The sequence below is a fragment of the Microbacterium sp. As-52 genome, assembly GCF_049949185.1.
Classification (GTDB): Bacteria; Actinomycetota; Actinomycetes; order Actinomycetales; family Microbacteriaceae; genus Microbacterium; species Microbacterium maritypicum_A.
The window spans coordinates 2,646,318-2,699,435 of the sequence record NZ_CP188171.1; the positions used below are offsets into that span (position 1 = coordinate 2,646,318).

At 67.7% G+C, this 53,118-nt stretch carries 66 protein-coding genes (2 of these 66 running past the window's edge); 57 read left to right on the forward strand and 9 right to left on the reverse strand.

The features are described from left to right. From fusA to rplQ, 33 genes are all read left to right on the forward strand, one after another. Window positions 1-929 carry the end of an elongation factor G gene (gene fusA, locus ACLFA2_RS12735; RefSeq protein ID WP_021201125.1) on the forward strand. Its footprint begins 1,186 nt before the window's first position, so the window shows 929 of its 2,115 coding nt (coding positions 1,187-2,115); the start codon falls outside the window, past its left edge; it ends in the stop codon at window positions 927-929. Between the two features lie 150 nt (window positions 930-1,079). Continuing rightward, window positions 1,080-2,270, forward strand: coding sequence for an elongation factor Tu (gene tuf, locus ACLFA2_RS12740; RefSeq protein WP_017829210.1), 1,191 nt, complete (start codon window positions 1,080-1,082; stop codon window positions 2,268-2,270). 183 nt (window positions 2,271-2,453) lie between these two features. Continuing rightward, window positions 2,454-2,666, forward strand: coding sequence for a hypothetical protein (locus ACLFA2_RS12745; RefSeq protein ID WP_021201124.1), 213 nt, complete (start codon window positions 2,454-2,456; stop codon window positions 2,664-2,666). Between the two features lie 846 nt (window positions 2,667-3,512). Beyond that, window positions 3,513-3,821, forward strand: coding sequence for a 30S ribosomal protein S10 (rpsJ, locus tag ACLFA2_RS12750; RefSeq protein ID WP_017201594.1), 309 nt, complete (start codon window positions 3,513-3,515; stop codon window positions 3,819-3,821). Window positions 3,822-3,829: 8 nt separating this feature from the next. Continuing rightward, window positions 3,830-4,489, forward strand: coding sequence for a 50S ribosomal protein L3 (gene rplC / locus ACLFA2_RS12755; protein ID WP_021201123.1), 660 nt, complete (start codon window positions 3,830-3,832; stop codon window positions 4,487-4,489). 2 nt (window positions 4,490-4,491) lie between these two features. Next, window positions 4,492-5,154, forward strand: a complete 663-nt coding sequence (gene rplD, locus ACLFA2_RS12760; RefSeq protein WP_426621422.1) for a 50S ribosomal protein L4 — start codon at window positions 4,492-4,494, stop codon at window positions 5,152-5,154. Beyond that, window positions 5,151-5,474, forward strand: a complete 324-nt coding sequence (rplW, locus tag ACLFA2_RS12765; protein ID WP_017829206.1) for a 50S ribosomal protein L23 — start codon at window positions 5,151-5,153, stop codon at window positions 5,472-5,474. The genes rplD and rplW overlap by 4 nt, the downstream gene beginning before the upstream one ends. 20 nt (window positions 5,475-5,494) lie before the next feature. Continuing rightward, window positions 5,495-6,334 carry a 50S ribosomal protein L2 gene (rplB, locus tag ACLFA2_RS12770; RefSeq protein ID WP_017201590.1) on the forward strand — a complete coding sequence of 280 codons (840 nt, stop codon included), beginning with the start codon at window positions 5,495-5,497 and terminating at the stop codon, window positions 6,332-6,334. Window positions 6,335-6,346: 12 nt separating this feature from the next. After that, complete coding sequence (gene rpsS / locus ACLFA2_RS12775) at window positions 6,347-6,628, forward strand: 30S ribosomal protein S19 (protein ID WP_017829205.1); 282 nt, start codon at window positions 6,347-6,349, stop codon at window positions 6,626-6,628. Continuing rightward, window positions 6,628-7,026, forward strand: a complete 399-nt coding sequence (gene rplV / locus ACLFA2_RS12780; RefSeq protein ID WP_021201121.1) for a 50S ribosomal protein L22 — start codon at window positions 6,628-6,630, stop codon at window positions 7,024-7,026. Before rpsS ends, rplV begins: the two co-directional genes overlap by 1 nt. After that, window positions 7,026-7,781 (forward strand): 30S ribosomal protein S3, encoded by a 756-nt coding sequence (gene rpsC, locus ACLFA2_RS12785; protein ID WP_017201587.1) that lies wholly within the window; start codon window positions 7,026-7,028, stop codon window positions 7,779-7,781. Before rplV ends, rpsC begins: the two co-directional genes overlap by 1 nt. Beyond that, the gene (rplP, locus tag ACLFA2_RS12790) at window positions 7,781-8,200 is read left to right on the forward strand and encodes a 50S ribosomal protein L16 (protein ID WP_017829203.1); all 420 of its coding nucleotides are present in this window, start codon (window positions 7,781-7,783) and stop codon (window positions 8,198-8,200) included. The genes rpsC and rplP overlap by 1 nt, the downstream gene beginning before the upstream one ends. Then, on the forward strand, window positions 8,200-8,517 hold the full coding sequence (gene rpmC, locus ACLFA2_RS12795; RefSeq protein WP_017829202.1) for a 50S ribosomal protein L29: 318 nt from the start codon (window positions 8,200-8,202) through the stop codon (window positions 8,515-8,517). Before rplP ends, rpmC begins: the two co-directional genes overlap by 1 nt. Continuing rightward, the gene (gene rpsQ, locus ACLFA2_RS12800) at window positions 8,517-8,849 is read left to right on the forward strand and encodes a 30S ribosomal protein S17 (protein ID WP_021201120.1); all 333 of its coding nucleotides are present in this window, start codon (window positions 8,517-8,519) and stop codon (window positions 8,847-8,849) included. The genes rpmC and rpsQ overlap by 1 nt, the downstream gene beginning before the upstream one ends. Continuing rightward, complete coding sequence (gene rplN, locus ACLFA2_RS12805) at window positions 8,846-9,214, forward strand: 50S ribosomal protein L14 (RefSeq protein WP_017201583.1); 369 nt, start codon at window positions 8,846-8,848, stop codon at window positions 9,212-9,214. Before rpsQ ends, rplN begins: the two co-directional genes overlap by 4 nt. Before the next feature lie 2 nt (window positions 9,215-9,216). Further along, window positions 9,217-9,576: a 50S ribosomal protein L24 gene (rplX, locus tag ACLFA2_RS12810; protein ID WP_021201119.1), complete on the forward strand. Its 360-nt coding sequence runs from the start codon at window positions 9,217-9,219 to the stop codon at window positions 9,574-9,576. After that, window positions 9,576-10,166 carry a 50S ribosomal protein L5 gene (gene rplE / locus ACLFA2_RS12815; RefSeq protein WP_021201118.1) on the forward strand — a complete coding sequence of 197 codons (591 nt, stop codon included), beginning with the start codon at window positions 9,576-9,578 and terminating at the stop codon, window positions 10,164-10,166. The genes rplX and rplE overlap by 1 nt, the downstream gene beginning before the upstream one ends. 132 nt (window positions 10,167-10,298) lie before the next feature. Beyond that, the gene (gene rpsH, locus ACLFA2_RS12820; RefSeq protein WP_021201117.1) at window positions 10,299-10,697 is read left to right on the forward strand and encodes a 30S ribosomal protein S8; all 399 of its coding nucleotides are present in this window, start codon (window positions 10,299-10,301) and stop codon (window positions 10,695-10,697) included. Between the two features lie 6 nt (window positions 10,698-10,703). Beyond that, on the forward strand, window positions 10,704-11,240 hold the full coding sequence (gene rplF, locus ACLFA2_RS12825) for a 50S ribosomal protein L6 (protein ID WP_017829197.1): 537 nt from the start codon (window positions 10,704-10,706) through the stop codon (window positions 11,238-11,240). A 2-nt stretch (window positions 11,241-11,242) separates the two neighbouring features. Further along, complete coding sequence (gene rplR / locus ACLFA2_RS12830) at window positions 11,243-11,602, forward strand: 50S ribosomal protein L18 (RefSeq protein WP_017201578.1); 360 nt, start codon at window positions 11,243-11,245, stop codon at window positions 11,600-11,602. A gap of 20 nt (window positions 11,603-11,622) precedes the next feature. Next, entirely contained in the window at window positions 11,623-12,300 is a 678-nt protein-coding gene (gene rpsE / locus ACLFA2_RS12835; RefSeq protein WP_017829196.1) for a 30S ribosomal protein S5, read from the forward strand. Continuing rightward, complete coding sequence (gene rpmD, locus ACLFA2_RS12840; protein WP_017201575.1) at window positions 12,300-12,485, forward strand: 50S ribosomal protein L30; 186 nt, start codon at window positions 12,300-12,302, stop codon at window positions 12,483-12,485. The genes rpsE and rpmD overlap by 1 nt, the downstream gene beginning before the upstream one ends. Beyond that, window positions 12,485-13,120 carry a 50S ribosomal protein L15 gene (gene rplO / locus ACLFA2_RS12845; RefSeq protein WP_021201116.1) on the forward strand — a complete coding sequence of 212 codons (636 nt, stop codon included), beginning with the start codon at window positions 12,485-12,487 and terminating at the stop codon, window positions 13,118-13,120. Before rpmD ends, rplO begins: the two co-directional genes overlap by 1 nt. A gap of 183 nt (window positions 13,121-13,303) precedes the next feature. Next, the gene (secY, locus tag ACLFA2_RS12850) at window positions 13,304-14,626 is read left to right on the forward strand and encodes a preprotein translocase subunit SecY (RefSeq protein WP_021201115.1); all 1,323 of its coding nucleotides are present in this window, start codon (window positions 13,304-13,306) and stop codon (window positions 14,624-14,626) included. After that, a complete protein-coding gene (locus ACLFA2_RS12855; RefSeq protein ID WP_021201114.1) occupies window positions 14,623-15,228 on the forward strand; it encodes an adenylate kinase in 606 nt (201 codons plus the stop codon). Before secY ends, ACLFA2_RS12855 begins: the two co-directional genes overlap by 4 nt. Window position 15,229: 1 nt before the next feature. Further along, complete coding sequence (gene map / locus ACLFA2_RS12860) at window positions 15,230-16,081, forward strand: type I methionyl aminopeptidase (RefSeq protein WP_021201113.1); 852 nt, start codon at window positions 15,230-15,232, stop codon at window positions 16,079-16,081. Then, window positions 16,081-16,749 carry a DsbA family protein gene (locus tag ACLFA2_RS12865; RefSeq protein WP_021201112.1) on the forward strand — a complete coding sequence of 223 codons (669 nt, stop codon included), beginning with the start codon at window positions 16,081-16,083 and terminating at the stop codon, window positions 16,747-16,749. The genes map and ACLFA2_RS12865 overlap by 1 nt, the downstream gene beginning before the upstream one ends. A gap of 164 nt (window positions 16,750-16,913) precedes the next feature. Next, window positions 16,914-17,135, forward strand: coding sequence for a translation initiation factor IF-1 (gene infA / locus ACLFA2_RS12870; protein ID WP_017201569.1), 222 nt, complete (start codon window positions 16,914-16,916; stop codon window positions 17,133-17,135). 64 nt (window positions 17,136-17,199) lie between these two features. Continuing rightward, window positions 17,200-17,316 (forward strand): 50S ribosomal protein L36, encoded by a 117-nt coding sequence (rpmJ, locus tag ACLFA2_RS12875; RefSeq protein WP_005050492.1) that lies wholly within the window; start codon window positions 17,200-17,202, stop codon window positions 17,314-17,316. Window positions 17,317-17,494: 178 nt separating this feature from the next. Continuing rightward, window positions 17,495-17,869 (forward strand): 30S ribosomal protein S13, encoded by a 375-nt coding sequence (gene rpsM, locus ACLFA2_RS12880; RefSeq protein WP_017201568.1) that lies wholly within the window; start codon window positions 17,495-17,497, stop codon window positions 17,867-17,869. A gap of 31 nt (window positions 17,870-17,900) precedes the next feature. Next, window positions 17,901-18,299: a 30S ribosomal protein S11 gene (rpsK, locus tag ACLFA2_RS12885; protein WP_017829189.1), complete on the forward strand. Its 399-nt coding sequence runs from the start codon at window positions 17,901-17,903 to the stop codon at window positions 18,297-18,299. Window positions 18,300-18,433: 134 nt separating this feature from the next. Continuing rightward, a complete protein-coding gene (locus tag ACLFA2_RS12890) occupies window positions 18,434-19,423 on the forward strand; it encodes a DNA-directed RNA polymerase subunit alpha (RefSeq protein WP_021201111.1) in 990 nt (329 codons plus the stop codon). A gap of 33 nt (window positions 19,424-19,456) precedes the next feature. Further along, window positions 19,457-20,014, forward strand: coding sequence for a 50S ribosomal protein L17 (gene rplQ / locus ACLFA2_RS12895; RefSeq protein ID WP_426621423.1), 558 nt, complete (start codon window positions 19,457-19,459; stop codon window positions 20,012-20,014). Window positions 20,015-20,085: 71 nt separating this feature from the next. Here rplQ and ACLFA2_RS12900 read toward each other — a convergent pair whose 3' ends face one another. Then, on the reverse strand, window positions 20,086-21,660 hold the full coding sequence (locus tag ACLFA2_RS12900; protein ID WP_426621424.1) for an AMP-binding protein: 1,575 nt from the start codon (window positions 21,658-21,660) through the stop codon (window positions 20,086-20,088). A 91-nt stretch (window positions 21,661-21,751) separates the two neighbouring features. Continuing rightward, the gene (locus tag ACLFA2_RS12905) at window positions 21,752-22,972 is read right to left on the reverse strand and encodes a PAS domain-containing protein (RefSeq protein ID WP_021201108.1); all 1,221 of its coding nucleotides are present in this window, start codon (window positions 22,970-22,972) and stop codon (window positions 21,752-21,754) included. A 163-nt stretch (window positions 22,973-23,135) separates the two neighbouring features. Here ACLFA2_RS12905 and ACLFA2_RS12910 point away from each other — a divergent pair, with 163 nt between their 5' ends. The 13 genes from ACLFA2_RS12910 (at window position 23,136) to ACLFA2_RS12970 (ending at window position 35,163) form a co-directional block, all read left to right on the forward strand. Next, window positions 23,136-24,155: a Bug family tripartite tricarboxylate transporter substrate binding protein gene (locus ACLFA2_RS12910; RefSeq protein WP_021201107.1), complete on the forward strand. Its 1,020-nt coding sequence runs from the start codon at window positions 23,136-23,138 to the stop codon at window positions 24,153-24,155. Window position 24,156: 1 nt separating this feature from the next. Then, window positions 24,157-24,726 carry a tripartite tricarboxylate transporter TctB family protein gene (locus ACLFA2_RS12915; protein WP_021201106.1) on the forward strand — a complete coding sequence of 190 codons (570 nt, stop codon included), beginning with the start codon at window positions 24,157-24,159 and terminating at the stop codon, window positions 24,724-24,726. Beyond that, window positions 24,726-26,273, forward strand: coding sequence for a tripartite tricarboxylate transporter permease (locus tag ACLFA2_RS12920; protein ID WP_426621425.1), 1,548 nt, complete (start codon window positions 24,726-24,728; stop codon window positions 26,271-26,273). The genes ACLFA2_RS12915 and ACLFA2_RS12920 overlap by 1 nt, the downstream gene beginning before the upstream one ends. Window positions 26,274-26,322: 49 nt before the next feature. Next, entirely contained in the window at window positions 26,323-27,120 is a 798-nt protein-coding gene (locus tag ACLFA2_RS12925; protein ID WP_017829181.1) for a sulfite exporter TauE/SafE family protein, read from the forward strand. Window positions 27,121-27,190: 70 nt separating this feature from the next. Next, complete coding sequence (locus tag ACLFA2_RS12930; protein WP_136025474.1) at window positions 27,191-27,487, forward strand: hypothetical protein; 297 nt, start codon at window positions 27,191-27,193, stop codon at window positions 27,485-27,487. Further along, window positions 27,477-29,039: a sensor histidine kinase gene (locus ACLFA2_RS12935; protein WP_426621426.1), complete on the forward strand. Its 1,563-nt coding sequence runs from the start codon at window positions 27,477-27,479 to the stop codon at window positions 29,037-29,039. Before ACLFA2_RS12930 ends, ACLFA2_RS12935 begins: the two co-directional genes overlap by 11 nt. A gap of 1 nt (window position 29,040) precedes the next feature. Then, window positions 29,041-29,700: a response regulator transcription factor gene (locus ACLFA2_RS12940; RefSeq protein WP_029258937.1), complete on the forward strand. Its 660-nt coding sequence runs from the start codon at window positions 29,041-29,043 to the stop codon at window positions 29,698-29,700. Then, window positions 29,697-31,304, forward strand: coding sequence for an SLC13 family permease (locus ACLFA2_RS12945; protein ID WP_021201101.1), 1,608 nt, complete (start codon window positions 29,697-29,699; stop codon window positions 31,302-31,304). Before ACLFA2_RS12940 ends, ACLFA2_RS12945 begins: the two co-directional genes overlap by 4 nt. Before the next feature lie 119 nt (window positions 31,305-31,423). Next, window positions 31,424-32,626 (forward strand): glycerate kinase, encoded by a 1,203-nt coding sequence (locus ACLFA2_RS12950; RefSeq protein WP_426621427.1) that lies wholly within the window; start codon window positions 31,424-31,426, stop codon window positions 32,624-32,626. 57 nt (window positions 32,627-32,683) lie between these two features. Further along, window positions 32,684-33,154 (forward strand): FAS1-like dehydratase domain-containing protein, encoded by a 471-nt coding sequence (locus ACLFA2_RS12955; RefSeq protein ID WP_021201099.1) that lies wholly within the window; start codon window positions 32,684-32,686, stop codon window positions 33,152-33,154. Continuing rightward, a complete protein-coding gene (locus tag ACLFA2_RS12960) occupies window positions 33,154-33,552 on the forward strand; it encodes a MaoC/PaaZ C-terminal domain-containing protein (RefSeq protein WP_167255610.1) in 399 nt (132 codons plus the stop codon). The genes ACLFA2_RS12955 and ACLFA2_RS12960 overlap by 1 nt, the downstream gene beginning before the upstream one ends. A gap of 13 nt (window positions 33,553-33,565) precedes the next feature. Beyond that, on the forward strand, window positions 33,566-34,699 hold the full coding sequence (locus ACLFA2_RS12965; protein WP_021201097.1) for a UDP-N-acetylmuramate dehydrogenase: 1,134 nt from the start codon (window positions 33,566-33,568) through the stop codon (window positions 34,697-34,699). A 62-nt stretch (window positions 34,700-34,761) separates the two neighbouring features. Continuing rightward, window positions 34,762-35,163 carry a VOC family protein gene (locus ACLFA2_RS12970; RefSeq protein ID WP_347123400.1) on the forward strand — a complete coding sequence of 134 codons (402 nt, stop codon included), beginning with the start codon at window positions 34,762-34,764 and terminating at the stop codon, window positions 35,161-35,163. Here the strand turns inward: ACLFA2_RS12970 and ACLFA2_RS12975 are convergent. The 3 genes from ACLFA2_RS12975 to ald form a co-directional block, all read right to left on the reverse strand. Then, the gene (locus ACLFA2_RS12975; protein ID WP_347123398.1) at window positions 35,121-35,558 is read right to left on the reverse strand and encodes a hypothetical protein; all 438 of its coding nucleotides are present in this window, start codon (window positions 35,556-35,558) and stop codon (window positions 35,121-35,123) included. The genes ACLFA2_RS12970 and ACLFA2_RS12975 overlap by 43 nt on opposite strands. 98 nt (window positions 35,559-35,656) lie before the next feature. Beyond that, window positions 35,657-36,856, reverse strand: a complete 1,200-nt coding sequence (locus ACLFA2_RS12980) for a pyridoxal phosphate-dependent aminotransferase (protein ID WP_021201094.1) — start codon at window positions 36,854-36,856, stop codon at window positions 35,657-35,659. 81 nt (window positions 36,857-36,937) lie between these two features. After that, on the reverse strand, window positions 36,938-38,032 hold the full coding sequence (gene ald / locus ACLFA2_RS12985) for an alanine dehydrogenase (protein ID WP_029267355.1): 1,095 nt from the start codon (window positions 38,030-38,032) through the stop codon (window positions 36,938-36,940). Between the two features lie 103 nt (window positions 38,033-38,135). Here ald and ACLFA2_RS12990 point away from each other — a divergent pair, with 103 nt between their 5' ends. Then, window positions 38,136-38,654 carry an Lrp/AsnC family transcriptional regulator gene (locus tag ACLFA2_RS12990; protein WP_029258929.1) on the forward strand — a complete coding sequence of 173 codons (519 nt, stop codon included), beginning with the start codon at window positions 38,136-38,138 and terminating at the stop codon, window positions 38,652-38,654. 13 nt (window positions 38,655-38,667) lie between these two features. On the opposite strand, the gene ACLFA2_RS12995 is transcribed toward ACLFA2_RS12990, so the two are convergent. The 3 genes from ACLFA2_RS12995 to aceA form a co-directional block, all read right to left on the reverse strand. After that, on the reverse strand, window positions 38,668-39,099 hold the full coding sequence (locus tag ACLFA2_RS12995; protein WP_021201091.1) for a hypothetical protein: 432 nt from the start codon (window positions 39,097-39,099) through the stop codon (window positions 38,668-38,670). A 146-nt stretch (window positions 39,100-39,245) separates the two neighbouring features. Continuing rightward, the gene (aceB, locus tag ACLFA2_RS13000) at window positions 39,246-40,916 is read right to left on the reverse strand and encodes a malate synthase A (RefSeq protein ID WP_347123395.1); all 1,671 of its coding nucleotides are present in this window, start codon (window positions 40,914-40,916) and stop codon (window positions 39,246-39,248) included. 125 nt (window positions 40,917-41,041) lie between these two features. Then, window positions 41,042-42,367 (reverse strand): isocitrate lyase, encoded by a 1,326-nt coding sequence (gene aceA / locus ACLFA2_RS13005; RefSeq protein WP_029258926.1) that lies wholly within the window; start codon window positions 42,365-42,367, stop codon window positions 41,042-41,044. A gap of 133 nt (window positions 42,368-42,500) precedes the next feature. Between aceA and ACLFA2_RS13010 the strand changes: the two genes are divergently transcribed. The 8 genes from ACLFA2_RS13010 (at window position 42,501) to ACLFA2_RS13045 (ending at window position 51,780) form a co-directional block, all read left to right on the forward strand. Beyond that, entirely contained in the window at window positions 42,501-43,952 is a 1,452-nt protein-coding gene (locus ACLFA2_RS13010) for a helix-turn-helix domain-containing protein (RefSeq protein WP_021201088.1), read from the forward strand. Between the two features lie 268 nt (window positions 43,953-44,220). Next, window positions 44,221-45,765, forward strand: coding sequence for a glucoamylase family protein (locus ACLFA2_RS13015; RefSeq protein ID WP_426621428.1), 1,545 nt, complete (start codon window positions 44,221-44,223; stop codon window positions 45,763-45,765). 36 nt (window positions 45,766-45,801) lie between these two features. Continuing rightward, window positions 45,802-46,428 carry a TetR/AcrR family transcriptional regulator gene (locus ACLFA2_RS13020; protein WP_021201086.1) on the forward strand — a complete coding sequence of 209 codons (627 nt, stop codon included), beginning with the start codon at window positions 45,802-45,804 and terminating at the stop codon, window positions 46,426-46,428. Window positions 46,429-46,667: 239 nt separating this feature from the next. Further along, window positions 46,668-47,771 carry an ABC transporter substrate-binding protein gene (locus ACLFA2_RS13025; RefSeq protein WP_426621429.1) on the forward strand — a complete coding sequence of 368 codons (1,104 nt, stop codon included), beginning with the start codon at window positions 46,668-46,670 and terminating at the stop codon, window positions 47,769-47,771. After that, a complete protein-coding gene (locus ACLFA2_RS13030; protein ID WP_021201084.1) occupies window positions 47,771-48,568 on the forward strand; it encodes an ABC transporter ATP-binding protein in 798 nt (265 codons plus the stop codon). The genes ACLFA2_RS13025 and ACLFA2_RS13030 overlap by 1 nt, the downstream gene beginning before the upstream one ends. Next, the gene (locus tag ACLFA2_RS13035) at window positions 48,561-49,409 is read left to right on the forward strand and encodes an ABC transporter permease (protein ID WP_426621430.1); all 849 of its coding nucleotides are present in this window, start codon (window positions 48,561-48,563) and stop codon (window positions 49,407-49,409) included. Before ACLFA2_RS13030 ends, ACLFA2_RS13035 begins: the two co-directional genes overlap by 8 nt. Window positions 49,410-49,523: 114 nt before the next feature. After that, a complete protein-coding gene (locus ACLFA2_RS13040) occupies window positions 49,524-50,903 on the forward strand; it encodes an NtaA/DmoA family FMN-dependent monooxygenase (RefSeq protein ID WP_292761822.1) in 1,380 nt (459 codons plus the stop codon). Further along, the gene (locus ACLFA2_RS13045; protein WP_292761825.1) at window positions 50,896-51,780 is read left to right on the forward strand and encodes a ribokinase; all 885 of its coding nucleotides are present in this window, start codon (window positions 50,896-50,898) and stop codon (window positions 51,778-51,780) included. Before ACLFA2_RS13040 ends, ACLFA2_RS13045 begins: the two co-directional genes overlap by 8 nt. Window positions 51,781-51,782: 2 nt before the next feature. On the opposite strand, the gene ACLFA2_RS13050 is transcribed toward ACLFA2_RS13045, so the two are convergent. Further along, the gene (locus ACLFA2_RS13050) at window positions 51,783-52,388 is read right to left on the reverse strand and encodes a PadR family transcriptional regulator (RefSeq protein ID WP_029267343.1); all 606 of its coding nucleotides are present in this window, start codon (window positions 52,386-52,388) and stop codon (window positions 51,783-51,785) included. 103 nt (window positions 52,389-52,491) lie between these two features. Between ACLFA2_RS13050 and ACLFA2_RS13055 the strand changes: the two genes are divergently transcribed. Further along, on the forward strand, window positions 52,492-53,016 hold the full coding sequence (locus tag ACLFA2_RS13055; RefSeq protein ID WP_401122833.1) for a flavin reductase family protein: 525 nt from the start codon (window positions 52,492-52,494) through the stop codon (window positions 53,014-53,016). Further along, window positions 53,013-53,118, forward strand: partial view of a riboflavin kinase gene (locus ACLFA2_RS13060; RefSeq protein ID WP_315069528.1) — the 5' end (the start) only. Its footprint extends 302 nt past the window's final position; only the first 106 of its 408 coding nucleotides appear in the window; its start codon is at window positions 53,013-53,015; the stop codon falls past the right edge of the window. The genes ACLFA2_RS13055 and ACLFA2_RS13060 overlap by 4 nt, the downstream gene beginning before the upstream one ends.

A 53,118-nucleotide genomic window follows, 5' to 3' on the forward strand; every position in this document is an offset into this window, starting at 1 on the left:
CCCTCACCGACCCGACGGCTCCGGTCGTCCTCGAGTCGATGACGTTCCCCGAGCCCGTCATCGAGGTCGCGATCGAGCCGAAGACCAAGGCCGACCAGGAGAAGCTGGGTGTCGCCATCCAGAAGCTCGCTGAAGAGGACCCGACCTTCCGCACGGAGCTCAACCCCGAGACCGGTCAGACGACCATCAAGGGCATGGGCGAGCTGCACCTCGACATCCTCGTGGACCGCATGAAGCGCGAGTTCAACGTCGAGGCCAACGTCGGCAAGCCGCAGGTGGCGTACCGCGAGACGATCCGCAAGACCGTCGAGAAGCACGACTACACGCACAAGAAGCAGACCGGTGGTTCTGGACAGTTCGCAAAGATCCAGTTCACCATCGAGCCGCTCGACCTCGACTCCGAGAAGACCTACGAGTTCGTGAACGCCGTCACCGGTGGTCGCATCCCTCGTGAGTACATCGGCTCGATCGACGCCGGTTTCCAGGACGCGATGAACGTCGGGGTGCTCGCGGGCTACCCGATGGTCGGCGTCAAGGCGACCATCGTCGATGGTGCAGCGCACGACGTCGACTCCTCGGAGATGGCGTTCAAGATCGCGGGCTCCATGGGCTTCAAGGAGGCCGCTCGTCGTGCCAACCCCGTGCTGCTCGAGCCGCTGATGGCCGTCGAGGTCCGTACTCCCGAGGAGTACATGGGCGACGTCATCGGCGACCTGAACTCGCGTCGTGGCCAGATCCAGTCGATGGAAGACGCCGCAGGCGTCAAGGTCGTCCGCGCTCAGGTCCCGCTGTCCGAGATGTTCGGCTACATCGGCGACCTGCGCTCGAAGACCTCGGGCCGCGCCGTCTACTCGATGGAGTTCCACAGCTACGCTGAGGTTCCCCGCGCAGTGGCCGACGAGATCGTCCAGAAGACCAAGGGCGAGTAATCGTCCTTCTGGGAGCCGGACCCCGGTCCGGCTCCCAGGACACCTACAACTTCACATTCCCTCTCTACTAAACTGAGAACCTAACCCGTAGAGAACCGGTCGCAAACCAGTGCCCGGTCACCTCTACAACGACGTCCTGAGGAGGACCCAGTGGCTAAGGCCAAGTTCGAGCGGACCAAGCCGCACGTCAACATCGGAACGATCGGTCACGTCGACCACGGCAAGACCACGCTCTCCGCAGCGATCTCGAAGGTGCTTGCTGACAAGTACCCGTCCGACACCAACGTGCAGCGTGACTTCGCTTCCATCGACTCGGCGCCGGAAGAGCGCCAGCGTGGTATCACCATCAACATCTCGCACATCGAGTACGAGACCCCGAAGCGCCACTACGCGCACGTTGACGCTCCCGGCCACGCCGACTACGTCAAGAACATGATCACCGGTGCGGCTCAGATGGACGGCGCGATCCTCGTGGTCGCCGCCACCGACGGCCCCATGGCTCAGACGCGTGAGCACGTGCTGCTCGCCAAGCAGGTCGGCGTTCCGTACCTGCTGGTCGCGCTGAACAAGTCCGACATGGTCGACGACGAGGAGATCCTGGAGCTCGTCGAGCTCGAGGTCCGCGAGCTGCTCGCCGGCCAGGGCTTCGACGAGGACGCTCCTGTCGTCCGCGTCTCCGCTCTCAAGGCCCTCGAGGGCGACGAGAAGTGGACCCAGGCGATCCTGGACCTGATGCAGGCTGTCGACGACAGCGTTCCGGACCCGGAGCGTGACCGTGACAAGCCGTTCCTGATGCCCGTCGAGGACGTCTTCACGATCACCGGTCGTGGAACCGTCGTCACGGGTCGCGCCGAGCGTGGCACGCTGGCCATCAACTCCGAGGTCGAGATCGTCGGACTCCGTCCGACCGTCAAGACCACGGTCACGGGTATCGAGATGTTCCACAAGCAGCTCGACGAGGCCTGGGCCGGCGAGAACTGTGGTCTGCTGCTCCGCGGCACCAAGCGTGAGGACGTCGAGCGCGGTCAGGTCATCGTCAAGCCGGGTTCGGTCACGCCGCACACCGACTTCGAGGGCACCGCGTACATCCTGTCTAAGGACGAGGGTGGCCGTCACAACCCGTTCTACACGAACTACCGCCCGCAGTTCTACTTCCGCACCACCGACGTCACCGGCGTCATCTCGCTGCCCGAGGGCACCGAGATGGTCATGCCCGGCGACACCACCGACATGACGGTCGAGCTGATCCAGCCGATCGCCATGGAGGAGGGCCTTGGCTTCGCCATCCGTGAGGGTGGACGCACCGTCGGCGCCGGTACGGTCACGAAGATCATCAAGTAAGCATCTGCTTCCTCGCAAAGGGGTCGGACCTTCGGGTCCGACCCCTTTGTCGTCGATGCCGCCCTGTGGGGCGCGGTGCTGTCGTAGACCCGGGACGCGAGGGTTCCGTTTGCCGGGGTGGACATGCACAATGAGTGTGGTCGGCTCGATCGGTCGGCGGCACACCTTCAGAAGGGGAATCACATGGGCATCGAAGACGCCGTGAACAAGGGCAAGGATCTGTACGAGCAGAACAAGGACAAGATCGCCGAGGCCGTCAAGAGCGAGCAGGCCGAGGACATCAGCGACAAGGTGCTCGACGGCGTCGCGGACTTCGCCAAGAAGATCGCCCCCGGTGCCGCGGACAAGATCGATGAGATCCGCGACGGCGCTGACAAGGCCGTCGGCAACGAGTAAGAAAGACCGCAAGCCCTGAGCGGCGATCCACCACCTGTGGGTCGCCGCTCGTGCGTGCTGGAGGGGCGGCGTCCGTGCCGGAATGTCGTCGGATGTGGCGCATTCACGGTTGTATCCAGTAGGATCGTTTCGACCGCCTGGGGATCTTGCGGTCGGGGGAGCCGAAGGGGTTCGGTTTCCCGAAGCACGCGGAGTTCCGCGTACAAACTGGGGATATGCGATCTTGGGGATCATCGTGCGACGCGCGCACTCATTGCGCCTGAGCGTCACCCCGCCTGCGCGGCGGGTCTTCCGCCGCGCCCTCGGTCGAGGAGTTCGGCGTCCCTTCACGCCGGGCTACTCGCGTTCGGTGTGCCCCCTCGCACTGAACGCCCTCCCCAAGCGGGGCGAGGCATGGGGATGCCTCGCCCCGCTATCTCCCGCACTCTGACCTGTTCACGCACCGTCTGGAGTCGCGTTCGACGGACCGCGACACGCCCGGGTTTGCACAAGTGAAATCAGCCGTGGCAGAATAGACAGGTTCGATATTCCGTCGCCGCTGTGCGTGCGTCGGATCACTGCCAGGGCAGTGCATAGACGGCGCCTCCTCCGGGACGGTGCAGGGTTCTAGGCCGCGGGTAGCAGAACACACCCCGACACCCTTCTTCACGAAGGCTTCCGCCGTGCGCGGCGGAAGGTCGGCATCCGGTCGCCTCACGGCTTCCGGCTGACAGAAGAACAGTGGTGCAGCAGATCGACTCGCGAGGGTCGTTCTCGTGCCGAGGCGCGAACAGCGCCGACGTGCGTCCAATGCCCCAGGGCCACCCGGTCCCGGTCGGTAAGACGCTTAAAGAGAGAGAGCAGACAATGGCGGGACAGAAGATCCGCATTCGCCTGAAGTCGTATGACCACGAGGTCATCGACACGTCCGCACGCAAGATCGTCGACACCGTGACCCGTGCGGGCGCAACCGTCGTCGGCCCCGTGCCCCTTCCGACCGAGAAGAACGTCGTGTGCGTCATCCGGTCGCCGCACAAGTACAAGGACAGCCGCGAGCACTTCGAGATGCGCACCCACAAGCGTCTGATCGACATCGTCGACCCGACGCCCAAGGCCGTCGACTCGCTGATGCGTCTCGACCTGCCGGCCGATGTCAACATCGAGATCAAGCTCTGAGGTTCGACATGGCTGACATCAACTCCAAGGTTTCCAAGGGCATGCTGGGCACGAAGCTCGGCATGACCCAGGTGTGGAACGAGAGCGGCAAGCTCGTTCCCGTCACCGTCATCGAGCTGGCACCCAACGTGGTCACCCAGGTCCGCACGCCCGAGAAGGACGGCTACAACGCCGTGCAGATCGCGTACGGCCAGATCGACCCCCGCAAGGTCAACAAGCCGCTCTCCGCTCACTTCGAGGCAGCCGGCGTCACGCCGCGTCGTCACGTCACCGAGATCCGCACCGCGGACGCCGGCGACTACAACCTGGGCCAGGAGCTCACGGTCGACGGCACCTTCGAAGCGGGCCAGCTCGTCGACGTCGTCGGCACGAGCAAGGGCAAGGGCTTCGCCGGTGTCATGAAGCGTCACAACTTCAAGGGCGTCTCGGCTTCGCACGGTTCGCACCGCAACCACCGCAAGCCCGGCTCGATCGGCGCATCGTCGACCCCGAGCCGCGTCTTCAAGGGCATGCGCATGGCCGGCCGTATGGGTGGCGAGCGCGTGACCGTCCTCAACCTCACGGTGCACTCCATCGACATCGAGAAGGGACTCATGCTCGTCAAGGGCGCAGTCCCCGGTGCTCGTGGCCGCATCGTCTATGTCCGCAACGCAGTGAAGGGTGCCTGATCATGGCTGACTCCACTCTCGCGCTCGACGTCCTCAAGGCAGACGGCAAGAAGGCAGGCTCGATCGAGCTTCCCGCCGCGCTGTTCGACGCCAAGACGAACATCCCGCTCATCCACCAGGTCGTCGTCGCGCAGCTCGCGGCGGCTCGCCAGGGCACGCACTCGACCAAGCGTCGTGGCGAGGTCTCGGGTGCCGGTCGCAAGCCCTTCAAGCAGAAGGGCACGGGTAACGCCCGTCAGGGTTCCATCCGCGCGCCGCACATGACCGGTGGTGGCATCGTGCACGGCCCCAAGCCGCGCGACTACTCGCAGCGCACCCCCAAGAAGATGATCGCCGCCGCCCTGCTGGGCGCGCTCAGCGACCGCTTCCGCGGTGACCGCATCCACGCCATCGAGTCCTTCGGGATCGACGGAACGCCTTCGACCAAGACCACGGTGAACTTCCTCACCAACGTCGTCTCGTCGAAGAACGTGCTCGTCGTGATCGAGCGCAACGACGACGTGACGCTGAAGAGCATCCGCAACCTGTCGAACCTGCACGTGCTGACGTTCGACCAGCTCAACGCATACGACGTGCTCGTCTCCGACGACATCGTCTTCACCCAGGCCGCGCTCGAGGGCTTCATCGCCTCCAAGTCCGGCGCCAACCAGGAGGTCTCCGCATGAGCGAGCAGGCATCTGTTCTCCAGACGGCCCTGAACAAGGACCCGCGCGACATCATCCTGAAGCCGGTCGTGTCCGAGAAGAGCTACGGTCTCATCGATGAAGGCAAGTACACCTTCCTCGTCGACCCGCGCGCTTCGAAGACCGAGATCAAGCTCGCCATCGAGAAGATCTTCGGCGTCAAGGTCGCAGGGGTCAACACCCTCAACCGCGTCGGCAAGGCACGCCGCACCCGCTTCGGCACCGGCAAGCGCAAGGACACCAAGCGCGCCATCGTCACCCTGAAGTCGGGCACCATCGACATCTTCACGGCAATCGGCTGATCCGGGGGATAAGGACAATAATGGCTATTCGCAAGTACAAGCCCACGACCCCGGGCCGTCGCGGCTCGTCGGTGGCTGACTTCGCCGAGATCACTCGATCGACGCCGGAGAAGTCGCTGCTGCGCCCGCTCTCGAAGACCGGTGGTCGCAACAACCAGGGCCGCATCACGACCCGTCACATCGGTGGTGGCCACAAGCGCCAGTACCGTGTCATCGACTTCCGTCGTAACGACAAGGACGGCGTCAACGCCAAGGTCGCTCACATCGAGTACGACCCCAACCGCACCGCGCGCATCGCGCTGCTGCACTACTTCGACGGTGAGAAGCGCTACATCCTCGCTCCGGCGAAGCTGAAGCAGGGCGACATCGTCGAGTCGGGTGCCGGGGCTGACATCAAGCCGGGCAACAACCTCCCGCTGAAGAACATCCCCACGGGTACCGTCATCCACGCGATCGAGCTCCGCCCCGGCGGCGGCGCGAAGATGGCACGTTCGGCCGGTGCATCCGTCCGTCTCGTCGCCAAGGACGGCCCCTACGCCCAGCTGCGTCTGCCCTCGGGCGAGATCCGCAACGTCGATGCGCGCTGCCGCGCGACCATCGGCGAGGTCGGCAACGCCGAGCAGTCGAACATCAACTGGGGTAAGGCCGGCCGCATGCGCTGGAAGGGCGTCCGCCCGACCGTGCGTGGTGTCGCGATGAACCCGGTCGACCACCCGCACGGTGGTGGTGAGGGTAAGACCTCCGGTGGTCGTCACCCCGTCTCCCCGTGGGGCCAGGCTGAGGGTCGTACCCGTCATGCCAACAAGGAAAGCGACAAGTACATCGTGCGTCGTCGTAACGCCGGCAAGAAGCGTAAGTAGGAGTAAGAGAAGATGCCTCGCAGTCTTAAGAAGGGCCCCTTCGTCGACGATCACCTGCTTCGCAAGGTGGTCGTGCAGAACGAAGCCGGCACCAAGAACGTCATCAAGACCTGGTCCCGTCGGTCCATGATCATCCCGGCCATGCTGGGTCACACGATCGCGGTCCACGACGGACGCAAGCACATCCCTGTGTTCGTGTCCGAGACCATGGTCGGTCACAAGTTGGGCGAGTTCGCGCCCACCCGCACCTTCCGCGGCCACGAGAAGGACGACAAGAAGGGGCGGCGCCGCTAATGGTCGAATCGATCGCACGCGTGCGACACATCCGCGTGACCCCTCAGAAGGCTCGTCGTGTCGTCGCGCTCATCAAGGGCAAGCAGGCACAGGAAGCTCTCGCGATCCTCAAGTTCGCACAGCAGAGCGCCAGCGAACCGATCTACAAGCTTGTCGCGTCGGCCATGGCCAACGCGCAGGTGAAGGCGGATCGCGACGGCGAGTTCCTCGACGAGCAGGACCTGTACGTGGCCAACGCGTACGTCGACGAGGGCACCACGCTCAAGCGTTTCCAGCCCCGTGCTCAGGGTCGCGCTTTCCAGATCAAGAAGCGCACGAGCCACATCACGGTCGTGCTCTCGACGCCTGAGGCAGCTCCGGCCGCCACGGGCGACAGCAACAAGAAGGCGAGCAAGTAATGGGACAGAAGGTAAACCCGTACGGCTTCCGTCTCGGCATCACGACGGACCACGTCTCGCGTTGGTTCTCTGACTCGACGAAGCCGGGTCAGCGCTACGCCGACTACGTCGCCGAGGACATCAAGATCCGTAACCTGCTCAAGACGCAGCTCGACCGCGCCGGTGTCTCGAACATCGAGATCGAGCGCACCCGTGACCGCGTCCGCGTCGACATCCACACCGCCCGTCCGGGCATCGTGATCGGTCGTCGTGGGGCCGAGGCGGAGCGCATTCGCGGCGACCTCGAGAAGCTCTCGGGCAAGCAGATCCAGCTGAACATCCTCGAGGTCAAGAACCCCGAGGCTGACGCTCAGCTGGTCGCACAGGGCATCGCCGAGCAGCTCTCTGCTCGTGTGGCGTTCCGTCGTGCGATGCGCAAGGGTCTGCAGGGCGCGCAGCGCGCCGGCGCCAAGGGCATCCGCATCCAGGTCTCCGGCCGCCTCGGCGGCGCCGAGATGAGCCGTTCGGAGTTCTACCGCGAGGGTCGTGTGCCGCTGCACACGCTGCGCGCGAACATCGACTACGGCTTCTACGAGGCGAAGACCACCTTCGGCCGCATCGGCGTGAAGGTCTGGATCTACAAGGGCGACCTGACCGCGAAGGAGCTCGCTCGCGAGCAGGCCAACGCACCCAAGGCTCGTCGTGACGACCGTGGTGGCGACCGCCGCCGTGCCCCGCGCAACGAGGCACCTGTCGCAGAAGGAGCGTCGGCATAATGCTCATCCCCCGTAAGGTCAAGTTCCGCAAGCAGCACCACCCGGGTCGCTCGGGTCAGGCCACCGGCGGCACGAAGGTCTCCTTCGGCGAGTACGGTATCCAGGCCCTCACGCCCGCTTACGTGACGAACCGTCAGATCGAGTCCGCTCGTATCGCGATGACCCGTCACATCAAGCGTGGTGGAAAGGTGTGGATCAACATCTACCCCGACCGTCCGCTCACGAAGAAGCCTGCCGAAACCCGCATGGGTTCCGGTAAGGGTTCCCCCGAGTGGTGGGTCGCCAACGTCAAGCCGGGCCGTGTCCTCTTCGAGGTCGCGGGTGTCGACGAGGAGCTCGCACGCGAAGCTCTGACCCGTGCAATTCACAAGCTGCCGCTCAAGGCACGCATCATCAAGCGCGAGGAGGGCGACGCGTAATGGCGATCGGCACCAAGGAGCTCGCCCCGGCAGAGCTCGACACATTCGAAGACCAGCGCCTCGTCGAGGAGCTGCGCAAGGCCAAGGAGGAGCTGTTCAACCTCCGTTTCCAGTCGGCCACGGGCCAGCTGGAGAGCCACGGCCGCATCCGCGCCGTCAAGCGCGACATCGCGCGCCTCTACACCGTGATCCGCGAACGCGAGCTGGGCATCCGTGCGACGCCCGCTCCGGTCGAGGCTCCGGCCAAGAAGGCGACCAAGTCGAAGGCGAAGAAGGCGGACTCCGCCGACGACGCCGTGAAGGAAGAGGCTGAGTGATGGCCACCAAGAAGGAAGCGACTGTGGAGACGCAGGCCGCAGGACACGAGTCGTCCGAGCACGACGTCCGCGACTCCGCTGCCCGCGGTTACCGCAAGGCACGTCGCGGCTACGTCGTCAGCGACAAGATGGACAAGACCATCGTGGTCGAGGTCGAGGACCGCGTGAAGCACCCGCTTTACGGCAAGGTCATCCGCCGCACCTCGAAGGTCAAGGCGCACGATGAGGCGAACTCCGCCGGCATCGGCGACCTGGTCCTGATCAACGAGACCCGCCCGCTGAGCGCCACGAAGCGCTGGCGCCTGGTGGAGATTCTGGAGAAGGCCAAGTGATCCAGCAGGAATCCCGACTCAAGGTCGCCGACAACACCGGCGCCAAGGAGCTGCTCACCATCCGTGTTCTCGGTGGCTCGAAGCGCCGTTACGCGGGACTCGGCGACACCATCGTCGCGACCGTCAAGGACGCGATCCCCGGTGGCAACGTCAAGAAGGGCGATGTCGTCAAGGCGGTCATCGTCCGCACCAAGAAGGAGGTCCGTCGTCCGGACGGCTCCTACATCAAGTTCGACGAGAACGCCGCAGTGATCCTGAAGAACGACGGGGAGCCCCGCGGCACCCGTATCTTCGGGCCGGTCGGTCGTGAGCTTCGCGACAAGAAGTTCATGAAGATCGTCTCGCTGGCGCCGGAGGTCATCTAATCATGGCGAAGATCAAGAAGGGTGACCTGGTTCAGGTCATCACCGGTGCCACGCAGGAGCGTGGCGGCGACCGCGGCAAGCAGGGCAAGGTCCTCGACGTCCTTTCCGACAAGAACCGCGTCATCGTCGAAGGCGTGAACTACGTCACCAAGCACACCCGCGTCGGCCAGACGCAGCGTGGCACCAAGACCGGAGGCATCGAGACCGTCGAAGCCTCCATCCACATCTCGAACGTCGCACTCGTCGACCCCTCGACCAAGAAGCCGACCAAGGTCGGCCACCGGGTCGAGGAGCAGACCAAGGACGGCGTCAAGCGCACCGTCCGCGTGCGCTACGCGAAGAAGAGCGGTAAGGACCTCTGATGAGCACCGACACTGCCGCGCCGGCTGGCAAGATCCAGCCGCGCCTGAAGCAGAAGTACAACACCGAGATCAAGAAGGCGATGCAGGACGAGTTCGGTTACGCGAACGTCATGCAGATCCCCGGACTGGTCAAGGTCGTCGTGAACACCGGTGTCGGCGAGGCAGCTCGCGACAGCAAGGTGATCGATGGCGCGGTCGACGATCTCACCAAGATCACCGGCCAGAAGCCGATCGTCACGAAGGCTCGCAAGTCCATCGCGCAGTTCAAGCTGCGCGAGGGTCAGGCCATCGGCGCGCACGTCACCCTCCGTGGTGACCGCGCGTGGGAGTTCGTGGATCGCCTCGTCTCGCTCGCACTGCCCCGTATCCGCGACTTCCGCGGTCTCTCGGGCAAGCAGTTCGACGGCAACGGCAACTACACCTTCGGTCTCCAGGAGCAGAGCGTGTTCCACGAGATCGATCAGGACAAGATCGACCGGGTTCGCGGTTTCGACATCACCGTCGTCACCACCGCGAAGACGGATGAAGAGGGCCGGGCACTGCTCCGTCACCTCGGATTCCCGTTCCGCTCGGAAGACGCACAGGCGTAACACCCTCGACGGGCTCAGTGGTCTCGTGTCACTGAGCCCGTCGATGTGCACGTACAATTGAAAATTGCGTGTCATCGCAGGCCGTCTGTCGTGTAACGGCAGCCGGAACCTCATGAACAAAGGAAATCAACAATGACAATGACAGACCCGGTCGCAGATCTGCTGACCCGTCTGCGCAACGCGAACTCGGCGCACCACGATTCCGTGACCCTGCCGTCGAGCAAGCTCAAGACGCACATCGCTCAGATCCTCCAGCAGGAGGGCTACATCGCCGGCTGGGAGACCTCTGACGCCCGCGTCGGACAGAACCTCACGCTGACGCTGAAGTACGGTCCCAACCGTGAGCGCTCCATCGCTGGCATCAAGCGCGTCTCGAAGCCCGGTCTCCGCGTCTACGCGAAGTCGACCGAGCTTCCCACGGTCCTCGGCGGCCTTGGCGTGGCGATCCTGTCCACCTCCTCCGGTCTTCTCACCGACCGTCAGGCAGAGCAGAAGGGCGTGGGCGGAGAAGTTCTCGCCTACGTGTGGTAATTCGAAATGTCGCGTATTGGACGACTTCCCATCGACGTTCCCGCGGGCGTGACCGTTTCGGTCGACGGCCGCGAGGTCGCGGTGAAGGGCCCCAAGGGTGAACTCACCCTCACGGTGGCCAGCCCCATCGAGGTCGCGGTCGAGGAGAACCAGGTTCTGGTCTCCCGTCCCGACGACGAGCGCGAGTCGCGGTCGCTTCACGGCCTGACCCGCACGCTCATCAACAACAACATCATCGGCGTGACCCAGGGCTACACCAAGGGTCTCGAGGTCGTCGGCACCGGTTACCGCGTGCAGCAGAAGGGCAGCTCGGTCGAGTTCGCCCTCGGCTTCTCGCACCCGGTCCTGATCGACCCGCCCGCCGGCATCACGCTCACGGTCGAGGGCACCACCAAGCTCACCGTCAGCGGGATCGACAAGCAGGCTGTCGGCGAGGCAGCTGCCAACATCCGCAAGATCCGCAAGCCCGAGCCGTACAAGGGCAAGGGTGTGCGCTACGCCGGCGAGAACGTGCGTCGCAAGGCCGGAAAGAGTGGTAAGTAACCATGGCTCTCAAGTCAAAGTCTGACGCCCGCGCGCGTCGTCACGCCCGCCTTCGCAAGAAGGTCGTCGGCACCGAGGCGCGTCCGCGTCTCGTCGTCAACCGCTCGGCCCGCCACGTCTTCGTGCAGCTGGTCGACGACAGCAAGGGTCACACCGTGGCGTCGGCTTCGACGCTCGAGACCGACCTGCGCTCGCTCGAGGGTGACAAGACCGCCAAGGCCCGCAAGGTCGGCGAGCTCCTCGCCGAGCGTGCGAAGGCTGCCGGCGTTTCCGAGGCAGTGTTCGACCGTGGCGGCAACCGCTACGCCGGTCGTGTCGCCGCCATCGCCGACGGCGCCCGCGAGGGGGGTCTGGCACTGTGAGTGACAACAAGGAGAACGAAGTGACCGAAGCGGCTGCTGCCACTTCCGAGACGGCTGCCGGCACCACGCAGGCTGAGCCGGCTCGCGATTCGCGTGATGGCCGCCGCGGCGGTCGTGACCGCAACCAGGGTGGCGGCCGTGACCGCAACTCCCGTGACCGTGGCGACAACCAGTTCCTGGAGCGCGTCGTCACCATCAACCGCGTCTCGAAGGTCGTGAAGGGTGGTCGTCGCTTCAGCTTCACCGCCCTCGTGGTCGTCGGTGACGGCAACGGTCTGGTCGGCGTCGGCTACGGCAAGGCCCGCGAGGTCCCTCTGGCGATCTCGAAGGGTGTCGAAGAGGCCAAGCGCAACTTCTTCCGCGTTCCGCGCGTCGGCAGCACCATCCCGCACCCCGTGCAGGGTGAGGCGGCCGCTGGTGTGGTCCTGCTCCGTCCGGCCGCTGCCGGTACCGGTGTCATCGCCGGTGGTCCGGTCCGCGCCGTGCTCGAGTGCGCCGGTATCCACGACGTGCTGTCGAAGTCGCTCGGCTCGTCGAACACGATCAACATCGTGCACGCGACGGTCACCGCCCTGAAGCAGCTCGAGGAGCCTCGTGCGGTCGCCGCGCGTCGTGGCCTCGAGTTCGACCAGGTCGCCCCTGCGCGCCTCGTGCGCGCCGAGGCCGAGGCCATCGCCGCACAGAAGGTAGGTGCCTGATGGCCGCGCGACTGAAGGTCACGCAGATCAAGTCCAAGGTGAGCGAGAAGCAGAACCAGCGTGACACGCTGCGCAGCCTCGGTCTGAAGCGGATCGGTGACACCACCGTCCGCCCCGACGACGCGCAGACGCGCGGTTACGTCAAGACCGTCGCCCACCTCGTCAAGGTTGAGGAGATCGACTAATGGCTGAGAAGAACGAGGCCGTCGAGGCTGAGAAGGCCACGAAGAAGGCTGCAGCTCCCAAGGCTGCCGCCGAGAAGAAGCCGGCCGCGAAGAAGGCTCCGGCCAAGACCGCTGCCGCTGACGCCAAGGCTGAGGGCGCTGCCAAGAAGCCGGCCGCCAAGAAGGCCGCGCCGAAGAAGGATGCTCCGGCGTCCCGCCCCGGCGTGCTGAAGGTGCACCACCTGCGTCCCGTCCCCGGATCCAACACCGCCAAGACCCGCGTCGGCCGTGGTGAGGGCTCCAAGGGTAAGACCGCTGGTCGTGGAACCAAGGGCACCAAGGCGCGCAACACCGTTCGCGTCGGCTTCGAGGGTGGGCAGATGCCGCTCCACATGCGCACCCCGAAGCTGCGCGGGTTCAAGAACCCGTTCCGCGTGGAGTACCAGGTCGTGAACCTGGAGAAGCTCGCGGAGCTGTACCCGAAGGGTGGCGATGTCACCATCGGCGACCTGGTCGCCAAGGGTGCCGTTCGCAAGAACGAGAAGGTCAAGGTTCTCGGAAACGGCGACATCGCCGTGAAGCTCACCGTTTCGGTCGACAAGGTCTCGGGTTCTGCCGAGCAGAAGATCGTCGCGGCTGGCGGATCCGTCAAGTAACCGCTTAGCAAGAGGGGTCGGAGATTCTCCGGCCCCTCTTGTGGTTTCACACTCCGAGACCTCGCTCTGGGGCCGCATCCGGCGGGCCTGGTATCGGTGGCGAATTCCGGGAAGCCCGGTTTGCGTTACCCTGGTCTTTCAGCCGTCCTTCGGGAATCGGCAACCTTTTCAGGAGGAACGTCCTTGTTTAGCGCCATCGCGCGGATCTTCCGCACCCCCGACCTGCGTCGGAAGATCGGTTTCACACTCGCCATCGTCGCGATCTACCGGCTCGGCTCCAACGTCCCGGCGCCGTTCGTGAACTTCCCGAACGTCGAAGAGTGTCTTGCCGCCAACGCGGGCACCGATGGGCTGCTCGGACTGGTCAACCTCTTCTCCGGCGGCGCGCTGCTGCAGCTGTCGATCTTCGCGCTCGGCGTCATGCCGTACATCACCGCGACGATCATCACGCAGCTCCTGCGCGTGGTCATCCCGCACTTCGAGGCGCTGCACAAGGAAGGACAGGCCGGCCAGGCCCGTCTGACCCAGTACACGCGTTACCTCACGATCGCCCTCGCGCTGCTCCAGTCGACGACTCTCGTCACGGTGGCCCGTAGCGGCCAGCTCTTCGGCACGACCGATCTCGCGGCCTGCCAGCAGCTTCTGACGAACGATGTGTGGTGGGCGCAGCTGCTCATCATCATGGCGATGACGGCCGGTACCGGCCTGATCATGTGGTTCGCCGAGCTCGTCACCGAGCGCGGCATCGGCAACGGCATGTCGCTGCTCATCTTCACCTCGATCGCCGCCACGTTCCCCGGTGCCATGAGCCTCATCTGGCAGACCAAGGGCTTCGAGGTCTTCCTGCTGGTGCTGCTGGTCGGAATCATCGTGATGGGGCTCGTCGTGTTCGTCGAGCAATCCCAGCGACGCATCCCGGTGCAGTACGCCAAGCGCATGGTGGGTCGACGCACCTACGGTGGCACGAACACCTACATCCCGATCAAGGTGAACATGGCGGGCGTGATCCCCGTGATCTTCGCCTCGTCGCTGCTGTACATCCCGGCACTCATCGCGCAGTTCAACACCCCGCAGGACGGATCGACTCCGGCCGCCTGGGTGACCTGGATCACGACGAACTTCACGTCGGGCAACAGCCCGGTCTACATGGCCGCGTACTTCCTGCTGATCATCGGGTTCACGTACTTCTACGTGGCGATCACGTTCAACCCGGTCGAGGTCGCGGACAACATGAAGAAGTACGGCGGTTTCATCCCCGGCATCCGCGCGGGCCGCCCGACGGCCGAGTACCTCGACTACGTGCTCACCCGCATCACGCTCCCCGGCTCCCTGTACCTCGGTCTGATCGCGCTCATCCCGCTCATCGCTCTGGCCACCGTCGGCGCCAACCAGAACTTCCCGTTCGGCGGCGCCTCGATCCTCATCATCGTCGGTGTGGGTCTCGAGACGGTCAAGCAGATCGACGCGCAGCTGCAGCAGCGACACTATGAAGGGCTCCTCCGATGACAGCATCCGCACGTCTTCTCATCGTCGGCCCGCAGGGCTCCGGCAAGGGCACGCAGGGCGTGCGCATCGCCGAGTCCTACGGCATCCCGGTCGTCTCGACCGGCGACATCTTCCGGGCGAACATCAAGGAGGGGACGCCCCTCGGGCAGCAGGTCACCGCGATCCTCGACAAGGGCGACCTCGTTCCGGACGAGCTGACGAGCGAGATCGTGCGCGACCGCCTGTCACAGGAGGATGCCGCTCACGGCTTCCTGCTCGACGGCTACCCGCGCAACACCGCGCAGGTCGCCCACCTCGAGTCGTTCCTCGCCGAACGGGGACAGGCGCTCGACGCCGTCATCCTCCTCGACGTGCCGCGCGAGGAGAGTCTGGAGCGTCTGACGCTCCGTGCGACCGAGCAGGGACGCTCCGACGACACCCCGGAGGCCATCGGCCACCGCCTCGACATCTACGAGCGCGAGACCGCCCCGATCCTCGAGGTCTACGGGGCCAAGGGCATCGTCGACCGTATCGACGGCGTCGGCTCCCTCGACGAGATCACCGAGCGCATCGCCGAGGCCCTGGCCGCGCGCGGTCTGCGTCTCGCGGCCTCCGCCTCCTGAGATGTTCCGCCGGTCGATCTACAAGACCCCGGCTCAGCTGCGAGCCATGGTGGAGCCCGGCCTCATCACGGCGGCGGCACTGGATGCCGTCCGCCCGCTGATCAAGGCCGGTGTGACGACGCTCGAGCTCGACACGGTGGCGAACCGCACGATCCTCGCCCGCGGCGCCGAGTCGAATTTCCAGCTGGTGCGCGGCTATCACCACACCACCTGCATCTCGGTGAACGAGCAGGTCGTGCACGGGATCCCGGGGGAGCGGGTGCTCCAGCCGGGTGACATCGTGTCGGTCGACTGCGGTGCGCAGTTCCAGGGGTGGAACGGCGACAGCGCCATCACCGTGGTCGTGCCCGACCCGGAGCGCCCCGAGGTGGTCGCCCGTCGCGAGGAGCTCTCCCGCGTGACCGAGGGGTCCATGTGGGCGGGAATCGCCGCCATGGCCTCGGTCTCGTCCATCGACGAGATCGGTGCGGCCATCCAGGACTACATCGAGGCTCAGGGACCGTCAGCGGTCTCCGGCGAGCCATACGGCATCCTGCGCGAATACGTCGGACACGGCATCGGTCGCAAGATGCACGAAGCCCCCAGCGTCTTCAACTACCGCACACCCGACCGCGGTGAAGACGTGAAGCCCGGCCTCGTGCTCGCGATCGAGCCGATGGTCACCGCCGGTGGGGAGGCGACCTTCATCGAGGAGGACGACTGGACCGTCACCACGGTGGACGGCACAGACGGCTCCCATTGGGAACATAGCGTCGCCCTGCATGATGGGGGTATCTGGGTGCTGACTGCGCCCGATGGTGGAAGAGCCGGACTCGCCCCGTTCGGGGTCGAGCCTCGAGAGATCGGAAAGTAATGGCAGCGGCGAAGAGCAACACCAACTGGTTCGCGATCGGCGTCTCCATCGCCGTCGTCGTGGTGCTGGTGGCGATCGGTGGACTCGTGGTGTTCCTCAACAACCAGGCGACCTCGCCCGGCGCGGCGCCGAAGGCCAACGACACCTTCAACTCCGAGACCGGTGCGGTCTCGTTCGGCGACGGTGAAGACACCATCGCGGTGTTCGTCGACTTCCAGTGCCCGGTCTGCAAGACCTTCGAGGACCAGTTCGGTGCTCAGCTCGAAGCCGCGGCTGCCGACGGCCGCATCACGCTCGAGTACCACCCGATCGCGATCCTCGACCGTTTCTCGCAGGGCACCGAGTACTCCTCGCGGTCGGCAGGTGCCGCGTTCTGCGTCGCCGAGTCGAACCCTGACCTGTACCTCGACTTCGCCAAGACGCTCTTCGAGAACCAGCCCGAGGAGAACTCGACCGGTCTGACGAACGACCAGCTGGCCGGCTTCGCGACACAGGTCGGTGCGGACGACGCGGTCTCGTGCATCACCGACGAGACGTACCGCAAGTTCGGTGCGGCGCAGGCGAAGTCCCACGAGATCGCCGGCACGCCGACGGTGGACATCAACGGCACGCGCCTCAACCTGCAGGACCAGGCCGACCTGAAGAAGTTCACCGACCTGATCAGCTGAACCGGCGGCTTCCCGGCCCTGGCCGTCAAGTTGCCGGATGGCTCCGGAGCGTCTAACATAGATCTTTGGTGCTTTGTGCCTTGATTCGGCGTGTCCGGCGGTGCAGCACCACAAACCAATCACCCACCGCAGATCGACCGATCTGCAGAAGCGTCAGCGAGGCTATGGCTAAGAAAGACGGTGTCATCGAGATCGAGGGCGTGATCTCCGAGGCTCTGCCCAACGCGATGTTCCGCGTTGAGCTCAGCAACGGACACAAGGTCCTTGCAACGATCTCCGGCAAGATGCGGCAGAACTACATCCGTATCATCCCCGAGGACCGTGTGGTCGTGGAGCTCAGCCCCTACGACCTGACCCGCGGCCGTATCGTCTACCGCTACCGCTGATCGGTCGAGAAGTAACGGCCTGCCCCTGCCCGGGGCGGTACGAAGACAGCGAACAGGAAACATCATGAAGGTCAACCCCAGCGTCAAGCCCATCTGCGATCACTGCAAGGTGATCCGCCGTCACGGCCGCGTCATGGTGATCTGCAAGAGCAACCCGCGTCACAAGCAGCGCCAGGGCTGAGTCCCTGGCGGGCCCGCCGGTCTGATCGACGGGCCCGCGCTGCGCGGCATCGCTCACGCACATCTCACAACTGAAAACACAACGGCAGGATCAGAACTCGCGGAAGCGGGGGACACCTCGGGGCGGAGGCCCGGGCACCGATCCTGTTCCATACCTCCACAACACCCAGGAGAACCGCATGGCACGTCTTGCCGGCGTTGACATCCCGCGCGACAAGCGCGTGGTGATCGCCCTTACCTACATCTACGGCGTCGGCCGTACCCGCTCGGTCGAGATCCTCAAGGCGACGGACATCGACGAGAGCATCCGCGTGAAGGACCTCAGCGACGACCAGCTGATCGCCCTCCGCGACCACATCGAAGGCAACTACAAGGTGGAGGGTGACCTGCGCCGCGAGGTTGCAGCAGACATCCGCCGCAAGGTCGAGATCGGCTCCTACGAGGGCATCCGCCACCGTCGTGGTCTCCCGGTCCGTGGTCAGCGCACCAAGACCAACGCCCGTACCCGCAAGGGCCCGAAGCGCACCGTCGCAGGCAAGAAGAAGGCCCGCTAAGCGCGGCCCCAGGGACTAGGAGAACACTTTCATGGCTGCACCCAAGGCCGCCGCGCGCAAGCCGCGCCGCAAGGAAAAGAAGAACATCGCGCTGGGCCAGGCCCACATCAAGTCGACGTTCAACAACACGATCGTCTCGATCACCGACCCGTCCGGCGCCGTCATCGCCTGGGCATCGTCGGGTGGCGTGGGCTTCAAGGGCTCCCGCAAGTCGACCCCGTACGCCGCAGGCATGGCCGCCGAGTCGGCTGCCCGCCAGGCTGCGGAGCACGGCGTCAAGAAGGTCGACGTCCTCGTGAAGGGTCCGGGCTCCGGCCGCGAGACCGCGATCCGCTCGCTGCAGGCCGCCGGGCTCGAGGTGGGTTCGATCCAGGACGTCACCCCGCAGGCGCACAACGGCTGCCGTCCGCCGAAGCGTCGCCGCGTCTGATTCGCGTGTCGAGCCGCTCGGTCCCTTCGTGGTCTGAGCGGCTCGACGCCCGCGTGCGGGCATCGACTTCCACAACTCAAAACCTCACCCCACCACATGTCATATAGCGGGCATGTGATCGAAAGGAACACAGAGTGCTTATTGCACAGCGTCCCACACTGACCGAGGAAAAGATCGTCGAGAACCGTAGCCGGTTCATCATCGAGCCTCTGGAGCCCGGCTTCGGTTACACGATCGGCAACGCGCTGCGTCGCAGCCTGCTGTCGTCGATCCCCGGTGCTGCTGTCACCAGCGTTCGCATCGACGGCGTGCTGCACGAGTTCAGCACCATCCCCGGCGTGAAGGAGGATGTCACCGAGATCATCCTCAACATCAAGCAGCTCGTCGTCTCGTCGGAGCGTGATGAGCCCATCACCGCGTACCTGCGCAAGACCGGTGCGGGCGAAGTCACCGCCGCTGACATCTCGGCTCCGGCCGGTGTCGAGGTGCAGAACCCCGAGCTCGTCATCGCGACGCTGAACGACACCGCGAAGTTCGAGCTCGAGCTCACCATCGAGCGTGGCCGTGGCTACGTCTCGGCGACGCAGAACCGCAACGAGTACGCCGAGGCCGGTCAGATCCCGATCGACTCGATCTACTCGCCGGTCCTCAAGGTCAGCTACCGCGTCGACGCGACCCGTGCCGGGGAGCGCACCGACTTCGACAAGCTCGTCCTCGACGTCGAGACCAAGTCGGCCATCAGCCCCCGCGACGCCGTCGCTTCGGCTGCGAAGACGCTCACCGAGCTGTTCGGTCTCGCCCGCGAGCTGAACGTCGAGGCCGAGGGCATCGAGATCGGCCCGGCGCCGGTGGAGGCAGTGAACTCCAGCGAGCTGTCGATGCCGATCGAGGACCTCGACCTGTCGGTCCGCTCGTACAACTGCCTGAAGCGTGAGGGCATCAACACCGTTTCTGAGCTCGTCGCCCTGTCGGAGACGCAGCTCATGAACATCCGCAATTTCGGCCAGAAGTCGGTCGACGAGGTGCGCGACAAGCTCATCTCGCTCGGTCTGTCGCTCAAGGATTCGGTGCCCGGTTTCGACGGCGCCCACTTCTACGGCGGCAGCGAAGACGAGTCCTTCTGATACCCGACCTTTCTGACCAGGAGTTAGACGATTATGCCCAAGCCCACTAAGGGTCCCCGCCTCGGAGGCGGCCCCGCACACGAGCGCCTGATGCTTGCCAACCTCGCGGCGGCGCTCTACACCCACAAGTCGATCAAGACGACCGAGACCAAGGCCAAGCGCCTTCGTCCGCTCGCCGAGCGTCTGATCACCTTCGCCAAGCGTGGCGACCTGCACGCGCGTCGTCGCGTGCTGTCGGTCATCGGTGACAAGGAAGTCGTGCACGTCCTGTTCTCCGAGATCGCGCCGCTCGTCGCTGACCGTGAGGGCGGCTACACCCGCATCACGAAGGTCGGCAACCGCAAGGGCGACAACGCGCCTATGGCCGTGATCGAGCTCGTCCTCGAGCCCGTCACCCCGAAGGCGAAGTCGACCAAGAAGGCTGCTGCTCCGAAGGCCGAGAAGGCCGAGAAGCCGGCTGAGGTCGTCGAGGAGGCTCCCGCTGAGGAGGCTCCCGCCGACGAGACCGTCGAGGCCGGCGCCGAGTCGCAGGCCGAGGGCGAAGCAGCCGAGGCTGCCGCCGCGGACGCTGTCGAGAAGAAGTCCGAGTAAGTACTTCGCTCACGAAGAAGCCCGCCACCCCGAAAGGGATGGCGGGCTTCTTCGTGTACCCGGTGACGTCGTCAGCGGGTACGCAGATCCTTGCGCAGGATCTTCCCCGAGCTCGACTTGGGGATCACATCGATGAACTCCACCTGGCGTACCTTCTCGTGCGGCGCGACATGCGAGGCGACGTGGGCCATGACCGCCTCGGCATCGAGTTCGGCTTCCGGCTGGCGTACGACGAAGGCCTTGGGCACCTCCTGGCCGTCCTCATCGAGTGCGCCGATCACGGCGGCATCCGCGATGGAGGGATGCTCGAGCAGCACGGCTTCCAGCACGGCCGGAGCCACCTGGTAGCCCTTGTACTTGATGAGTTCCTTGAGCCGGTCGACGCTACGGTAGATGCCCTCATCGGTGACGGTGGCGACATCACCGGTGTGCAGCCAGCCGTCGGCATCGAGCATCTCTGCCGTGGCGTCCGGGCGGTTGAGGTAGCCGACCATGACCTGCGGTCCCCGCACCCACAGTTCGCCGGGCTCGCTCGCGCCCTCTGCCGGCACTGTGACGTCTTCGCCCGAATCGGGATCGACGAGCCGTGCTTCGGTGTTCGGGACGAGCGTCCCGATGGTCGAGCGGTCGATGTCGGTGCGCGCCTCGGAGATGAGGTTGACCGCGGGGCTGGTCTCGGTCATGCCGTACCCCTGGGTCACGATGCACCCCAAGCGGTTAGCCACCGCCGAGGCCAGGGCGCCGTCGAGAGGCGCGGCGCCGGAGAAGATCACCTTCACGGCGGAGAGGTCGTACTGGTCGACGATCGGATGCTTCGCGAGCGCGACTGCGATCGGGGGAGCGACGAACACCCAGGTGGTGCGGTGATCGGCGATGATGCGCAGGAACTCGGGGAGGTCGAACTTCGGCATCGTGACGAGCCCGGCCCGTTGACGCAGCGCGAAGTTCAGCAGCACCGTCATGCCGTAGATGTGGAAGAAGGGCAGGACGGCGAGCACCCGGTCACTGGCATCGACGCCGAGGACCGGACGGCACTGCGACACGTTGGCCACCAGGTTGCGGTGCGTGAGCATGACGCCCTTCGGGCGGCCGGTCGTTCCCGAGGAGTAGGGGAGGACGGCGAGATGGGTCGCCGGGTCGAATGTCACGTCCGGTGCGGGGTGCCCTTCGCTGAGCAGCGCGGGGAGGGACGGGTGGCCCTCGGCGCCATCGAGAACGATCACGTGGTCGGCGTCGAACCCGAGCTTGTCCGCGGCGGCCTGTGCGCCGGGAAGCAGAGGGGAGACCGTCACGAGCCAGGCCGCTCCGGCGTCGGTGAGCTGGTTCGCGATCTCGTCGGCGGTGTAGAGGGAGTTGATGGTGGTGGCCGTCGCCCCCGCGCGGAGGATGCCGTGGAAAACGGTGGCGAAGGCCGGGATGTTCGGACAGAGGACGCCGACAGTGGTGCCCACCCCGACTCCGCGTGCCGCGAGGGCGCCGGCGAAAAGGTCGATCTGTCCGACGAGCTGCCGGTAGGTGGTGGTTGCCCCGCTCATCCCGTCGACGAGGGCGATGGTGTCGAGTTCGGCTTCGGAGAGATCGCCGAACAGGAACTCGTGGATGGAGACCTCGGGGATCTCCACATCGGGATAGGTACTGCGAACCATGAGATCTCCTTCGATCCGGGCAGGCTGACGACGACGTCGAATGCGATCCAGTGTCGCACACAATGGCACTGCGTCCCAGGGGTGACGGGCTTCAGACGGCGTCGTTCGACCGGTAGCGGGTACTCGGGCGGCCCTTGGTCGAGTAGTCGAGTGTGCGGGTCGCTCGGCCGGAGCCGGCGAGATGCTCGAGGTAGCGGCGGGCGCTGACGCGCGAGATCTCGAGGTCGTCGCCGATCTCGGTCGCCGAAGCGTCGGGGCGCGCAGCGAGAGCTGCGCAGACACGATCGAGCGTCTCGGCGCTCAGTCCCTTGGGGAGCCCGAGTCGCTGTCGGAACGCGATGATCGCATCCGCGGCCTCGACCCGTCGCACCACGTCATGCAACTCGGTGTGATCGCGCAACAGCAGCGTCGCTCCGATGCCTTCGCCGTCTGCCTCGCTTCCGGTGCTGCGGGCGACGAGCACGTGCGCCCCGACGATCACCGGCCGGCCGGCGGACTCGCCCTCCCGGAGCACCGTGGCGAGCTCTGTGCCCAGGACCTCGGCGGCGGGTTCGCCATCGAGATCGGCGGCATCCCTGTCGAGGAATCGGGCGGCGGCGTCGTTGACGAGCGTGATCCGCCCGGTGCCGTCGACCGTGATGACCCCTTCGCTCAGACCGTGCAGCGTGGTCTCCTGGTTCTTCACGAGAGCGGCGATCTGGTGGGGTTCGAGACGGTAGATGCGCCGCCGGATGATGGAGGTCACCCACGCCGAGCCGAACACCCCGAGAACAGCAGCCGCCAGCATCGCCGAGATCAGCCAGACGAGATTGGCCGAGAACTCCTCGTTGAGCTCCGACTCGAGAATCCCGACGGATGCGGTGCCGATAACGTCGCCCTCATCGTCACGGATGGGCACCTTGACCCGCCACGACGTGCCGAGCGTGCCGGTCTGCGTGCCGACGTAGATCTCGCCGGCGAGAGGGATCGACGGGTCGGTGGAGACCTTCTCGCCGATGCGCTCCGGATTCGGGTGCGAGTAGCGGATGCCGTCTTCGTTGGCGACGACGACGTAGGCGAGATCGGAGGCCTCGCGGATGACCTCGGCGATCGGCTGGATGGCTGCGGAGGGCTCGGCATCGTCGAACGCCGCGTGCACCGTCGGGAGCGCGGCGATCGACTGGGCCACGGCCTGCATCCGGTCCTTGTACGCCTCGCGGAGAGCCTGCTCCTGGAACGCGCCGGCCACGATGCCGGTCGCCAGGGTCACCAGGAACACGATCAGCGCCTGCAGCACGAGCAACTGCACGCGGAGCGTCATCTTCGAGGCCACCTGCTCATTCTGGCCCTTCGGCGAGTGCGGTGCGAGCGGGCGGGAGAGCCGCTCGTGACCAATAGTTCCGAAACTCCGACCAATGGTTTCCGAAGCTGGAGCAGGCGCAGCTCCCGCTCCAGGGTGGAGCCACAGCACCACGAACGCTCAAGGAGGAGCGCACATGAAGAATGCACGCATCGCAACCCTGGCCGGGCTGGCCGCGGTCGCAGCCCTCACACTCACCTCGTGCGCGGGAGGCAGCGCAGCGACCGACGACGGTGGAGGGGAAGCAGAGACCGCCACCGTCACCGACGTCTCGATCGTGGTCCCGGCGGATCCCGGTGGGGGATGGGATCAGACGGGCCGGGCGCTGTCGCAGGTGCTCACGCAGGACGACCTCGTGGCCTCCGCCCCGGTGACCAACGTGGGCGGTGCCGGTGGCACGGTCGGCCTCGCCCAGCTCGCCAACGAGAAGGACCCGAACACGCTGATGGTGATGGGCCTGGTCATGGTCGGAGCGGTCGAGACCAACGCCTCGGCCGTGCGGATCGAGGACACCACACCGATCGCCCGGCTCACCGACGAACCGCTCGTCGTGGTGGTGCCGGCCGACTCGAAGTACGACACGCTCGAAGACCTCGTCGAAGACGTCGTCGACAACGGCCAGGCGGTCACGATCACCGGCGGCTCGGCGGGCGGCGCCGACCACATCCTCGCCGGTCTCATGCTCGAGGAAGCAGGACTCGACGGGGCCGAGATCGCCGAGAAGCTGAACTACACGCCGAACTCCGGCGGCGGCGAGGCCGTTCCGCTGCTGATCGGCGGCAAGGTCGCCGCGGGCATCTCGGGCGTCGGCGAGTTCGCGCAGCACATCGAGAGCGGCGCGCTCAAGGCTCTGGCTGTCTCGAGCGAGGAGCCGGTGTCTCAGCTCCCGGATGTCCCGACCATCACCGAGGAGGGGTACGACGTGGTCCTGACCAACTGGCGCGGCGTGATCGCCCCCGGTGGCATCTCCGACGGCGAGAAGGACGAGCTGGTGCGCGTGATCACCGAGCTGCACGAATCCGAGGCGTGGACGGAGCAGCTGGAGACCAAGGGGTGGACCGACGCGTTCCTGGTCGGCGCGGAGTTCGATGACTTCCTCACCGGGAACATCGAAGAGGTCACGGCGACGCTGAAGAACATCGGTCTGGTGCAGTGACATGACGGTCCCCGCCTCATCGGGGACCGAGGAGCAGGGGGTGCGGGTCGACCACGATGGTCGACCCGCACGCCGCTCTCCCTCCGTCCCCCTCGGCGAGCTCGTGTTCGCCGGAATCATGGTCGCGCTCGGCGTCTTCGCCGTCGTCGGCATCTTCCTGATCCACGTCCCCGTCGGGATGAAGGCCGGTCCGACGGTCTTCCCGATCTTCGTCTCGGTCATCCTGCTCGCCTCGGCCGTCGCCGTTCTCATCGGCGTGCTGCGCGGGGAGCGCGGCGGTGCGGAGGAGGCGGAGGACATCGATGAGAGCCTGCCGACCGACTGGGTCACCCTCGCCAAGCTGGCCGGTCTCGTCGTCGCGCACCTGCTCCTGATCGAGCCGCTGGGGTGGGCGCCGGCGGCCGCTCTGCTGTTCGGCGGGGTCGCGTGGTCGCTCGCCGCCAAGCGGTGGTGGATGGCGTTCCTGATCGGCATCGTGGTCGCGCTCGTGATCCAGGTCGTCTTCGGCGGTCTGCTCGGCCTGTCGCTGCCCTGGGGCCCTGCTCTCGGCTGGCTCGGAAGGATGTTCTGATGGACAGTTGGACCCTGCTCCTGGAGGGCTTCGCGACCGCGCTGCAGCCGCAGTACCTCGCCTTCGCCTTCCTCGGCGTCTTCGTCGGCACCGCGGTCGGGGTGCTCCCGGGCATCGGCCCCGCGATGACGGTGGCGCTGCTGCTTCCCCTCACCTACACGCTCGACCCCGCAGCGGCGTTGATCACGTTCGCGGGCATCTACTACGGCGGCATGTACGGCGGCTCGACGACGAGCATCCTCCTGAACACACCGGGGGAGTCGGCCTCGATAGTCACAGCGATCGAGGGCAACAAGATGGCCAGGATGGGGCGGGGCGCTGCCGCGCTCGCCACCGCCGCCATCGGGTCCTTCATCGCCGGCACCCTGGCGACGCTGGGCCTCACGCTGCTCGCACCGCTGCTCGCGCAGTTCGCCGTGAACCTCGGGCCCGCCGACTACGTGGCCCTCATCGTCATCGCGTTCATCACGGTCGGCGCGCTGATCGGCAGCTCGATCTCGCGCGGCATGCTCTCGCTCGGCGTCGGCCTGTTCCTCGGGCTGGTCGGCACCGACTGGCTCTCCGGTCAGCAGCGCTACACGCTGGGGCTTCCCGCACTGTCGGACGGCGTCGACATTGTGCTGGTCGCCGTCGGCCTGTTCGCGGTCGGGGAGACGTTCTACATCGCCGCCCGGTTGCGGCACGGCGGGGTCGATGTGATCCCGGTCACCCGAGGATGGCGTTCATGGATGACGAGGTCCGATTGGCGGAGGTCCTGGAAGCCGTGGCTGCGCGGCACGGCGATCGGCTTCCCGATCGGCACGATCCCCGCCGGCGGCGCGGACGTCGCCACGTTCCTGTCGTATGCGACCGAGCGCAATCTGTCGAAGCACCGCGACGAGTTCGGCCGCGGTGCGATCGAGGGCGTCGCCGGTCCGGAGTCGGCGAACAACGCCGCGGCCGCCGGAGTGCTGGTGCCCCTGCTCACGCTGGGCCTGCCGACGACGGCGACTGCGGCGATCATCCTCACGGCGTTCCAGTCGTACGGCATCCAACCGGGACCGCTGCTGTTCGAGAGCCAGTCGAACCTGGTGTGGGCGCTCATCGCGAGCCTCTACATCGGCAACGTGATCCTGATCGTGCTCAACCTGCCGCTCGTGGGCATGTGGGTGAAGCTGCTGCAGATCCCGCGGCCGTATCTGTACGCGGGCATCCTTCTGTTCGCAGTGTTCGGGGCCTACGCGCTGCACAGTTCGCCGTCGGACATCGTGATCCTGCTGATCGTCGGCATCCTCGGCTACTTCATGCGCCGGTACGGCTATCCGGTCGCGCCGCTCGTGGTCGGCATGATCCTGGGGCCGATGGCCGAGGAGCAGCTGCGCAAGGCGCTGCAGCTGAGCCAGGGGGATCTGAGCACGCTCGTCATGCAGCCGTTCGCGGCGATCGCCTACGGGGTGCTCGCCCTGCTGATCGTCGGCGGACTCTGGTTGCGGCGTCGCCAGCGCCGGTACGAGCAGGCGCTGACCGCGTCGATCGCGGTGCCGATCAAGGCGGACGCCGAGGTCTGATCCGCGACGCGGGTTCGAGAGGGGAGGAGGCCGCGAGTAGGCTGATCCGGTGAGTGACGTACAGGCCCCCGCACGAGGGCCTCGCGCCTATGCGGCGTTCATCGGCATCGGCCTTCTCGCCGGCCTCCTCTCCGGACTCTTCGGCGTGGGCGGTGGCACGGTCATCGTTCCGCTTCTCGTGCTCCTGCTGCACTTCGATCAGCGCCTCGCGGCAGGGACATCCCTCGCGGCGATCGTGCCGACGGCGAGCGTCGGCGTCATCTCCTACGCCACGACCGGGTCTGTCGCCTGGATCCCCGCGATCATCCTCGCCGCCGGCGCCGTGGTGGGTGCGCAGATCGGCACACGGCTGCTGCCGCGCATCTCGCAGACCGCCCTGCGCTGGGGCTTCGTCGGCTTCCTGCTGGTCGTGATCGTCAGCCTCTTCCTGGTCATCCCCTCGCGCGATGCCGCGTTCGAACTGTCCTGGCTGACAGGTATCGCCCTCGTCGGCGTGGGCATCGGCACCGGCATCCTCGCCGGGCTCATCGGCGTCGGCGGCGGCGTGATCGTCGTGCCCGTGCTGATGCTGGCGTTCGGCACCAGCGACCTGGTCGCCAAGGGCACGTCGCTGCTCATGATGATCCCGACGGCGATCTCGGGCACCGTGGGAAACCTCCGCAACCGCAACGTCGATCTGCTCGCCGCGCTGCTCATCGGCGTCTCCGCCTGCACGACGACGGCGCTCGGGGCATGGTTGGCGACGATCGTCGATCCGACTCTCGGCAACATGCTGTTCGCGGCATATCTGGTCGTGATCGCGGTGCAGATGGCGATCAAGGCGGTCAGAGGGCGCAAGCGGGCCTGAGCGTGTCCGGATGAAGGGATCTTCATCCACGGCTCATCTGCCCATCATGATCGACGGGCATCATGGGGTCATGCCCACTCCACGTCGCCTTCTCGTCACCGGCGCCCTGATCGCGATCCCGGTCGCCTTCGCGGTCGGAAGCGTCGTGCTGGCGCAGATGCCGCCCTCGCCGCGGATCCCTACCGAACCCGTGTCGGTGCAGCTCGCGCCGCCGGTGCCGAGCGAGGTGCCTGCGCCCGTGCCTGCGCCGGCACCTGCGCCTGCGCCGGGACCTGCGCCGGCCCCTGCCCCGGCACCGGTACCTGCGCCTGCGCCCGCCCCACCCGCCGGCGACGACGACGATGACGGTGGCGGCGATGATGACTGACGCCCCCACCCTGCCCCTGGATCTCGACGAGAGCGCCACGCCGCACGCGCCGACGCGTGCGGCGGCGCAGGGCCTCGCGGCCACCGGTGCGCCGCTGCGCACCTTGCGCCGCCGCACTCTGCCCGCCCGCTGGCGTATCACGCTGTGGATCATCCTCAGCACCGCCATCACGCTCCTCGCCGTCGGCATGGTCGGCCGCAGCATCTTCCTCGCCGGTGTGGAGCAGTCGGCCAACGCCGAGATCGAGCAGGAGGCCTCCGAGTTCTCCCGATTCGCGGAGGATGCCGCGGCCAGTGGTCACACCACGGCCGAGGAGCTGGTCAGCGAGTACGTCGCCCGCCAGTCCGTGCACGAGAACGAGGTCGTGATCGCCACCGTCGAGGGGGCGGTGATCGCGGTCGCGAACGGCCGGGTGCAAGCGACAGATGCCTCCGCGCTCGCTGCAGTGCCGGGCGGCGAGGCGCTCGTGAACCGACTGCTCGATGAGACGTCGGCGTCCGGCGCGATGGATGCGCCCGACGTGGGCCCCCTGCGCTGGGGTCGGTTGGAGTTCACCACCGGTGATCGCGGTGGCGCGGTGCTGATCGTGCAGTACACGCAGGAGGCGCGCTCGCAGGTCGACGCGGGATTCGCCACGATCGCGTGGGTGGCGCTGATCGGGATCCTGCTCAGCTCCGGCGTCGCCTGGCTCGTCGCCGGGCAGATCCTGGCTCCCGTGCGAGAGGTGTACCGGGTCGCCCGCGACATCGGAGAGCACGACCTCTCGGCGCGCGTGCCGGTCGAGGGCACCGACGACATCGCGGCCGTGGCCACGACCTTCAACCAGATGCTCGACCGCCTCGAGGCCGTGCACGCGACGCAGCAGCGGTTCGTCGACGATGCGGGACACGAGCTGCGCACGCCGATCACCATCGTCCGCGGCCAGTTGGAACTGCTGAGCGAAGACCCGGAGGAGCGTGCGGCGACCCTGCGTCTCGTCAGCGACGAGCTCGACCGGATGAGCCGCATCGTCACCGACCTGCTCGTGCTCGCGAGGGCCGAGCAGCCCGACTTCGTGCGGGTCGCGAACTGCGACACCGCCGCCCTCACCCTCGACATCGAGGCCAAGGCGCAGAACCTCGGAGATCGTCGCTGGCAGCTCATGGAGGTGGCCGAGGGGACGGCGGCGCTCGATCCCCAGCGGGTGACCCAGGCCGTGCTGCAGCTCGCGGCGAACGCGGTACAGGTGACCGAGACAGGTGACCGCATCCTCATCGGTTCGCGCTTCGACGGCGAGGGGAGCGAGCGGCGGCTGCGGCTGTGGGTGCGCGACTCCGGTCCCGGGGTCGCCGTGGCCGACGCCGAGCGCATCTTCGAGCGCTTCGCCCGCGGCGACAGCTCCGGTGCGCGACGAGGGTCGGGGCTCGGGCTCGCGATCGTGCGGGCGATCACCGATGGACACGGCGGTTCAGCCTGGGTCGACAGTGTGTTCGGAGAAGGTGCCACGTTCGGCATCGACCTTCCGGCACCCACCACCACGCGGTTCGACACCGCGGCAGAGAGGAGCGAGTGAGATGCGCAGCATCCTCATCGCGGAAGACGACCCGCACATCACCTCGTTCGTCCGCCGGGGCCTGCGCGCGGCCGGCTACGAGACCGCCGAGGCGGCCGACGGCCACACCGCGCTGCTGATGGCCCGCAGCGGCATGTTCGATCTGGTGCTGCTCGACATCGGGCTCGGCGGCATGGACGGTTTCGACGTGCTCGCCAACCTGCGTGGCGAGGGCGTCGCGACACCGGTCATCATCCTCACCGCCCGTGACTCGGTCATCGACACGGTGCGGGGCTTGGAGAGCGGGGCGAACGACTACGTCACCAAGCCGTTCCAGTTCGCCGAGCTCATCGCCAGGGTGCGGCTGCGGATCGGCGACGGCGAGGGACGCGCGGCCGGGCCCGTGCTCACCCACGGCGATGTGCGGGTGGATGTGCGCGCCCGCACGGTCACGGTCGACGGCGACATGCGCGAGCTCACCTCGCGGGAGTTCGCCCTGCTCGAGGTGTTCCTGCAGAACGCCGGCCAGGTGCTGTCGCGCGACCAGCTGATCGGGCACGTGTGGGGGATGGACTTCGATCCGGCCTCCAACGTGGTCGACGTGTACGTTCGGGCACTGCGCGGCAAGATCGGTGTCGATCGCATCGAGACGGTGCGCGGGGCGGGATACCGATTCCGATGAGTGATCCCACCCATACTCATGCCGAGAACGCGCGCCGGCTGGCCGAGCCGTCGGCGGTCGAGCGCACGCGATTCTCGACGATGCCGCCGCAGCGCCCGACTCCGTTCCCCGGTCGCAACCCGGCCGGAGGTGGCTTCGCGGTGCGCCGGCTCGGGCGTGGGCGCATCCTCAGCCTCCTCGCCCTCGGACTCGTGCTGATCGCGGGGCTCGCCATGGCGCTGTCGTCGCTGTCTCAGGGCGCCGGCCCCGGCCGGGTGACCATGCCGATCGCCGTGACTCTCACCGTGTTCCTGCTCGCGGTGTGGGCGTGGACATCCACCGGCCTCGATGACACGCTCGTCGCCTTCCTCGCCGCGATCGCCCTGATCGTCACCGGCGTGCTGCCGGCGAGCGACTTCTTCGCCTCCCTCGGCGACGAGACCATCTGGCTGCTCATCGGCGCGTTCGTGATCGCCTCCGCAGTGTCGTCCTCCGGCCTCGCTCTGCGCGGTGCCTCGCATCTGCTGCGGTTCGCACGCGGGCCGCGGAGCCTGTTCCACCTGACGACCGTAGCCCTCACGCTCACCGCCTTCGCCGTGCCCGCCACCTCCGGGCGCGCCGCGCTCGCCGTCCCGGTGCACACGGCGGTCGCGGCCGCGCTTCCCGGACGCGAGCGGGTGATCCGCGCCCTCGCCCTGCTGATGCCGACCGTGGTCCTGCTCTCGGCCGTCGGCTCGCTGCTCGGCGCGGGGGCGCACATCGTGACGGATCAGCTGCTGCGGGCCGCGGGCGAGCAGGGCTTCACGTTCCTGAGCTGGCTCTGGCTCGGGCTGCCTCTCGCCACGGTCTCGTCGCACCTGGCCTGCGAGCTCATCCTCTGGCGCTTCACCTGCCGCGACGACCGCAGCACGCCGCTGCGGATGAGCGCGACGGATATCGGTCGCTCCGCATCGACCGCCGTGACCGGACCTCTCAGCACCATGGAGCGACGCGCTGGCGTGCTGCTGGGCGGCGTGATCCTCCTCTGGGCCACGGAACCGCTGCACCATCTGTCGCCGGCATTGGTCGCCCTCATCGGAGCCGTCGCCGCCGTGACGCCCGGGATCGGCTGCCTGACCTTCCCCGCTGCGATCAAGCGCGTGCCGTGGTCGCTGCTGCTGTTCCTCGCCGCGACTCTCGCGCTGGCATCCGCGCTCACCAGCACGGGCGCCGCCGCCTGGTTGAGTTCGTCGGCGCTCGCCCCGCTCCGGGGGCTCGGCGCCGCGGGAGCCGTCGCGTTCGTGCTCGTGGTCATCGCGATCTCGACCGCCGCGCACCTGCTGATCCCGTCGCGGTCGGCCCGCTCCGCCGCGATCGTCCCGGTCGTGATCGCGCTCGCTCCCGCACTCGGCGTCTCCCCGATGGCGGCGGCGTTCGCCTCGACCGCCGCGGCCGGGTTCTGCCACACGCTCCCCAGTTCGGCGAAGCCGGTCGCCATGTTCGCCGACCCCGACATCGTGAGCGGGGGCTTCACCCCGCTGGACCTGCGCCGGCTCTCGGTGCTGCTGGCACCGGCGATGTTCGTGCTCGTGGCCGTCTTCGCCCTGTGGGTGTGGCCTCTGATGGGGCTGCCGCTGCTGCTCTGATCCGCGGCCCCGGCCCATCCCACACCCGCTTCACTCCGCGTGCACCGCCGGTGCACCGGTGCTCGTCGTGCCCGCACACCGGGCGCTCGTCGCCCGTCTCGGGCGCAGAAGGAGGAATCATGTCGATCCACACCCCGCAGCGCATCCTGGTCGCACCCAGTGGCTTCAAGGAGAGCCTGAGCGCCGAGGCCGTGGCCCAGGCGATCGCCGCCGGCGTTCGTCGGGTCATCCCCGGCGTGCAGGTGGACGAGTACCCGGTGCCGGACGGCGGAGAGGGCACGGCCGCCGCGCTCGCCGCGGCGACCGGAGGCGAGCTCATCCCGGCACGGGTGACGGGCCCCGTCGGCGACCCGGTGGACGCGCATTGGGCGCGGCTCGGTGGGCACGCCATCGGGACCGCCATGGTCGAGATGGCCTCGGCAGCGGGTCTGCGGCTCGTGCCGCGCGATCGCCGCGACCCGGGGGAGACGACGACGCGTGGCGTGGGCGAGCTGATCGCCTCTGCGCTGGACGCCGGTGCGGAGCGGATCGTGGTCGGCTGCGGCGACTCCGGCACGAGCGACGGCGGTGCCGGAGCGCTCGAAGCGCTCGGCGTGCGCATCCTCGACCGCGACGGTGTGCCGATCACCGCGGGCGGGCGGCATCTCCGCGATGCGGTGCGCCTCGATCTCGCGGGTCTTCATCCCCGCATCGGCGAGGTCGAGATCGTGCTCGCCTGCAACATCCACAACGTCCTGTGCGGACCGCGCGGCGTGGCCAGGGTGTTCGGTCCGCAGAAGGGAGCGACGTCCGAGCAGGTCGAGGAGCTCGCGGACGCCCTCGACGTCTGGGCCGGTCTGCTTGAGGAGCAGAGCCCGTTCGGAGCGGCGATGGATGTGCGCACCGGCGGCGGCACCGGCGCCTCTGGCGGGCTCGGGGCGGGTCTCGCCGCCGTGCTCGGTGCGCGTCTCGCCCCGCGTTTCGAGGTGCTCCTCGACAGCGGGCTGCTGCCCGAGCCCCTCGATGAGCTGATGGCGGTGGCCGATCTCGTCATCACCGCCGAAGGGGCGATCGACTTCCAGACGCCTCGGGGCAAGGTGCCGGCCGAGATCGCGATGCGCGCCCGAGTCGCCGGCGTCCCGGTGCTCGGCATCGCCGGATCGCTGGGTGTCGGCGCGCCGACCGTGCATGACATCGGCATCGACGCGATCGCCTCGATCATCACCGTGCCGATGCCCCTCGAACAGGCGGTGGAACACGGCGAGGCACTGCTGCGCGACGCCGCGGAGCGCAGCATGAGGATGGTGCTGCTCGGATCGGCGATGTCCGCGCGTGCGGCCTGAACTCCCGGGAGCCGACCCGCGGCCTGGGTCGCCGCCACCCCTCGGTAGGATCGAAGGGTGGCAGTGAACCAAGATCTGGTCGGCCGGGAGTTCCCGCCGACGGCCCCGTACCTCGTCGGCCGCGAGAAGGTGCGCGAGTTCGCTCGTGCCGTCTTCGCCGACGCCCCGCAGCACACCGACCTGAAGGCGGCCCGCGCGGCGGGCTTCTCCGACGTCGTGGCGCCGCCGACCTTCGCGATGGTCATCCAGGACCTCTCGCTCCAGCAGCTCCTGGGGCAGGAGGATTCCGGCATCGTGCTCGCGCGCACCGTCCACGCCGAGCAGCGCTTCACCTACACGCGCCCCATCGTCGCGGGCGACGAGCTCACCGCGCAACTGCGCGTCACCGGCATCCGGATGATGGGCGGCAACGCGATGATCACCAGCGAGGCCGAGATCACCGACCCCGCGGGTGCCCACGTCGTCACCGCCACCAGCGTGCTGCTGGTCGGTGCCGAGCCGAGCGCGGATGAAGGAGAGGCCGCCTGATGGGCTACACCGTCGGAGACGTGCTCGCCGAGCGCACCGTACACCTGACCCGCGAGTCGCTGGTGCGGTACGCGGGAGCGTCCGGAGACTTCAACCCGATCCACTACCGCGATGATGTCGCCGCGTCCGTCGGGCTTCCCGGCGTGCTCGCGCACGGCATGCTCACGATGGGCATCGCCTCGTCGGTGGTCGTCGCGGCTCTCGACCCGGCCACGCGCATCCTCGACTACGGCGTGCGCTTCACCAAGCCGGTCGTGGTCGACCCCGACGAGGGCGCTGATATCACCGTCGTCGCCACGGTCGGCGCCGTCGACGACGAGTCCGCGCGCATCGACCTCAAGGTCACGTTCGGCGACACCACCGTGCTCGTCAAGGCGCAGCTGCGCGTCGCTGTCTGATGAGGGCGAGCTGATGCGGGAGATCGAGCCGGTCCGTCTGGCGGAGCTGACCACGCTGCGCACAGGAGCAGCACCGGAGCGGATGTTCGAGGCGACGACGACGGCGGGTCTCGTCGATGCTCTGCGTGAGACGTGGGCGCGCGGCGACGAGTGGTTCGTCCTCGGTGGCGGCTCCAACCTCTTCGTGGGCGACGAGCCGTTCGAGGGCACGGTCATCCGCGTGCGCACCGAGGGCATCGAGGAGCTGCCGTCCCCGCACGCCGGCCGCATCCGTCTGCGCGCGCAGGCCGGCCACGGGTGGGACGACCTCGTCGCCTATGCCGTCGCCCACGGGTATGCGGGCCTCGAGGCCATGAGCGGGATCCCCGGCACGGTCGGCGCCGCCCCCGTGCAGAACATCGGGGCGTACGGGCAGGAGATCCAGGAGACGCTGGTCGAGGTCGAGCTGATCGACGAGTCGACCGGCGAGATCTCGACGGTTCCCGCTGCCGAGCTCGGGCTGGGTTTCCGCACCTCGGTGCTCAAGCATCACCATGGCAGTGTGCCGCTGCGCCGTGCCGTGATCCTCTCCGTGACCGTCGACCTGCTGATCGCGGGCGAGCGTGTGGTGCGCGGTGAGCAGCTGCGTCGGGCACTGGGTCTGACCGATGAGACACCGGTTCCGCTCGGCTGGGTGCGCGAGCGCATTCTCTCGACTCGCGCGTCGAAGGGTATGCTGCTCGACGCGGATGACCCCGACACCCACGGCGTCGGCTCCTTCTTCCAGAACGCGATCGTGACGGCGGCGGTCGCCGGCTCGTTGCCCCCGGAGTGCCCGCGCTGGCCGGTCGCCCCCGATCTGGACGCCGTGACCGTGATCCCGTTGGCGTCTTATGACGGACAGGTGCCGCTGTCGAAGCCCGCGGCGGTCTCCGACGTGAAGGTGAGCGCGGCGTGGCTGATCGAGCAGGCGGGCATCCGCAAGGGGTTCAAGCTCCCGCGCTCCCGCGCATCCGTGTCGACGAAGCATGCGCTCGCGCTGACCAACCGTGGCGGGGCGACCGCGGGTGAGGTCGCCGAGCTCGCCCGGTTCATCCAGAGCAGGGTGCACGCCGAGTTCGGTCTCGTGCTGCAGCCGGAGCCGGTTCTCGTCGGCGTCGAACTCTAAGGCGTCGAACGCCAAGGCGTCGAACCTCAGGACACGTCGGCTGTCGCGGCTACACTCGCGGCATGAGCGGATTGATCCCGTACCTGCTGTTCCCCGGCAACGCCGCGGAGGCGCTGCGTCATTATCGATCGGTGTTCGGCGGTGAGCTCCAGCTGCTCGACTACGCCACCGCGGGGAGGCACGACGGCCCCGGCGATGCGATCGCGCACGGGCAGCTGAGCGGACTGGTCGAGATCGCCGGAGCGGATGCCGGAGCCGATGACGATGCCGTGCAGATGGGCGGCATGTTCCTCTCGCTCCTCGGCACGGCCGACGCCCTCACTCTGACCGACTGGTACGACGAGCTCGCCGTCGGAGGCCGCGTGATCGACGCACTGCAGAAGCGACCCTGGGGTGACTTCGACGGCACGCTCGTCGACCGTTACGGCGTGCGCTGGCTGATCGGCTTCCGTCCCGAGGACTGAGGTGTCCCGCTGCCGAAGTAGGAACGAGACGACGGCAGGAGGATCAACACGACCGCCGCCGTGGTGACGGCGAGGGCCGCGATGGCGACCCAGAACTCCCAGATCGGGGCTGCTACCGCCGGAACATAGAGCGCGAGCGGGAGCGGGAACAGCAGGGTCGCGTATCGGGCCCATGACTTTCGTCTGATCACGAGCACCGTGATGGTCGCGTAGACGACCACCGGTACGAAGGCGAGCGCACTGAGCCACTGACGCGACTCTCCTCCCCAGTACCAGAGGAAGGGAGCGACCGCGAGGGAGAGGAAGAAGACCAGCACGGTCACCGTGATCAGGATGGGGAATGCCACCCGCAGAGTCAGTGGCATCCGCTCATACTCCTGCTCGCCGTTCGTCATGCCTCCAGTATCGCTGACCCCCGCCTGAGGGCAGGAGACGTCGTGGCGAAGGCCCCTCCCATCTGCAGACGGGAGGGGCCTTCGTCGGGTTCCGCGGGTCAGGCGAACAGACGCTGCAGGCGCTGCACGCCCTCGAGCAGCTGCTCGTCGCCCAGTGCGTATGACATGCGGATGTAGCCGGAGGGACCGAAGGCCTCGCCGGGGACGACCGCGACCTCGGCCTGGTCGAGGATGAGATCGGCGAGTTCGAGCGAGGTGGTCGGGGTCACGCCGCCCCAGGTGCGGCCCAGCAGGCCCTGCACGTCGGGGTACACGTAGAACGCGCCCAGCGGGTTCGGTACGACGAGGCCGTCGATCTTCGACAGCTCCGAGACGATCAGCTGGCGGCGACGGTCGAAGGCCTGGCGCATCTGCTCGGCCTCGTCCTGCGGGCCGGTGAGCGCGGCGATCGCGGCCTTCTGGGCGACGTTGTTCACGTTGCTGGTGAGGTGCGACTGCAGGTTGCCGGCGATCTTGATGGCATCGGCCGGCCCGACCATCCAGCCCACGCGCCAGCCGGTCATGGCGTAGGTCTTCGCGACGCCGTTGACGAGGATCGTCTGGCCGGCGACCTCGGGCACGGCGTCGACGATCGAGGTGGCCTTGACGCCCTCGTAGGTGAGGTTCTGGTAGATCTCGTCGCTGATGATCCAGATGCCGTGCTCGAGCGCCCACTCGCCGATGGCCTTGGTCTCCTCGGCGGTGTAGACGGAGCCGGTGGGGTTCGACGGGGAGACGAACACGAGGGCGGTGGTGCGGGCGGTGCGTGCGGCTTCGAGCTGCGCGACCGTGACCTTGTACTCCTGGTCGGCCCCGGCGAAGACCTCGACGGGGGTGCCGTCGGCGAGGCGGATGGCCTCGGGGTACGTGGTCCAGTACGGGGCGGGCAGCAGCACCTCGTCGCCGGGGTTCACCACGGCCTGGAAGGCCTGGTAGACCGACTGCTTGCCGCCGTTGGTGACGATGACCTGGCTCGGAGACACCTCGAGTCCGGAGTCGCGGAGGGTCTTCGCCGCGATCGCCTCGCGCAGCGCCGGGAGGCCGGGAGCGGGCGTGTACCGGTAGCTCGCCGGGTCGGCCAGAGCCTCGGCCGCCGCATCCACGATGAACTGCGGCGTCGCGAAGTCGGGCTCGCCGGCAGCGTACGAGATGACGTCCTTGCCTTCGGCCTTGAGGGCCTTGGCCTTGGCATCGACCTTGAGGGTCGCGGACTCGGCGATGGCGGACAGCTTGCGGGAGAGGGGAGCGCGTTCGGTCACGATTACGAGCGTACTCGGGTCGGCGCGGCAGGAGAGGTGTGGGATGCCGCCAAGATCCGGAGTTCTTTCGGGTTCGGAAGGTCAGTCGGTCGTGAGTCCGTGCGCCTGCGCGACGGCCGGAAGCGTGATGCGTCCGCCCTGCACGTTCAGACCCGCGGCCAGCGCGGCGTCGTCGGCCGCCGCCCGCTCCCAGCCCTTGCCGGCGATCGCCGAGACATAGGGGAGGGTCGCGTTCGTCAGTGCACGGGTCGCGGTCTCGGGAACCGCGCCCGGCATGTTCGCCACGCAGTAGTAGATCGAGTCGTGCACCGCGAATGTGGGATCGTCGTGGGTGGTCGGGCGCGAGCCCTCGAAGCATCCGCCCTGGTCGATCGCGATGTCGACGAGCACGGACCCCGGCTTCATCGCGGCGACCATGTCGTCGGTCACGAGCTTGGGGGCCGCGGCACCGGGGATGAGCACGGATCCGATCACGAGGTCGGCGGTCTTGAGCTCTTCGGCGATGTCGTAGCGGCTTGACGCACGGGTCTCGAGGGCGCCGCCGTAGCGGTGCTCGAGCTCGCGCAGACGCGGTAGGGAGACGTCGATCACGGTGACCTTCGAGCCGAGTCCGAGGGCGTTCGCCGCGGCGTGTTCTCCAGCGACGCCGCCGCCGATCACGACGGTCTTGGCGCGCGGCGTGCCGGCGATGCCGCCGAGCAGCATTCCACGTCCGCCCTGGGAACGCAGCAGCGAGTACGAGCCCATGGTGACCGAGAGGCGTCCGGCGATCTCGCTCATCGGCACGAGCAGCGGCAGGCTGCGGTCGGGCAGCTGCACGGTCTCGTACGCGACGGCGGTGGTCCCCGCCTCGACGAGGGCGGTAGTCAGTGCGCGGTCGGCAGCGAGATGCAGGTAGGTGAAGAGGGTGAGGTCGTCGCGCAGGAAGCCGTACTCCTGGGCGATCGGCTCCTTGACCTTGATGACCATATCGGCCTCGCCCCACGCGTCGGCGGCGGTGGCGACGATCTCTGCGCCGGCGGCCCGGTAGTCGTCGTCGGTGATGCGCGAGCCGAGCCCGGCCCCGGACTGCACGAGCACCCGGTGGCCCTCGTGCACCAGACGGTCGGCGCCGGCGGGAGTGAGGGAGACGCGATTCTCGTTGTTCTTGACCTCGGTGGGGACGCCGATCTTCATTGATCCTCCAGGTTCGATGCGGTGCGGCACCCAGGATCGCAGAAACATCGACAGAACAACAGAATTGGTGAAGATGATTCGTGTGATGCGGAAATCCTGAATAATGCTTCGTATGGAGACCACCTCAGAGGCCCCGGAGCCGAACACCGTTCGGGCCCCCGCCCTGGATGCGATCGACGCCAGGATCGTGCAGCTGCTCACGGCCGACGGGCGCATGACGAATGCCGAGCTCGCCGGGCGTCTGGGTGTCGCGCCCTCGACGGCGCACACCCGGCTGCGGGCGCTCGTGGATCGTGGCGTGATCACGGGCTTCCACGCGAGCGTGGACGAGCGGGCGCTCGGCGCGGGCCTGCAGGCGATCATCGGCGTCACGCTGCGTCCGAGCGGACGCCGGGAGAGCATCGTGGAGTTCGCGGACCGCGTGCGCGTGCTGCCGCCGGTGATCCAGCTCTTCTTCCTCGGTGGCGACGACGACTTCCTGCTGCACATCGCGGTCGCCGACTCGTCCGAGATGCGCGAGTTCGTGCTCGAGCATCTCTCGGCGCAGAGCAGCGTCGCCTCCACACGCACGAGCATCGTGTTCGACTACCACCGCAACTCGGTGGCCGCTTCCTTCCGCTGAGGGCTGCCGCGGGTCAGGCGCCGTAGGACGCGGGCAGTGCGCAGTAGTCGGCGAACCGCCGCGTCGGGTGCGCGGGGTCGGTCACGTCGACGATCGCACCCGCGACCGTGTGCGGTGGCTCGTCGCCGGCCAGCTGCCACACCGCGTAGTTCCACATGCCCCTGGTGCGCTCGCCGAGCAGAGTCGCCGGTCCGGAGACGAGCAGGATGTCGCCGCTCTTCGGGCCTTCGCGGAACGCGGTGACCACGGAGCGGAGCTCGGCCTCGGCACCGTCCGGTGAGTGGTCGCGGATGACCGGCTGCCCTGACGCCGTCAGCGCGGCCGCGAGGTCGTCTGCCGCCTGTCGCGAGCGCCCGGCATCCGCCCCGGCCACCGCGAGCAGTCGTCGGCCGCGCGGGTAGAAGTGCAGGAACTCGGAGGCGATGTCCGCCCAGACGTCGGTCATGCGTCCAGGCTACGCCCGGGGAGGGGTATGGGAGCGGGAACAGAGGGAGCCCCCGGGACCACGGCGGATGCCGCAGTCCCGGGGGCTCCCTCGTCTGCTCAGTCCTCTGCTCAGTCCTCTGCTCAGTCCTCTGCTCAGTCCTGTGCTCAGTCCTCGTCGATCAGGAACCGGCTGTAGGCGCCCAGTGTGAGGAAGGTGGGGAACTCCTCCTGGAGGGCGACCTCGCGGAAGATCTCCGCCGCGTCGTCGTACCGGTCGCCGTGGCTGCGCGTCGCCTGCGCGAGCACCTGGGCGATCAGACCCTCGATGTACTCCGCCGTGATCGGGGTGCCGTCCTGAGTGGTGCGGTCCTGGTGGATCCACTGCCACACCTGCGAGCGGCTGATCTCGGCCGTCGCGGCATCCTCCATCAGGTTGTCGATCGCCACGGCCCCGAGTCCGCGCAGCCAGGCCTCGAGGTAGCGGATGGCGACCGACACGTTGTCGTGCACGCCCTGTGCTGTGATGGGCCGGCCGATGTGCAGGTCGAGCAGGTCGCGGGCCTCGACGTGCACGTCGTCACGCTGGCGGTCGACCTGGTTGGGGCGGTCGCCCAGCACGGCGTCGAACTCGGCCTGAGCCGTGGGGATCAGGTCGGGGTGGGCCACCCAGGTGCCGTCGAACCCGTCGCCGGCCTCGCGCTTCTTGTCGGCGGTGACCTTCTCGATCGCGCGTGCCGTCACCTCGGGGTCGCGGCGGTTGGGGATGAACGCGCTCATGCCGCCGATCGCGAAGGCGCCCCGCTTGTGGCAGGTCTGCACGAGCAGATCGGTGTACGCCCGCATGAACGGCACCGTCATCGTGACCTCGCTGCGATCGGGAAGCACGAAGCGCGCCCCGCGGCCGCGGTAGTTCTTGATGATCGAGAAGATGTAGTCCCAGCGGCCGGCGTTCAGGCCCGCGCAGTGGTCACGCAGCTCGTAGAGGATCTCGTCCATCTCGAACGCCGCCGGCAGGGTCTCGATCAGCACGGTCGCGCGGATCGTGCCGTGCGGGATGCCGATGTACTCCTCGCTGAACGAGAAGACGTCGTCCCACAGCTTCGCCTCCTCGCTGGACTCCAGCTTGGCGATGTAGAAGTACGGTCCGCGACCGCCGTCGATCAGCGCCTGCGCGTTGTGCAGGAAGTAGAGGCCGAAGTCGACCAGGGAGCCGGATGCCGAGGTGCGACGACCGGCGCGGTCGATGAAGGCGATGTGCTTCTCGGGCAGGTGCCACCCGCGAGGGCGCATCACGATGGTCGGCGTGCGCTCCGCCGTGACGCGGTACTCCTTGCCGGGGCCGGATTCAGAGGCAGGCGATGTGAACGACAGCTCGCCGCGGATGGCGTCACGGAGCGACAGCTGCCCCTCGATGACGTTCTTCCAGGTCGGGCTCGTGGCATCTTCCTGGTCGGCGAGCCACACCCGCGCGCCGGAGTTCAGCGCGTTGATCGTCATCTTCGGGTCGGTCGGTCCGGTGATCTCGACGCGGCGATCCTCGAGGCCGGGCCCGGCACCGGCGACCCGCCAGTCGCGATCCTCACGGATGTGGGCGGTGTCGTCGCGGAACTTCGGGTCATGACCGTTGCCGATCTCGAAGCGACGGCGCATGCGGTCGGCGAGGCGGTCGTGGCGACGGGAGGCGAAGCGGTGGTGCAGTTCGGTGAGGAAGGCGACCGCTTCGGGGGTCAGGATCTCCGCGTAGCGGTCGCGGAGGGGGCCGGTGACCTCGATCGCGGGACCCTGCTGGGTCGTCTGGATCGGAGCCGTGGTCGGGGGAGCGGTGGGAGTGGTCATGATCGTGAGTCCTTTGAGTCGTGTCGGGTACTGCGACGAATGCGTCGAGCACCGCGACGAAGAGGGGCCACGCGCCTGGAGGCTCCGCGCGGCGCGCCAGCGCCGTGTGGAGGGGGGCGTGGGGATCAGTGGAACTGCGCGGCTTCGGTGGAGCCGGCGAGGGCGAGTGTCGCGCTGTCGGGGTTGAGCGCGGTGGAGATGACGTCGAAGTAGCCGGTGCCCGCCTCGCGCTGGTGCTTGGTGGCGGTGTAGCCGTCTGCTTCTGCGGCGAACTCGGCTTCCTGCAGCTCGACGTACGCGCTCATGGCGCGATCGGCGTAGCCGCGGGCGAGGTCGAACATCGAGTAGTTCAGGGCGTGGAAGCCGGCCAGCGTGATGAACTGGAACTTGTAGCCCAGGTCGGCCAGCTCCTGCTGGAACGTCGCGATCTCGGCGTCCGACAGGTGCTTCTTCCAGTTGAAGCTCGGCGAGCAGTTGTACGCCAGGAGCTTGCCGGGGAACTGCTCGTGGATCGCTGCGGCGAACGAGCGGGCGAGCTCGATGTCGGGCTCTCCCGTCTCGACCCACAGCAGGTCGGCATAAGGGGCGAAGGCGAGGCCGCGGCTGATGACCGACTCCAGTCCGGGCCGGATCCGGTAGAACCCCTCGGTGGTGCGCTCGCCGGTGGTGAACTGCTGGTCCCGCTCGTCGACGTCGCTGGTGAGCAGGTCGGCGGCGAGGGCATCGGTGCGGGCGATGATGACGGTCGGCACTCCGGCGACGTCGGCCGCGAGGCGGGCCGCGTTCAGGGTGCGGATGTGCTGCTGGGTGGGCACGAGCACCTTGCCGCCGAGGTGGCCGCACTTCTTCTCGCTGGCCAGCTGGTCCTCCCAGTGGATACCGGCGGCACCGGACTGGATGAGCGACTGCGCCAGCTCGTAGGCGTTCAGGGGCCCTCCGAAGCCCGCCTCGGCGTCGGCGACGATCGGCGCGAGCCAGTCCTGCGTGGTCTCGCCCTCAGCGTGCTCGAGTTGGTCCTGGCGGATGAGCGCGTTGTTGATGCGGCGCACGACCGCCGGCACCGAGTTCGCGGGATACAGCGACTGGTCGGGGTAGGTCTGGCCGGCGAGGTTGCCGTCGGCGGCGACCTGCCATCCGGAGAGATAGATGGCCTTGAGTCCCGCCCGCACCTGCTGCACGGCCTGGCCGCCGGTGTAGGCGCCGAGCGCACGGACGTAGTCCTCGGTGTGCAGGAGGTTCCACAGATTGTCGGCACCGCGATGGGCGAGCGTGGCCTCTTCGCGGACCGAACCGCGGATGCGGATGACGTCTTCGGCCGAGTAGGTGCGCTCGACGCCGTCCCAGCGGGGGTCGGTGTCCCAGATCTCCTGGAGCTCGGCGGCCGTCTGAACCTGGTCGCCGGCTCGCAGACCGGCGGGGCGGGGCGTCGGGGTGTGGGCGGTGTTCGTCATGGTGTCTCCTCGGTGGATCCGGCGGCTGTGCCGGTGTGGCGTGGTTCCACTGTGCGTGAAGTTCGGAGGGCTGATCGACCGAATGTGAGGAGAAGATCGATGGAAATTCTGTTTCTGTGACAGAATCGGCCGCATGAGCACCATCGACGCTGCAGAAGAGGCCGACGCTCTCACGATCGGCCGCCGCATCCGCCAGCTCCGCACGGCGAAGGGCATGACCCTCGACGACCTCGCCTCCGCCGTCGATCGGGCGCCGAGCCAGATGTCGATGATCGAGACCGGGAAGCGTGAACCCAAGCTCACGCAGCTGCAGGCGATCGCCCGGGCGCTCGGGGTCACGATCGACGCCCTGCTGGAGGGCGAGCCGCTCGATGAGCGCAGCGCGGTCGAGATCGCACTCGAGCGGGCGATGAAGGGGCAGACGTTCCAGGCGCTGGGCATCGAGCCGTTCCGCATCGCGAAGAGTCTGCCGACCGACGCTCTGAAAGCACTGCTCGCCCTGCACGGCGAGATCGACCGGCTCAAGGATGAGCGGGCCGCGACACCGGAGGAGGCCCGGCGGGCGAACGTCGAGTTGCGGCACCTGATGCGTCGGCAGGACAACCACTTCGCCGACCTCGAGGCGAAGGCCGCCGAGATCCTCTCCGCGGTCGGTCATCCGGGTGGTCCGCTGACCCAGCGCACGGCGTCCGAGATCGCGGCCTACCTGGGCTTCACCCTGCACTACGCGCCCGACCTGCCGCAGACCACCCGGAGCGTCGCCGACCTCGCGAACGGCCGGCTCTACCTGTCGAGCAGCGTGCCCGCGAAGGGCGATGCCCGCACCGCGGTGCTGCAGGCGCTGTCGAGTCGCATCCTCGGGCACTCTGAGCCGCGCAGTTACGCCGAGTTCCTGCGTCAGCGCGTGGAGACGAACTACCTCACCGGTGCGCTCCTCATCCCCGAGGCGCATGTGGTCCCGGCGCTGAAGGATGCCAAGCAGCGTCGGGCGATCTCGATCGAAGACCTGCGCGACGCCTACTCGGTGTCGTACGAGACGGCCGCGCATCGGTTCACGAACCTCGCGACCCGGCACCTCGACATCCCCGTGCACTTCCTCAAGGTGCATGAGTCGGGCACGATCACCAAGGCGTACGAGAACGACGACGTGAACTTCCCCACCGACCGTCTTGGGGCCATCGAGGGGCAGATGTGCTGCCGCCGGTGGACCTCGCGTGTGGTGTTCGACGAGGACGACCGCTTCAACCCGTATTACCAGTACACCGACACCGGGAACGGCACGTACTGGTGCACGGCCCGGGTGGAGTCGTCGAGCGAGGGGCTGCACTCCGTCAGCGTGGGCGTGCGCTTCGACGACACGAAGTGGTTCGTGGGGCGCGACACTTCGCATCGGGGCGTCTCGAAGCACTCGGTCGAGGTGTGCTGCCGCCGGGCGCCGGCCGACCTGGAGGACCGCTGGCGAGACAACTCCTGGCCGAACGTGAAGACCCCGCGCACGCTGCTGGCGACCCTTCCTACCGGGGCCTTCCCCGGCGTCGACACGACCGACGTGTACGAGTTCCTGGAGGCGCACGCCCCCCGCTGACCCCGCCCCGCCCGTCCCCGCCCTCCGCCCCCGCTCCCGCCCGCTCCGCCCGGCGTTCCGGTCGCAGTTGCTGCCGCCCGGGAGCGGCGAAGGCGACAGGAAGTGCGACCGGAGCGGATGGATCGACTCGCGCGGGCATCCTGCGCAGGCTACGGAGCGGACGGAAGCGGGGGTTGAGCCAACACTGAACACCTGTTAGGTTTTCGCGTGTGGAGTGGCTCCGGTCAGCGGCGCCCGTTCTCGATGAGGAGACGTGATGAAGCGATGGATGAGCACACTGGCCACGGTCGGACTGGTCGTCTCAGGCCTGGCCCTGGCCGGACCGGCGGCGGCGGGAGGCGGCCGTCAGGGCGACGCCGAGCTCACGCGCTGGGCACAGGACACCTGGGGCTCCCTCGCGGCGATGACCGATGAGGAGACGGGCCTTCCGGCCGACAACATCACCGGCGACCTGCAGACCCCCAGCGCATACACTTCTCCGACGAACATCGGCGGATACCTGTGGTCGACCGTCACGGCGCGAGACCTCGGCATCATCGGCGCCGACGAGGCGCGCAGCCGCATGTCCGCCACGCTCGACACCCTCGAAGGGCTCGAGCGCAATGACGCGAGCGGCATGTTCTACAACTGGTACTCGCCCACGACGGGGGAGAAGCTGACGACCTGGCCCGACTCCGGCGATCCGGTGCACCCGTTCCTCAGCACGGTCGACAACGGGTGGCTGGCCGCCGCCCTGCGTATCGTCCGCGAGGCGGATCCTGCCCTCGCGGTGCAGGCGGACGCCCTCTACGACTCCATGGACTTCGCCTCGTTCTTCGATCCCGCGGGTGCCGCCGGGCTCCCCGCCGGCACCAACCGCGGCGGTTTCTGGGACGAGGTGCCGCCGGACTGCAGCGTCGCGGCCCCGATGTACAACGGATCGGGCGAGACCGCCTACTACACCTGCCACCACTACGACACGACCGTGAGCGAGAGCCGCATCGCGACCTATCTCGGCATCGCCAACGGCCAGATCCCGGCGACGGCGTTGTACGGCACGCATCGCACGATGCCGCCCGGCTGCGACTGGGCCTGGCAGGAGCAGCTTCCCGAGGGGGAGTACCGCACCTACGACGGCGTCGAGGTCTGGGAAGGCGCGTACAGCTATGACGGTATGTCGTTCGTCCCCAGCTGGGGCGGCAGCATGTTCGAGTCGCTGATGCCCGACCTGCTCGTCCCGGAGACGAAGTGGGGTCCGAAGTCGTGGAAGCTCAATCATCCGATCACGGTCGCCGTGCAGAAGCAGCACGGGCTCGACGAGGCCGGATACGGGTATTGGGGCTTCTCGCCCGCGAGTGATCCCTTCGGCGGATACGCGGAATACGGCGTCGACATCGCGGGCATGCGGTCTGACGGCTACACGTCCGACATGGAGAAGACCGACGTCGATGTGGACCGTCCGGGCTGTGCGGTGGGCACGAACCCCGCTCCCGAGTTCGGCGACGGCGTGATCACGCCGCATGCGGCCTTCCTCGCGCTGCCCTATGACCGCAAGGGTGTGCTGCGCAACCTCGAAGGCATCGAGGAGGATCTCGGCGCCTATGGCCCCGGTGGGTTCTACGACGCGGTCGCCGTGAAGAGCGGCACGATCGCCGAGCGCTACCTGTCACTCGACCAGTCGATGATCATGGCGGCGATCGGCAACGAACTCACGAAGGATAAGCTCAAGGACTACTTCGTGGATCGCGAGATGGAGAAGCTTCTGCGCCCCGCGATGCGACAGCAGGAATTCAGCTCGTCGTGGGGTGCGGGTGGCAACGGCCACCAGGGCTGAACTGCCGCTTCCCTCGACGAGGGATGGGAGTGGGCAGTGGGAACGGACGGCCAGCCGACAGCGGGTCGTGGCCCCCGTGGCTCCTACGCCACGGGGCAGGCGCGACGGCAGGCGATCGTCGACGAAGCGCTGGTCGTGTTCTCCCGGACCGGATTCCACGGCGGGTCGCTGCGGGAGATCGCGAAGCGCGTCGGCGTGACGCCTGCCGGCCTCCTGCATCACTTCGCCGACAAGGAGGAGCTGTTCGCCGAGGTGCTGCACCAGCGCGACGAGAAGGTACGAGCGGCCGCGGGCGATCCCGCGGAGCACACCCTCCTCGAGCAGGCGAAGAGAGTCGTCGCCCACAATCAGACCTCGCGCGGCCTCACGTCGTTGTACGCGATCGTCTCGGCCGAGGCGACCGATCCGGAGCATCCGTCGCACGCCGAGTTCGCCGCCCGCTACCGGGCACGAGCCGACGAAGCCGTGGAGATCCTCCGCCGTGGGCAGGAAGCCGGTGAGGTGCGCGACGACATCGACCCCGCGCTCGCCGCACGCCTGATCAGCGCCGTCATGGACGGGATCCAGCTGCAGTGGCTCCTCGACGAATCCGTCGACATGGTCCCGCTCTTCGACGAGTTCGTGCGCCGCTACCTCTACCCTGCCGCTCCTCCTCAGTCCTGACGGCACGCGCTCCGCCCGCGCTCCCGCTCTGTATCGCCGAGTGCACGGCTTCCTGCCGAGTGCACGGCTTCTCGACGTCGACAAGTCGTGCACTCGGCGAGTTCGCGTGCACTCGACGCCCGTCCAGCCCCCGTCCGTGTCGTGCCTGTCGTCAAAAGTTAGTTTGATCTTGCTTAGTCAATCTTGACTATGTTACTTTCATCGAGCCATCAACGACGAACGGCCGAGAAGGGACCCTCATGGCTACTTCCTCTGCGGAAACCCGATTCCGCATCACTGCCACCCTGACGTGCGTTCTCGCCGCCACGCTGACGCTCGGAGCATGCTCCGCGCAGACGCCAGGCGGCGATACCGCCCCCACGAGTGCGAGCGACACCGACGCCTGCAAGCGGAATCAGGATGCCGGCACCATCACCTACATCTCCGGCTACGGCTACTCCGCCAGCGCCGGCCAGCTCGACGTGTTCCTCGCCGAGGAGCTGGGCTACTTCGACGACCTGTGCCTCGATGTCGAGATCAACGCCTCCGGGGCGAACGGGCAGCAGCTCGTGGCATCCGGTCAGGCCCAGTTCACCGCTCTCGGTTCTGCATCCGACGTGATGCTGGCGGCGGCGAACAGCAAGAACCTCACGGCGGTCGCCACCTACGGCACGACCCCGCCGTTCTCGATCTTCGGCAACGAGAAGCTCGAGAGCCTGAAGGACCTCGAGGGCGGATCGCTCGGATACTTCATCAACCTGACGCCGATCGCCTCGGCCATGCTCGACGAGGCCGGCGTCGACGTCTCGAAGGTCGAGATGGTCAAGATGACCAACTACGACCCCACGGTCGTCGTCCGCGAGCAGGTCGACGCGATCGTCGGCTACGCCTCCAACCAGCCGCAGTCGCTCAAGGCTCAGGGCCTGCCGTTCAGCGAGTTCCTCCCCGCCGATCTCGGCGTCGAGGGTACATACAACGTGATGGAGGTGAACTCCCGATTCCTCGAAGAGCACCGCGAGGTGGCCGCCGACTTCATGCGGGCGAGCCTCAAGGCGCTGCAGTACTGCCTGGACGAGTCGGATGCCTGCATCGACAAGCTCGCGAAGCTGGCCGAGGACAGCGGCCAGGGCGCAGCGTTCCCCCGCGACCAGCTCGCCCGCACGTGGGAGGTGGAGTCCGCGTGGGTGCGCGAGAGTGCCGGCGGGAACCCCGGCGTGCAGAACGAGTCGATGTGGGAGCCCGAGTACGCCCTCGTGAAGAAGTACGGCGACGTCAAGGAGCTGCCCGCGATCGCCGACATGATGGACGCCGACCTGGTCGCCGACCTCTACGACGGCGACACCCTGATCTGGCAGGAGAAGTGATGACGGTCGCACACGGCGCCGGCGTCGAGGTCAGGAACGTCTCGAAGTCGTTCGGCGTCGACGGCGCGAAGGTCACCGTGCTCGATGATGTGAGCCTGACGATCGGCATGGGCGAGTTCGTGTCGGTGATCGGCCCGAGCGGCTGCGGCAAGTCCACACTGCTCAAGGTCGTCGCCGGCCTTCTCGACGCCGACTCCGGAACCGTCACGATCGACGGCGAGAGCGTCACGGCGGCTTCGCGCGACAAGAAGATCGGTCTCGTGCCGCAGTCGCCCGCACTGCTGCCGTGGAAGACGGTGCGCGAGAACGTCGAGCTGCCGGTGCGGATCAACGCCAAGGCCAACGCCGGGCGAGCGCTCCGTGATCCCGCGGAGCTGCTGGCCACCTTCGGGCTCGGCCAGGCGATGAAGAAGTACCCCGGACAGCTGTCGGGCGGCATGCAGCAGCGTGCCGCGATCGCGAGGGCGTTCGTGTTCGACCCGGCCATCATGCTGATGGACGAGCCGTTCTCGGCGCTGGACGAGATGAACCGCGACCTGCAGCGGATCGCGCTGCTGGAGTTCTGGCAGTCCAACCGCAAGGCCGTCATGTTCGTCACGCACTCGGTGCCGGAGGCGATCATGCTCTCCGACCGCATCGTGGTGATGGCCGCGCACCCGGGGCGCATCGCCCAGGTGATCGATGTGAACCTGCCGCGGCCGCGCACCGAAGAGGCCTACGCGACGGACGAGTTCCGCGAACTGGAAGCAGTCGTGCGCGGTGCGCTGCGCGCGCAGACGGAGAAGGCCCATGTCTGAGCTGACGATGAGAGACACGACCGCGACCCTCGCGACCGCCCGCCTGAAGGCCCAGCCACGCCGGGGAGTTCCTTCCTGGCTGCGCTGGGGAGCGTGGGGACCCACGTTGATCACCTTCGTGATCGCCGCTCTCCTCTGGCAGGTCGTGGCCTGGACCAACCCGTACGTGCTGCCGACGCTGGAGGCGATCGGCGCCAGCCTCGTCGATGACGCCGGCATGTACTGGTCGAACTTCCTCGTCACGCTCCTCGAGGTGGTGGTCGGCGCCGCCGCCGGTATCCTCGCCGGATTCCTCCTGGCGGTCGTCATGGCGGAGTTCCAGATCATCGAGCGGGCGGTCATGCCGCTGGTCATCATCGTGATGGTGACCCCGATCGTGGCGATCGCCCCGGCACTCGTCGTGGCGTTCGGCTTCGGCATGGTGCCGAAGTTCATCGTGACGGGGCTCGTGGTCTTCTTCCCGATGCTCGTGAACTCGCTGGCGGGTCTGCGCGACGTCGACCAGAAGGCGATGGACGTCTTCAAGACGCTGCACGCCTCGCGATGGGAGATCTTCCGCGAGCTGCGTTTCCCCGGCAGCATGCCCTACGTGTTCGCCGGCCTCCGCATCGCCCTGCCGCTCGCCGTGGTCGGCGCCGCGGTCGCCGAGTTCGTCGCGGCGGGACAGCAGGCCGGTCTCGGTTCGCTCGTCACCACCTCGGCTGCACAGGCGAACTTGGCCGTCACCTGGGCCAGCATCGCCCTGCTGTGCCTGCTCGGGGTGCTCCTGATCATCGTCCTCGCCCTGGTGCGCAAGCGCGTGCTGTGGTGGAGCGACGGCGAGGTCACGGCCAAGGGCTGACGCGGCATCCGCATCCCGGGACGGGCACCCCCCAACCCGTCCCGGGGTTCCTCCGGCGTGCCCGGAATCACTGCAGCAACACCAGAGAACCACCCACAAGGAAGGCACCCGCACATGACCGATCAGAACACCGTCAAGCAGCTGCGCCTCGGCCTCTTCGAGAACGCCCAGGCGAACGACTCCGGCACCGCGACCTGGCGGCACCCCGACAATGGGCGCTATCTGTTCGACAAGCTCGAGTACTGGCGCGACACCGCGCGCATGGTCGAGGACGCCGGGTTCGACTTCCTGTTCCTCGCGGATGCCTGGGGCTGGGCCGACGTCGCGGGCGAGCGTCCGGACATCTGCTCGGTCGAAGGCCTCGACCTCCCGCGTCTCGACCCGGCGATCATCCTCGCCGCCCTCATCCCCGAGACGACGCGCCTGGGACTCGTGGCCACCGGCTCGACGCTGCTCGAGCCCCCCTACTCCTTCGCCCGCCGCATGGCCACGCTCGACATCCTCTCCGGCGGTCGCATCGGCTGGAACGTCGTCACCACCGGTACCGCCGACACGGCGGTGCAGGGCTTCGGCGTGCCGATGGTGGGTCACGACGAGCGCTACCTCATGGCCGACGACTTCATGGAGGTCGTCTACAAGCTGTGGGAGCAGGCGTGGGAGGAGGGCGCACTGGAGCGCGACAAGTCCGGCCGCTTCGCCGACCCGTCCAAGGTGCACCGCATTGCGCACGACGGCCCCTACTTCCGCTCGCACGGCTACGGCAACACCTCGCGCTCGCCGCAGGGTACCCCGGTGCTGTTCCAGGCCGGGGCTTCTCCCGCGGGCCGTGAGTTCGGCGGCAAGCACGGCGAGGCGATCTTCGTCGGCAGCGGCTCCGTCGAGCAGCTGCGTGCGCACTCGTCGGCGATCCGCGAGGAGGCCGTCAAGAACGGCCGCGGAGCCGACGAAGTGAAGATCATGTCGGCCTTCGCCGCGATCGTCGGCAGCACGGAGGAGGAGGCGCGGCGCAAGTACGCCGAGGTCGCCGACGCGCAGAATCCCGACGTCACGGTCGCCTCGTACGCATGGTTCACCGGCCTCGACCTCTCGGCCTATGCGCCGAGCACGCCGATGGCGGAGCTGAGCACCGAGCTGTCGCAGACCCAGGTCGCGCGCTTCGCCGACAAGACCGTCGGCGACGTTCTCGGAGACTGGCACGCGCACGGCGTCGGCGCCCGCCCGATCGTGGGCACCCCCGAGCAGGTGGCCGATCGGATGATCGAGCTCGCCGATGGCGCCGACCTCGACGGATTCCTGTTCGCCCCCGTCATCCCGCCGGCGTCGACGGTCGACTTCATCGAGCACGTGCTGCCGATCCTCAAGGAGCGCGGCGCGATCGTCGAGCCCTCATCGGAGCCGCAGTCGCTGCGCGAACGCCTGATCGGCACGCCGACACCGGCGCTCGCCGACTCGCACACCGGATCGCAGTACCGGCGGATGATGTCGCGTGTCTGACACCCTCACCGGTGTCGCCGTCGTGGGGAGCGCGAACCTCGATCTCGTGGTCGAGGTCTCGCGCCCTCCACGTGTCGGCGAGACCCTGCTCGGTCGGGCCGGCGGCCGCTTCTCCGGGGGCAAGGGGCTGAATCAGGCCGTCGCCTCCGCGCGCAGCGGGGCTCCGACCCGGTTCTGCGCGGTGATCGGAGCGGACGAGGCCGCCGACGTGCTGCAGCAGACGCTGGAGGATGCCGGAGTGGCGGCGGCCCTGCGCCGCAGCGCCGCCGCTCCGACCGGCGTCGCCCACGTGCTGGCGTTCGACGACGGAGACAACAGCATCATCGTCGCGGCCGGTGCGAACGCCGAGCTCGACGCGGATGACGCGGTCGCCGGGATCGCGGGCGCGGCGGTCGTGCTCGCGCAGCTGGAGGTTCCGCTCGCGAGTGTCGCAGCGGCGCTGCGCGCGGGTCGGACGGCCGGAGCCCTGACGATCCTGAACGCTGCGCCCGCACATGCCGGGGCGGTCGAGATGCTCGGCGACGTCGACGTGCTGGTGGTTAACGAGACCGAGTGCACCGAACTCGGCGGCATCGACCGGCTGCACGCCGCCGGTGCCCCGGTCGTGGTTCTCACCCGGGGTGCTGGGGGAGTGGTGCTGCATCGCGCGGGGAGCGATCCTCTGCAGGCCGACGCGTTCCGGATCGATCCGGTGGATACGACCGGCGCCGGCGATGCGTTCTGTGGAGCGTTGGCCGCCGCGCTCGCCCAGGGAGAAGCAATCGAGACGGCGCTGATCCGGGCCTGTGCGGCCGGCGCCGTGGTGGCGCAGCATCGGGGTGCGACGACGTCGGCCCTGTCGCGCGCGTCGATCGACGCGCTCGTCTCGTCGCGCTGACCTCAGGCCGAGGTGCCCGCCTCGGCCGACGCTACGCCCTCGGTCGTCTCGCCGGCGAACGTGTACTCTCCACCACGCAGACGTTCCAGCAGGTCGAGCAGCCACTGCTTCTCGGCCGTGAGGCGGGCTGTGGAGAGGTCGAAGATCTCCCGCACGTACTTGGGTGTCGTCTCGGACCGCAGCGTGTCCTGCACGTCGAAGCCGTTCTGCGTGATGATCGCGTCGCTCTTGATGAGGCGGTGCTCGAGGCCGGCGATCACCTCCTGCCGGCTCAGAACGAACATGAACGAGGCGACGGTCATGATGGCCTGGGTGTCGAAGGCTGCGACGTTCCAGAGGTTCTCGCGCAGCATGCGCTGCAGTTCGACCTCGCCGGCCGGGGTGATGCGGTAGGTCGTCCGCGCCGGGCGCTTGCCCTCGGCCTCGGTGCCGCTCTCGGCGATGTAGCCGTCGACCTCGAGGGCGCGCAGGGCGTTGTAGATCGATCCGGGTTGGATATGCGCCCACTCGTCGACGTGCCAGGTCATGAGTTCGCGACGGAGGAAGTACCCGTGCACGGGCTGGAACTGCTTCACGGCGCCGAGGACGACGAGGCGGGTGGTCGACATGCCCCTCATGCTAACGGCTGGCCTTCGCCTTTCCTGTTGTTTGCATGATCAAAATTGCCTATTATCAAAACTAGTCAAAGTTGACTAACGAAAGGAAGCCGAAATGACGACTGTCGTGACCGACGCGCTGACGAACGATGCGCTCCCGCGCGACCTCGCCCTCCGCCGGGCCTTCTCGGTATACCCGACCGGCGTCGTGGCCCTGGCCGCGCACGTCGACGACCGTGCCGTGGGAATGGCGGTCAACTCCTTCACCTCGATCTCGCTCGAACCGGCGCTGGTGGCGATCAGCGCCGCCCGTACGTCGAAGACCTGGCCGGTGCTGCGCACCGTGCCCGAGCTCGGCATGAGTGTGCTCGCCGCGCACCACGAGCCGCTCAGCCGCTCGCTCTCGGCGAGGGAGGGCGACCGGTTCGGCGGCCATGAGTGGCGCCGCACCGATGGCGGAGCCGTGCTGATCGCGGACGCAGCGCTCTGGCTCACGTGTCGCCTGCACAGCACGTTCGACGGCGGCGACCACGAGATCGCGCTGTACGAGATCGCCGACATCACGCTGTTCGACGACGTCGAGCCACTGGTCTTCCATCAGAGCCGCTACCGCTCGATCGCCGCCCCCGAGAACGCGTGAGCGCGTCGCCGCCCGGGACGATCGTCGGACTGGTCGTCCCCGGCGACGGTCGGGGTCGCGAGCTCGGCTTCCCGACGGCGAACCTGGCGCTCGACCACGAAG

What these genes read in the sequence shown, in the direction of transcription:
- ACLFA2_RS12745 (WP_021201124.1), top strand. Translation starts at nt 2,454, where the DNA reads ATGGGCATCGAAGACGCCGTGAACAAGGGCAAGGATCTGTACGAGCAG.
- rpsJ (WP_017201594.1), top strand. Translation starts at nt 3,513, where the DNA reads ATGGCGGGACAGAAGATCCGCATTCGCCTGAAGTCGTATGACCACGAG.
- rplC (WP_021201123.1), top strand. Translation starts at nt 3,830, where the DNA reads ATGGCTGACATCAACTCCAAGGTTTCCAAGGGCATGCTGGGCACGAAG.
- rplD (WP_426621422.1), top strand. Translation starts at nt 4,492, where the DNA reads ATGGCTGACTCCACTCTCGCGCTCGACGTCCTCAAGGCAGACGGCAAG.
- rplW (WP_017829206.1), top strand. Translation starts at nt 5,151, where the DNA reads ATGAGCGAGCAGGCATCTGTTCTCCAGACGGCCCTGAACAAGGACCCG.
- rplB (WP_017201590.1), top strand. Translation starts at nt 5,495, where the DNA reads ATGGCTATTCGCAAGTACAAGCCCACGACCCCGGGCCGTCGCGGCTCG.
- rpsS (WP_017829205.1), top strand. Translation starts at nt 6,347, where the DNA reads ATGCCTCGCAGTCTTAAGAAGGGCCCCTTCGTCGACGATCACCTGCTT.
- rplV (WP_021201121.1), top strand. Translation starts at nt 6,628, where the DNA reads ATGGTCGAATCGATCGCACGCGTGCGACACATCCGCGTGACCCCTCAG.
- rpsC (WP_017201587.1), top strand. Translation starts at nt 7,026, where the DNA reads ATGGGACAGAAGGTAAACCCGTACGGCTTCCGTCTCGGCATCACGACG.
- rplP (WP_017829203.1), top strand. Translation starts at nt 7,781, where the DNA reads ATGCTCATCCCCCGTAAGGTCAAGTTCCGCAAGCAGCACCACCCGGGT.
- rpmC (WP_017829202.1), top strand. Translation starts at nt 8,200, where the DNA reads ATGGCGATCGGCACCAAGGAGCTCGCCCCGGCAGAGCTCGACACATTC.
- rpsQ (WP_021201120.1), top strand. Translation starts at nt 8,517, where the DNA reads ATGGCCACCAAGAAGGAAGCGACTGTGGAGACGCAGGCCGCAGGACAC.
- rplX (WP_021201119.1), top strand. Translation starts at nt 9,217, where the DNA reads ATGGCGAAGATCAAGAAGGGTGACCTGGTTCAGGTCATCACCGGTGCC.
- rplE (WP_021201118.1), top strand. Translation starts at nt 9,576, where the DNA reads ATGAGCACCGACACTGCCGCGCCGGCTGGCAAGATCCAGCCGCGCCTG.
- rpsH (WP_021201117.1), top strand. Translation starts at nt 10,299, where the DNA reads ATGACAATGACAGACCCGGTCGCAGATCTGCTGACCCGTCTGCGCAAC.
- rplF (WP_017829197.1), top strand. Translation starts at nt 10,704, where the DNA reads ATGTCGCGTATTGGACGACTTCCCATCGACGTTCCCGCGGGCGTGACC.
- rplR (WP_017201578.1), top strand. Translation starts at nt 11,243, where the DNA reads ATGGCTCTCAAGTCAAAGTCTGACGCCCGCGCGCGTCGTCACGCCCGC.
- rpmD (WP_017201575.1), top strand. Translation starts at nt 12,300, where the DNA reads ATGGCCGCGCGACTGAAGGTCACGCAGATCAAGTCCAAGGTGAGCGAG.
- rplO (WP_021201116.1), top strand. Translation starts at nt 12,485, where the DNA reads ATGGCTGAGAAGAACGAGGCCGTCGAGGCTGAGAAGGCCACGAAGAAG.
- ACLFA2_RS12855 (WP_021201114.1), top strand. Translation starts at nt 14,623, where the DNA reads ATGACAGCATCCGCACGTCTTCTCATCGTCGGCCCGCAGGGCTCCGGC.
- map (WP_021201113.1), top strand. Translation starts at nt 15,230, where the DNA reads ATGTTCCGCCGGTCGATCTACAAGACCCCGGCTCAGCTGCGAGCCATG.
- ACLFA2_RS12865 (WP_021201112.1), top strand. Translation starts at nt 16,081, where the DNA reads ATGGCAGCGGCGAAGAGCAACACCAACTGGTTCGCGATCGGCGTCTCC.
- infA (WP_017201569.1), top strand. Translation starts at nt 16,914, where the DNA reads ATGGCTAAGAAAGACGGTGTCATCGAGATCGAGGGCGTGATCTCCGAG.
- rpmJ (WP_005050492.1), top strand. Translation starts at nt 17,200, where the DNA reads ATGAAGGTCAACCCCAGCGTCAAGCCCATCTGCGATCACTGCAAGGTG.
- rpsM (WP_017201568.1), top strand. Translation starts at nt 17,495, where the DNA reads ATGGCACGTCTTGCCGGCGTTGACATCCCGCGCGACAAGCGCGTGGTG.
- rpsK (WP_017829189.1), top strand. Translation starts at nt 17,901, where the DNA reads ATGGCTGCACCCAAGGCCGCCGCGCGCAAGCCGCGCCGCAAGGAAAAG.
- rplQ (WP_426621423.1), top strand. Translation starts at nt 19,457, where the DNA reads ATGCCCAAGCCCACTAAGGGTCCCCGCCTCGGAGGCGGCCCCGCACAC.
- ACLFA2_RS12900 (WP_426621424.1), bottom strand. Translation starts at nt 21,660, where the DNA reads ATGGTTCGCAGTACCTATCCCGATGTGGAGATCCCCGAGGTCTCCATC.
- ACLFA2_RS12910 (WP_021201107.1), top strand. Translation starts at nt 23,136, where the DNA reads ATGAAGAATGCACGCATCGCAACCCTGGCCGGGCTGGCCGCGGTCGCA.
- ACLFA2_RS12915 (WP_021201106.1), top strand. Translation starts at nt 24,157, where the DNA reads ATGACGGTCCCCGCCTCATCGGGGACCGAGGAGCAGGGGGTGCGGGTC.
- ACLFA2_RS12920 (WP_426621425.1), top strand. Translation starts at nt 24,726, where the DNA reads ATGGACAGTTGGACCCTGCTCCTGGAGGGCTTCGCGACCGCGCTGCAG.
- ACLFA2_RS12930 (WP_136025474.1), top strand. Translation starts at nt 27,191, where the DNA reads ATGCCCACTCCACGTCGCCTTCTCGTCACCGGCGCCCTGATCGCGATC.
- ACLFA2_RS12935 (WP_426621426.1), top strand. Translation starts at nt 27,477, where the DNA reads ATGATGACTGACGCCCCCACCCTGCCCCTGGATCTCGACGAGAGCGCC.
- ACLFA2_RS12940 (WP_029258937.1), top strand. Translation starts at nt 29,041, where the DNA reads ATGCGCAGCATCCTCATCGCGGAAGACGACCCGCACATCACCTCGTTC.
- ACLFA2_RS12945 (WP_021201101.1), top strand. Translation starts at nt 29,697, where the DNA reads ATGAGTGATCCCACCCATACTCATGCCGAGAACGCGCGCCGGCTGGCC.
- ACLFA2_RS12950 (WP_426621427.1), top strand. Translation starts at nt 31,424, where the DNA reads ATGTCGATCCACACCCCGCAGCGCATCCTGGTCGCACCCAGTGGCTTC.
- ACLFA2_RS12960 (WP_167255610.1), top strand. Translation starts at nt 33,154, where the DNA reads ATGGGCTACACCGTCGGAGACGTGCTCGCCGAGCGCACCGTACACCTG.
- ACLFA2_RS12965 (WP_021201097.1), top strand. Translation starts at nt 33,566, where the DNA reads ATGCGGGAGATCGAGCCGGTCCGTCTGGCGGAGCTGACCACGCTGCGC.
- ACLFA2_RS12970 (WP_347123400.1), top strand. Translation starts at nt 34,762, where the DNA reads ATGAGCGGATTGATCCCGTACCTGCTGTTCCCCGGCAACGCCGCGGAG.
- ACLFA2_RS12975 (WP_347123398.1), bottom strand. Translation starts at nt 35,558, where the DNA reads ATGACGAACGGCGAGCAGGAGTATGAGCGGATGCCACTGACTCTGCGG.
- ald (WP_029267355.1), bottom strand. Translation starts at nt 38,032, where the DNA reads ATGAAGATCGGCGTCCCCACCGAGGTCAAGAACAACGAGAATCGCGTC.
- ACLFA2_RS12990 (WP_029258929.1), top strand. Translation starts at nt 38,136, where the DNA reads ATGCTTCGTATGGAGACCACCTCAGAGGCCCCGGAGCCGAACACCGTT.
- ACLFA2_RS12995 (WP_021201091.1), bottom strand. Translation starts at nt 39,099, where the DNA reads ATGACCGACGTCTGGGCGGACATCGCCTCCGAGTTCCTGCACTTCTAC.
- aceB (WP_347123395.1), bottom strand. Translation starts at nt 40,916, where the DNA reads ATGACCACTCCCACCGCTCCCCCGACCACGGCTCCGATCCAGACGACC.
- aceA (WP_029258926.1), bottom strand. Translation starts at nt 42,367, where the DNA reads ATGACGAACACCGCCCACACCCCGACGCCCCGCCCCGCCGGTCTGCGA.
- ACLFA2_RS13010 (WP_021201088.1), top strand. Translation starts at nt 42,501, where the DNA reads ATGAGCACCATCGACGCTGCAGAAGAGGCCGACGCTCTCACGATCGGC.
- ACLFA2_RS13015 (WP_426621428.1), top strand. Translation starts at nt 44,221, where the DNA reads ATGAGCACACTGGCCACGGTCGGACTGGTCGTCTCAGGCCTGGCCCTG.
- ACLFA2_RS13025 (WP_426621429.1), top strand. Translation starts at nt 46,668, where the DNA reads ATGGCTACTTCCTCTGCGGAAACCCGATTCCGCATCACTGCCACCCTG.
- ACLFA2_RS13030 (WP_021201084.1), top strand. Translation starts at nt 47,771, where the DNA reads ATGACGGTCGCACACGGCGCCGGCGTCGAGGTCAGGAACGTCTCGAAG.
- ACLFA2_RS13035 (WP_426621430.1), top strand. Translation starts at nt 48,561, where the DNA reads ATGTCTGAGCTGACGATGAGAGACACGACCGCGACCCTCGCGACCGCC.
- ACLFA2_RS13040 (WP_292761822.1), top strand. Translation starts at nt 49,524, where the DNA reads ATGACCGATCAGAACACCGTCAAGCAGCTGCGCCTCGGCCTCTTCGAG.
- ACLFA2_RS13050 (WP_029267343.1), bottom strand. Translation starts at nt 52,388, where the DNA reads ATGTCGACCACCCGCCTCGTCGTCCTCGGCGCCGTGAAGCAGTTCCAG.
- ACLFA2_RS13055 (WP_401122833.1), top strand. Translation starts at nt 52,492, where the DNA reads ATGACGACTGTCGTGACCGACGCGCTGACGAACGATGCGCTCCCGCGC.